Source organism: Rufibacter radiotolerans (assembly GCF_001078055.1).
In the GTDB taxonomy this organism is placed as follows: Bacteria; Bacteroidota; Bacteroidia; order Cytophagales; family Hymenobacteraceae; genus Nibribacter; species Nibribacter radiotolerans.
The window spans coordinates 4,425,139-4,482,197 of the sequence record NZ_CP010777.1; the positions used below are offsets into that span (position 1 = coordinate 4,425,139).

The following is a 57,059-nucleotide window of genomic DNA, read 5'->3' on the forward strand; positions in this document are numbered from 1 at the left end:
TTCAGGAGAATCACTAAATACGATTTGAATTTGGTCTCCCGGAGAGTCAAAAGAAGCGGCGCCAGTTTGGGTCGTGTTAGAGGCATCTGGAACTGCACCATTGCTTAGGTTAATCTTATTAGGATCTCCAGCCAATCCACTTTGTGACCAACCTGTCTTTGTCGGTGTTAATGTATTTAATGTACTCCAAGGTCCATTGTGGTTTGTCGGCAAAGATGTAGTAGACTGTGCCTGCGTCTTCAGTGCGGGGGTAGCACTTAGTAAAACCAAGACTAAAAATAGCCAGATTCTGCTTGCCCTACTTTCCCCGGAAGACATTCTTCTGAGTAAATTTTTCTCCATAACGCTACTTTAAAATTGATGAACTGTTTTTTTTCTGGGTTAACTATAAAATATTGGTCAATACTTATTTATGGGTATTTTGCAATAAAGCTCTCTTATAAAAATAGTAATATTAAATAATATATTTATATTTTTTAAGAACGCTCATTTTGGGGCATTCCCATACGGGTAAAATTACAATAAAGTTTAAGATTCTAAGATATTATTTTATAAATTTTTAAGTATTAAGGCGACGGTACTGCTGCGGAGGAATAATATATAAATGGCCTAATATTTGAAGAAGCGCCCCGTAGCCTAGTTATAATGCTAAAGATGAGCCTATGGATTAAATGGAGGGATTGCGTTAAATAGGAAAATATGAAGGAAGGTTTTTGGAGGTCTAAAAAGAAGGACAATTATCAGAACATTACTTAGTCTTAATGGAATAAGGCTCTTCGGTATTTTGCAAAAATAATAGTGCTAAAGTGTCTAGGTTAAGGGCGCACAACTGGCCAAACTCTTGATTCTTATAATACACGCAACCGGCATCAAGGTTAATGGCTGGCCGCTTCCTGCTGACCGCTTGCTCAATGCTTGCTCTTGGGATAGGGAGATGCCCGTGCAGTAGTCTTCTCTCTCCTAATTTGGCCAGCGAAGGCTGCATGCGTTTGGTGTTGAGCAGTACAAAGTTATTGGTTAAGAAAGGGTTGGAAAGAGAGAAGTCCAGGCCGGCGTGCACCAACACGTAATCATCTAGCAAAGCCATAAGCGGAAGCGACCTGATAAAGGAGATATAGGCTGGGTCAATGTCTTGAAAGGAGGCTACCCCAAAATTCTGCAGGGTATTCTGCTTGTCTTCCGGCGTAAGCCAAACGGTATGCTCCCCTTTGGCTATGGCATCTAACAATAGTTGGTCATGGTTGCCGCGCAGGCAGGTAAGCCGGAAGCCTTGTTTCTGCAGGGAAAAGATATAGTCCAGCACTCCTTTGCTGTTGGGGCCTTTGTTAATATAATCGCCTAAGAGATAGAGGTGGTCCTGGGGCTGAAGCTGGATAACCTGCTCCACCATTTTTTGGAAGGTAACAAGACAACCATGAATATCAAAGATGGCATACCGGGCCATAGGGGAAAGCGTTAAGTAAAAGTCAAAAAAAGGTGTACGGTTAGGAATCAGAGCTGTTTCCAGGCATCATCTATCCAGTAAGGGTAAAATAAAAAAGGCACCTCCCGTAAAGAAGGTGCCTTTTCATTTATAGGGAAACCAAATCAGGAACCGCCATAGCCTGGCTTGTCAATGTTTGGTTTATTGGTGTTTCGGTTGGGGTGGGTGCGGGCCTCCGGAACCGGACGCTCCTGATCATCCAGGTGCTTGGCTACCAGTTCTTCCGCGCGGTCAATGGCCTCTGGTCCGCCGGTGGTTTTGGCGCCGGCTTTGTCATCGCCTCTGTTGGCGGGTCCGCCCTTTTGAGACTTAGAGTCCTGGTTGGTGTTATTGCTTTTATATGGCATGAGTTCCTCCTTTTTAAGTTAGTTCAACATATCATTTATCACTCGTCACTAGATCACGTGCCGCGGCCTTCTTCCTCGGTGCGCATGTTGTCTGCCGGATGCTCGGTGCTGTCAGCGTCTTCGTTTACGCTCACAGATGAAGGTCCGTCTGAAGAGTCTGAGCCGTAGCCTTCCTTACCATCCCGGTTCCCGAAACCGCCGCGCTGGGCTTCATTCTTGGGCGGATCTGCGCCCGGGATAATATGTCCAGCCATCATGTCTTCCATGTTGGTACTGGTATCGTCAATCACCCGTACCGGACGGTCATGTCCGTTAGGGTGCGCTTTATTGTCAGTTGCCATAGGCGTTGGGGTTAGGTTGAAAATTGTACCCTTGTTTACTGTTTTCCACGTGGAAAGGTTAAGGCCTATCCGTTGATCATCTCACCGCCATTCACGTGAATGGTCTGCCCGGTAATGTAAGAACCGTCTTCAGAGGCCAGAAACACATAGGCGGGAGCCACCTCTGAGGGTTGACCCAGGCGGCCCATGGGCTGGTCTTGCCCAAACTTACCTACTTCTTCCAGCGTGGCCGGAATCAGCGGGGTCCAGATGGGGCCGGGGGCCACGGCGTTCACGCGTATGCCTGCCTTGGCCAGGTTCTGCGAGAGTGACCGGGTAAAGGTGGTTATGGCGCCTTTAGTAGCCGAGTAATCCATTAAGTGCTCAGAACCCCGGTAAGAGGTAATGGAAGTGGTATTGATAATGCTGTCGCCTTTCTGCAAGTGGTCCAGGGCGGCCTGGGCCACAAAGAAAAAGGAGAAGATGTTGGTCCGGAACGTGTTTTCCAACTGCTGGCCAGTAATCTCGCGCAGATCCTGCTTCTCGTGCTGCTCGGCGGCGTTGTTCACTAGGATGTTGAGCCCGCCCAGTTCTTTTACGGCCTGCTTCACGCTGTCCTTGCAGAACTTCTCATCGCGCAGATCGCCGGCAATCAAGACGCATCTGCGGCCTTCTTTCTCCACCATCTTCTGGGTGTCTTTGGCGTCTTTGTCTTCATTGAGGTAGATAATGGCTACGTCGGCGCCCTCGCGGGCGAAATGGACCGCCACGGCCCGACCAATGCCGCTGTCGCCGCCGGTGATCAGGGCTTTCTTGCCTTTGAGCTTTTCGCTGCCCTTGTATTCTTTCCGGATGACGGTAGGCACGGGAATCATTTCATGCTCATTGCCGGGTTGCTGGTCCTGGTGCTGGTCTGGAACTTTCTTCGGTTTCTCGGTTGCCATATACTATATGCTGTTGGTTAAGGATGTGTAATAAGGTGTGCAGGGGCTAGGTGAAAGACTGCCTCCTTTTTACTTAATTGCTCTGGAAGAGATACGTTTTATGGCCGTTTTCCGGAAAAGAGAGTAAAAACACGGAGGCGCGGCAGGCCAGAAAGCAGCCGGCGGCCTTCCTTTTCCTTAGACCAAAACCTACGCTTTATGTGGACCGAAAAAAACAACCATCTCACCCAGTCCTTCAGCTTCAAAGACTTTAAAGAAGCCTTCGCGTTCATGACCGACGTGGCCCAGGTGGCCGAGGAACTCAACCATCACCCGTGGTGGAGCAACGTCTACAACAAGGTAGAGTTCAGGCTCACCACCTATGACGCCGGCACCACCGTTACCCAAAAAGACCACGCGCTGGCCAAAAGGATAAGCGCGCTGGCCGAGCAATACAACGCCAAGCCCGGCAACGACTAGGGCCAGCAAGCGGCAAACCTGTTTTGAGCCTGTTTTCCGGAAAACGTGCCTAAAAGGCGTTTCCTCACTCAGAACTCAGAACTCATTTTTCCCTATCTTTGGCCTATGGCCGAGCCTGCAGAAGAAACCCGCTTATATTTAGTGCCCACGCCCATTGGCAACCTGGAGGATATCACCCTTCGGGCCATCCGTATTCTAAAGGAAGTGGACGTGGTTTTAGCCGAGGATACCCGCACCAGCGGCAAGCTCCTCAACCACCTGGGCATTGACAAGCGCATGCACAGCCACCACCTGCACAATGAGCACAAGGCGGTGGCGCACCTGGTAGAACGCCTGAAAAAGGGCGAGAAAATGGCCATGGTCTCAGACGCCGGCACGCCCGGTATCTCAGACCCCGGCTTTCTGCTGGTAAGGGCCTGCGTGCAGGAAGGTATCAAGATTGAGTGCCTTCCCGGGCCTACCGCCTTTGTGCCAGCCCTGGTGAAATCGGGTTTCAGCACGGATCGGTTCACCTTTGAGGGTTTCCTGCCCATCAAGAAAGGACGGCAGACGCGCCTGCAGAGCCTAGCCCAGGAAGAGCGCACCATGGTTTTCTATGAGTCGCCGCACCGGGTGTTAAAGACGCTGGAGCAATTCAAAGAGGTGTTCGGGCCGGAGCGCATGGTCTCGGTGAGCCGCGAGATAAGTAAACTATTTGAAGAAACGTTGAATGGCACCCTGGCAGAAATGGTGCAGACGTTTACCACTAAAGCCATTAAAGGAGAGTTTGTCATTGTTGTTCAAGGAAGCAAATAACCGTTCTACACTTTCATTGTTGGCGCTGCTGAGCGCTCTGTTGCTGTGGCTGGGCTGGCCCGTGAAACCGGTGGCCTTTTTCCTGTTTGTGGGCTGGGTGCCGTTCCTGCTCATGGAGCAGATCATCTCCAGCCAGAACAAACCCAAAAAGGCGCGTCGGTTCTTCCGGCATGCCTACCTCACGCTGTTGCTCTGGAACATCTTCACGACCTACTGGGTAAGCTATTCCACGCTAGGCGGCGGTATTGCGGCCGTGGTGTTCAATGCGCTCTTTATGATGATGCCCATGATGGCGTTCTATTGGACCAAGCGCGCCGCCGGCCAGATCATTGGCTACGCGAGTTTACCCGTCTACTGGATCGCCTTTGAGCAGTTCCACCTGAACTGGGACCTCAGCTGGCCCTGGCTTACTCTGGGCAACGGCTTTGCCTCCATGCCCAGCTGGGTGCAGTGGTATGAGTACACCGGTTTCCTGGGCGGCTCCGTCTGGATCTGGGTAGTGAACCTCCTAATATTCTTTGCCCTGCAGTCCAGAAAGAAATCCATGGCCCGGTGGTGGGCGCCGGCCGCGGCTATTTTGCTGCCGTTGCTGCTTTCCTTCTGGATTGGCAGCCAATACCAGGAGAAAGGCGAGGCCGCCGAAGTAGTGGTAGTACAACCCAACGTAGACCCCTACCGCGAGAAGTTTGAGGGCGCCGAAGGCTATATTCCGTTTGACCAGCAACTGGCGCGGTTAATCAAACTCTCTGACCAGCAGATCACCCCCAATACCAAATTTGTGCTGTGGCCCGAGACTTCCATCAGTAACGGCCTAAACTGGGAGGAGAATTTTCAGTTCAGCCCCGTGCGGTTGGCCCTGCAGGATTTCCTGGCCCGACACCCCGGCGTAGAACTGGTCTCGGGCATCACCTCGGCTATCCAGTACCCAGACTCCACCAAGAAAAGCGTGACCGCCCGGCGTTACCCGGAAATAGGCTATTATGACGTGTTCAATGCCGGCCTGCATCTGCAGCAAAGCGGTAAATTTGAGTTCTACCATAAATCAAAGCTGGTGCCGGGCGTGGAGAAACTACCCTATCCGGGGCTATTCGGGTTCTTAGGGCCCATGGCCATTGACCTGGGTGGTTCGGTGGGCAGCTACGGCATGCAGGAAGAGCGCTCGGTGTTCCGCCACGCGCAGCACCCCAACCTATCGGGCGCGCCCGTGATCTGCTATGAGTCCATCTACGGCGAGTACGTGAGCGAATACGTGCGGAACGGCGCCAATGCCATCTTCATCATCACCAATGACGCGTGGTGGAGCGACTCGCCGGGCTACAAGCAGCACTTAGAGTACGCCAATCTGCGGGCCATTGAAACCCGGCGCGCGGTGGCCCGTTCGGCTAATACAGGTATCTCGGGCTTTATCAACCAAAAAGGCGAATTGGTGCAGAAATCTGGCTGGTGGGTGCCGGCGGCGCTTAAAGGCGTGATCAGGTTCAACCAGGAGCAGACCTTCTATACCCGTAACGGTGAATATATTGGGCACGGTACCCAGTGGCTGGCCATGGGCTTTGTCTTTATTGCCTTTGTGCTGGGCACCACGCGCCGCAGACCTTTGAAATAAGTAACCCGCCTCTCCTGTGAGAAGCAATTATCCTTAGAACCTATGCAAGACCTTTCCGCCCTCAGAGACCAGGTAGTAAAGCTCACCAGAGAAGTAGGCCAGTTTATCCAGACCGAAGCCGCTCAGTTTGACGTGGCCCGTCTGGAGCACAAAGGTGTCAATGACCTGGTGTCTTACGTAGACAAGGAGGCGGAGAAAATGCTGGTGGCCACTCTGGAGCAACTGCTGCCGGAGGCGGGCTACATCACCGAGGAAGGCACCAAGTCTGAGCAGTCTGAGGAGTACAACTGGATCATTGACCCCCTGGACGGTACCACTAACTTTATTCATAGCCTGCCCATCTATGCCATCAGTATTGCGCTGCAGCAGAAAGACGAGCTGGTTTTGGGCGTAGTATATGACATCTGCCGAGACGAGTGCTACCATGCCATTGCCGGTGGCGGCGCCTTCTGCAACCAGAACCGCATCTCGGTGTCGCAGACCCCAGCTTTGAGCGGCTCGCTTATTGCCACGGGCTTCCCGTACTACAACTTTGACCTGCTGCCCAGCTACCTGAACGTGATGGGCGCCTTCATGCAAAGTTGCCACGGCCTCCGCCGGTTGGGCTCTGCTGCCCTGGACCTGGCCTACGTGGCCTGCGGAAGGTTTGACGGCTACTTTGAATACAATATCAACTCCTATGACGTAGCGGCCGGCGCCCTGCTGGTGCAGGAGGCCGGCGGACAGGTAACCGATTTCAGGGGAGGCAAGGACTACGTGTTTGGCCGGGAGATCTGCGTGAGCAACGGCCCAGCCGTGCAGAAAGAGATGCTGGCCCTCATTGCCCCCTTCTGGAAAACCCAGCAGCCCAGAAACACCGGGGTGGAATTGTAAGCCTGTTTTAAGAAAACCTGTTTTGAGGCTTTTTTCTGTAAAACAGGCTTAAAACAGGTTACCTTTGGTATAGTAGGTGGCAGGAGTAATTGTAGCCCTTGCCTTAAACTATTTCTACCTTTGCCAGCGTTATCCTCTTGTTATGGTACAGGAAATCATTATTCTGCTGATTTTTCTTTTAGCCACTGGCTATGTGTTGCGGCTGGGGTATAAAAGCTTTTTCTCTAAGGACGTGGGCTGCGCGAAAGGCTGCGGAAGCGCCTGCTCCTCAATTGACCTGGAGAAAATTGCCCGGGAGATAGAGGCGTCCAAACGGACCCCTGCCAAATAACATGGCTTCGTCTTACCTTCTCAAGGCATTCTTTCCAAAGGATGCCTTTCTTTTTGCCTTTCCGTTTCAGGGCCGTTTTTCAGAAAACAGGCGCAAAACAGGCCTTCCCTATTTCTGGTACCTGTTGCGTCAGGCCTGGCATCTCCCGTTTGAATATTATTTTTATTGAATATAGCTGGCAACCCGGCGGGGTTTTTACGTATAGCCAACAAATACCCTATAACCCAAAAACAACCCTAATACCTCTGGCTATGCAAGACAAGGAAGAAGAAAGAAGCTTAATCAACGTAGAAGCTCGCCTTAACAAAGAAGGCTATACACATAACTTTAAAGTAACAGATGATAACCGTCTGTGTGTGCTTGACTCAGACAAGTTCTATAACGCTGACCAGGTACGCATTGTAGACTTTTACCGCTTTGAGGGCGAGAGCAACCCAGATGACATGTCTATTCTGTACGCTATTGAAACCAATGACGGCATTAAGGGAACCATCTCTAACTCCTACGGCACCTACGCCGACCAAGGGGTAGATGCTTTCCTGAAGCAGGTAGAGGATATTGGCAAGAACTTAGACAAGAAAGATAAATAGCCTGCCCAAGCAGGGCCAAAAGCCAAAGCGGCCGACGATTATTCGTCGGCCGCTTTTTTTGTGTCTCCTGTTTCCTCGCCTTTCTCCGGAAGGCCTGGGGGAGTTTCTTCCTGGGGGACAATCTCCACTTTCTGGTTCGCCCCCTGAGCCAGCTGCTGATTTGCCTCTTTCAACTCAATGGATAGGTTCTTACCGCCTTTCACCCCAAAGTTGAGGGTGGTGATAGGGAACGGAATCTCAATGTTATGCGTGTCAAAGGCTTTTTTAATGCGCATGATGGCCTCGCTCTTGGCGTAGACAAAGTCGGTCTGGCGTTTGTAACTGATCCAGTAGCGCACCAGAAAGTTGATACTGCTGGCCCCGAACTCCTCATACACCACTTCCACGTCTTTGCCCTCAATCATGTTGGGAATGTCTACCATGGCGGCTTTCACCACTTCCCGTACGCGGTCCAGGTCCTCGGCATAAGAAACCCCTACCTTCAGGTCAATGCGCCGGATGCCGTAGTGCGTGTAATTGATGAGCGCCGACTCAAACACCTTACGGTTAGGCATCTTCACCAGCTCGCCTGTCTGCCTTCTAATGTCTACAGTGCGCAGGTTTATGCGCTCAATAGTCCCGAAATGGTCATTGGTGTCAATCACGTCGCCTACCACAAAGGGCTTTCTAAAGGCGATGATCACCCCCGAGATGAAGTTGGCGGCAATGTCCTGAAACGCGAAACCCAGGGCTAAACCTATGATACCGGCACCCGCCAACAAGGTGGTGACCGTCTTATCCAGTTTAAGAATACTGAGGGTGAAGAAGATGCCCAGCACCATGATGCTGGCGTAGACCGTGGTGCCTACCAGGTTGTTGAGGGCACTGCTATGGGTAAACCTGATGAGCAGTTTGTCTGAGGTGCGGCGCATGAGCCGGGCCGTGATCACAGAAAGGATCAGCACCAGCAGGGCCATGAGCAGGTTAGGCAGCATGAGCACCACGGCTTTTAGCCACAGGTCCATTTTCTGCCATAAAAGTTGGAACGCTTTGTTCAGTTCAATCACGGGTGTGCAAATAGAAAGTCACGTACGGGCATGGTAAATATGGCTTTTGCCGCGCAAAAAACACACATTCACACCTGCCCTGAAAAAGAAGAGACGAAATAAATTTACCCTACATACGAAAGATAGGGAATCCAAGCCACATTAATTGCCAGAGAAAAGCGCTATCCCCAAACTTTAGTGCCTTCTGAGCAATTGCGGCACATCTCTATCTGGGTGCGCCCCTGCAACAGAGAGCCTCTGAATTTTTTATAGCCTTCGCTTTTCCAGAGCTCTTTAAAGGATTGCTGCTGCAGGTTGCCCAGGCGGTAATGCGCGTCTTTGTCAAAGCAGCAGGGCACCACCAGGCCGTCCCAAGTGATCACGCAGGAATGCCACATCTTCCAGCAGCCGTCAATCAGTTTGTTCTTTAGCGAGTACGTGCCGTTGGGCTGGGCCTGGTACCTGCTGTAATAGTCTATGGTAGGGATAAGCGGCGAGCCGTGTTCATGGTCATAGATCTGCGCGGTCTTGAACCAGATGTCATCCACGCCCAGGTCTTTGGCCAGTTGCCGGGCATCCTCAATCTGGTGCTCATTGGGGCGCACCACCAGAAACTGGAAGATAAGGTATGGGGTCCTGGACTTGAGCTCGCGTTTCTGCTCCACTAGCCGCTTGGTGCCTTCCAACACCTTGTCCAGCTTTCCGCCTATGCGGTACTGCTTGTACACCTCCTGGGTGGTACCGTCCAGGGAAATGATAAGGCGGTCCAGGCCAGACTCCACAGTCTTGCGGGCGTTCTCCTCAGAGAGGTAGTGGGCGTTGGTAGAGGTGGCGGTGTAGATGCCTTTTTGAGAGGCGTACTTCACCAAGTCCAGGAACGAAGGATGCAGGTACGGCTCGCCCTGGAAATAAAAGAGCAGGTAAAGCAGGCGGTTGTGCAACTGGTCTATGGTCTGCTTGAACAGGTCATTGGAGAGCATGCCCGTAGGACGGGTGAAGGACCGCAGGCCGCTGGGGCACTCGGGGCAGCGCAGGTTGCAGGAAGTGGTGGGCTCAAAGGAGATGCTCACCGGCGTGCCCCAGTGGCGGGGCTTTTTGGTAAGGCGGGCCAGGGCATAGCTGCTCACTACCTGCAGCACGTTCCAGGCGCGGCGGGGGGTAAGCTTAGATGCCAGGTTCAATCCATCCTGTAAGGTGCCTCGGGTCAAGGGAATTAAATGCTAGAAGTAAAGGTGCGGTGCTGTTTCTCCCTTAAGGGCAGAAGCCGGCAGCTCCAGGCGTTTACGTAAAAGTCCGTTTTAAGCCTGTTTTTCCAAAAGTACGCAAAAAACGCTACTTCCCCTGGCCCTCGCGGTATTTGTCAACGGCGGTGGCCACGTCACGGGCGCCTTCGGCATGGCCGGGGCGGCGGGCATTGGTATTGAACAGGGTACCGTCTGGGGCAATCATGAAATACGCCGGAAAACTTTTCACGTCATAGTCCTTCAGGATCTGGGCCGAAAGGTCTGGCGCGTACAGCTGCACACCCGGGTATTTGTTCTGGGCCACCGTTTTTTTCCAGGTGGCCAGGTCCTCGCCCACAGACACCTGCAGCAACACAATGTCTTTGGCGGCCAGTTGCTGCGCGAAATACTTGTAGGCCTGCTGGTCTACCGTGCAAATGCCGCAGTGGGTGCGCCAGAAGCCCAGGTACACAATCTTGCCCTTGTATTTATCCAGAGAAACGCTGTCGCCGGCGGCGGAAAGGAGTTTGAAGGCAGGAGCCGTGGTGCCCAAGCCCACCCTTCTGAACTGCTTGTATTGGTCTTTCACGTAGCTCACGTAAGTAGGCTGTTTGGCCTCTTTCAGAAAGTCAAGGTACATGGCATCTGCATCTGGCACGTAGCCAAACCTAAACGCCTGCGACACCACGCGGGACAGCATCATCTCGCGGGGAACGCCTTTCAGTTCTTTTTTAGCCAGGGCATATAAGGTGGGGTAGAAATCGCGGCCCAGGTTGTTGGGCTGCTCCTTTAGGGCTTTGAACTGGAAATAGTTATTCAGGAAATCAAGGTAGGCCTGGCTTCTGATGGCACCTGCCTCATTCACGTCTACCTTGGCGAGAAAGTCATAGTAGGTAGGGGAAAGCTGCGGCGGCAGGTCACCCACGCGCTTGCGCACGTCTACATAGGTGAGGCGGTCATTGGCGTAGGTGAACTCAATCTGGGCCTTGGCGTACCCCTTGAACTCCTCAGACACCTTCTTGTTTTTCAGGAACTTCTCCAAAAACGCGTACTGGTCTTCGCGCCGCTCCTCCAGAAACTGGAGGAACTCCTTTTCCCGTTTATGGATGTTCTCTGGCAGCACCTGGTAATCTTCCTCTTCCTCAAACTTCTTCTCAAACTGCAGCAGGAAGTTATTCTCGTCAAACCCTTTTCCCTTTATCTTGATACTGGAGATAAAATCCTCGGCCTCTACGCGCACGTCCAGGGCATCGCCGGGCTGCAGGTACAACATCACCGACTCCGGCCCATGTACCAGCTCTCCCAGCATGGCCTCCCCCACGGGCGCCTTGATGGTAAACTCCCCTTTATCTGACAATGCCACCGTATGAGACACCCCAGAATAAGAGGCGGGCACCGTGTAGAGTTCCAGCAAAACGCTGTCACTGACCGGGTTAGAAACCCGGCCTGTAATGGTGACCGTATTCTGGGCCCAGACCGATGTAGCCGGGACTACGCTTAACACCAAAGAAAAAAGAAATGCGGGGGAAAGGGTTTTTAAAGTAAACGTCATGGCATGCAGGGATAATAATTAAGGGGAACTTCTTTTTTATATAGGAATGGTACTGTAACGCCAAAGTGCAAAAAAAGAGTTCAAACAGACCTTAGCCAAACAACCCACTGAACACCTCCTCTAAACGGCTGGCCGCATGAATTCTGATGTTAAACCGGCTCAGGTCCACCCCTTTCTTGTTGTACTTTGAAATATAAATATCCTGGAAACCGAGCTTTTCGGCCTCTGAGATGCGTTGTTCTATGCGGTGTACCGCCCGTACCTCGCCCCCCAGGCCCACCTCAGCGGCAAAGCAGGAGGTGTGCGGTATAGCGATGTCCTCAAACGAGGACAGCATGGCGGCGCAGATGGCCAGATCCAGGGCGGGGTCCTCTACCTTTAGGCCGCCGGCAATGTTCAGGAACACGTCCTGGGTACCCATTTTAAAGCCCCCGCGTTTCTCCAGCACGGCCAGCAGCATGTTCAGGCGTTTCACGTCAAACCCCGTGGAGCTGCGTTGCGGCGTACCGTAGGTGGCGGGCGTGACCAGGCTCTGCACCTCAATTAATAAGGGTCGGTTGCCTTCCATGGTGCCGCCAATGGTAATGCCACTGAAGGACTCTTCGCGCTGCGAAATCAGGATTTCAGATGGGTTGCTTACTTCCCGCAGGCCAGTGCCCAGCATTTCATAGATACCTAGTTCAGACGTGCTCCCGAAGCGGTTTTTGGTGGTGCGCAGAATGCGGTAGGTCATGTGGCGGTCGCCTTCAAAAGTCAACACGGTGTCTACCATGTGCTCCAGAATCTTAGGCCCGGCCAGGCTGCCTTCTTTGGTGATATGCCCGATCAAAAACACCGGCGTGCCGCTCTCCTTTGCGAACTTGAGCAATTCGGCGGTACACTCGCGCACCTGCGCCACACTACCCGCCCCGCTTTCAATAAAGGAAGAATGCAGCGTCTGAATGGAGTCCACGATCAAGACATCTGGCTGGAGCTGTTCAATCTGCTTGAAGATGTTCTGGGTGCCGGTCTCGGTTAAGATAAAGCAGTTGGGGTGTTGGGCGCCCAGGCGTTCGGCGCGCATCTTGATCTGCTGCTCGCTTTCCTCGCCAGAGATATAAAGCACCCTTTGGGCGCGCAGACTCAGGGCAATCTGCAGCATGAGCGTAGACTTGCCAATGCCCGGCTCGCCGCCGATCAGTACCATGGAGCCCGGCACGATGCCGCCCCCCAGCACGCGGTTCAGTTCGGCGTCAGTGGTTTCAATGCGGGCCTGCTCTGAGTAGGTAATATCATTGATAGCCTTGGGTTTGCTGGCCACCTGCTGGCTGCTGGTGCCCACTTTCCAGGCGCTGGTAGGAGTGACGTCCTCGCGCAACAGAACTTCCTCTACGTAGGTATTCCATTCGCCGCAGGCGGGGCACTTGCCTATCCATTTAGCCGATTGGGCGCCGCAGCTCTGGCAGAAATATGCTGTTTTGATTTTAGCCATAAAATAAATTTTTCCGTGCTGCGCCTGCCGCAAAAGAATGAAAGGTGAGGGCTTGCGGCCTTGGCAGACAGCCACAGACGTAACAACTTCTGGCGGGTAAATGGTCCGTTTTACGCCTGTTTTCTCAAAAATAACCTAAAAATACAGTTTGCCTAGATAAATTTTCGGCCGCCGGGGTATTGTTCTCGTTTTTAGGATTATAGCCTTACTTTCTAAACACATGAAGATGCCCAGGATAGCTTTTTCTTATATTCTTTTAAGCTTGCTTACTGTCTGGTTGTTCAGTTGCCAGACCGCCGCCCCGGCGGGCTCAGCCCCGGCAGAAAGCGCAGCCACCACCACAGAAGACTCCACCGAAGCCCCTATTCCAAGACTTTCGCCCAAGCGGGTAGACATACGCGGGTACATCACGCAGCGGGAGTACAACCAGGGGCAGGTGGTCATCTTTGTAGAGGGCACGCTGGACCAAGACTCGCAGTTCAGCCGGGCGCTGGTTCTGGTGACCCCTATTACGCAAGTCATTGGGCCGGACGGGAAAAGCCGTACGCTGAGCGAGCTGGCCATAGGGCAGTACGTGTCCATTCTGTTCCGGGGACGGTTTAGGCAGGGAGCCGGTTTTTCGGCGCAAGCCACGGCCCGCAAACTTTGGATAGAGGCCTCAGAGAATGAGTAACTTCTGTTTTACCCCTGATTTTAGGAAAACGGGCCTAAAACAGAAATGGTATCTTTGCGGCGGCCTTCTCTTTTACCTGGCTTTATTCCTATGAGCGTGACCCTTCCGGCTTCCTTTGAGACCCGCATGCAAACCCAGTTGGGCGATGCCTACGCCGCCTTCGCCCAGGCGCTGGGCCAGGCCTCGCCCATTAGCGTGCGGGTGAACCAGGCCAAGCTGCCCTTGCCCACCGGCCTTACGCCCGTGCCCTGGACCCAGACCGGTTTCTACCTGCCCTCTCGGCCCAGCTTTACCCTGGACCCACTGTTGCACGGCGGCGCGTATTACGTGCAGGAAGCCAGTTCCATGTTTCTGGAGCAGGCCCTGCGCCAAAGCGTTGACTTAAGCGAGCCGTTGGCGGTATTGGATTTGTGCGGTGCGCCCGGCGGAAAGTCCACGCACATTGCTTCGCTTATTTCTCCTGAAAGTTTGCTGGTCGCCAATGAAGTGATCAAGGCCCGGGCCAATATCCTGGCAGAGAACATCCAGAAATGGGGCAGCGGCAACGTGGTGGTCACCAACAATGATCCCAGCCATTTGGGGCAGCTGACCGGCTTTTTTGACGTGATGGTGGTAGACGCGCCCTGCTCGGGCGAAGGCATGTTCCGGAAAGACCCAGATGCCATGAACGAGTGGTCTGAGGCCAACGTGAAACTCTGCTGCGAACGTCAGCGCCGTATCTTAATGGATGTCTGGGACGCGCTCAAGCCCGGCGGCGTTTTGATTTACAGCACCTGTACCTATAACTTGGAGGAAAACGAGGAGAACCTGGCCTGGCTGGCCCGCCAACAGGAAGCCGAGCCCATTCAGCTGCAGCTGCAACCGGAGTGGGGCGTGACCGAAACCCAACTGGAAGGCATGCACGGCTACCGCTTCTATCCGCATAAAACCCAGGGCGAAGGCTTCTTCCTGGCCGCTGTGCGGAAAACCGGTGGTGAGGAAGCCCGCACGTTCAAGAAAAGCAAGCGCCCGTTCCTGGTGCTGGCCTCCAAGCAGGAAAAAGCCCTGGTACAGGACTGGCTCAAAGAACCGCAGGCCTGGGAACTGGTAAAGCACAAGGAGATTCTGCGGGCCCTGCCCAAAGCCTGGATGCTGGAACTGGAGCAGCTTTACGAGAACCTGCGGGTGGTCTACGGCGGCATTGAACTGGCCGAGGTCATGAAAAACAACGCCAAGCCCCTGCCCGCCCTGGCCCTCTCCCAACACTTAGCGCCAGATGCTTTCCCGCACGCGGGGGTAGACCAGGTCACCGCCCTCAAATACCTCCACCGCGAAGACGTGGTGCTGGAAAACTCGGCCAACGGCTGGGTCTTGGTGCAGTTCAATGGCGTGGCTTTAGGCTGGGGCAAGAAACTGCAGAACCGCGTCAACAACCACTACCCCAAAGAATGGCGCATCAGAATGAGTTTGGATGAGGCGTTGAAAGCGGAGAATGTAGAAGGGCTATTCACGCTGGGGAAATAGTAGCAAGTAGCTGTAAATGGGTATCAAGTAGCACGTATCGCGTAGCAAGATTTATGATTTCCTATTTTGAGGCTGTTTTCAAGAAAACAGCCTCAAAACAGCCATAACCCAAAATCTATTCCTTAACCCTGACGCGAGTTTGTAACTCGTGGCTATAGATGGCGGTAGTTTGCAACTACCCTCGCTTTGAAGAAGCGACCATAGGCATTGAAGTTTTAATGCTTAATTTAAAGTCGATTTTGCTATCAAAATGACACAGATGTTGCTATTTGTCTATTTCTTATTTTCTGCATTTGTAGCAGAGCAAAAGCCTGATTATGAGCAATTAGCTGTGGAGCATTTCTTCCTAAATGCTCTGCCTGAAAATTATCCAGACCTGAAATCTGTAGAATTTAATCCAAGAACGGATACTTCATTATATATAGGCATTGTGATGACCTGTAAACACTGGGAAGAAGAAACCAAGAAAAAGATCTACGACCAATTGCCTGAAAAGTCAAGGTCATTAAGAATCTCTGAGTCAGGAATTAAGATTAAGAAAGTCAGAAACTGGTCTAACCGGCTTAATATAGCTGTATCACCTAGCAGGCAAGTTGGGAATAAGCATTATGTCTCCATAAGTGCCTATAAGAAGCTAAGATTTGTAGACCACTACATATTTGAGTTTAACCAAGAGGGGCGCATTATAGACATTTGCAAAACGAGTGAAGTAATTTAGTTAACAATTTCAGCACTTTATAGCTTCTTTTTACTAAATCCGGAGAAAACAGGAATCCCGGCAATTCACAAATTGCCGGGATTCCTGTTTTCTATCAATTATTATAGGTCTAGTTGCCTGATACGCACTACTTGCTACTCCTTACTCCACATACAGTACCAAGCCCTTTAAATACTCGCCCTCGGGGTGGAAGATGCTGATGGGGTGGTCTGCGGGTTGGGAGAGGTGGTGCATGACCTTGACGTTACGGCCGGCTTCAATGGCGGCGGCCATGACGGTGCTCTGGAACAGGTATTTGTCTACCACCCCTGAGCAAGAGAAGGTGAAGATGATACCACCGGGCTTGATTTTGGCAATGGCATCGGCGTTCAGGCGTTTGTAGCCCATGAGCGCGTTGTGGCGTACTTTCTGGCTTTTGGCGAAGGCCGGTGGGTCCAGCACAATCACGTCATAGAAGTCTTCACGGCCTTTCATGAAATCAAAGGTATCCAGGGCGAAGGCTTCGTGGCGGTCCTGGCCGTGGTTCAGCTCGGCGTTCTGCTCGGTGAGCACGATCGCTTTTTTGGAGACATCCACGGAGTGCACAACCTTGGCGCCGGCATTGAGGGCGTAGATGGAGAATCCGCCGGTGTAGCAGAAGGTGTTGAGCACGGTTTTGCCTTTGGAGTAACGGGCCAGCAGTTCGCGGTTCTCGCGCTGGTCAATGAAGAAACCGGTTTTCTGTCCGGTCACCCAATCCACCAGAAACTTGTTGCCGTTCTCGGTGACCACATGCGGCACGGCCGTCTCACCAATCAAATAGCCGTTCTGGCCGTGTTCGGTGCCTTTGCCCGGTAGGGTCTCGGCGCTCTTGTCATACACGGCCGTCAGGGTGCCGTCATATACTTCAATCAGCGCCTGCGCAATCTGCTGACGCACGTGGAACATGCCCACATTGTGCGCCTGCAAGACGGCGGTGTTGCCGTACACGTCTACAATGAGGCCGGGTAGGTTATCGCCCTCGGCGAAGATAAGGCGATACACGTCAGTGTCGGGGGTGTCCAGGAAGCCCTGCTCGCGGCGGTAGTCTACGGCGCGTTGCACCCGGCTTTTCCAGAATGCGTAGTCAGGCTCTATCTCCTCAAAAGAGAAAATACGCACGGCAATGGAGCCCGGCTGGTAATGGCCAATGCCCAGGAACTCGCGGCGGTTGGTGTACACGGCCACAATGTCGCCCTCCTGAATGCCCTCCTCTATTTTTTTGATAGCCCCCGAGAAAACCCAGGGGTGGAAGCGTTGGAGCGAAGTTTCTTTGCCTGCGTGCAGTATAATAGAAGGAAGTGTTGCCATAGCCCAGGGGTGCGCCGGTTGAGGTGCGCACGTTTTTGCGTTGTTTTTGCAAAATTCGGCAAAAAATCCGGCTTTGTGGCGAGGGGCTCCCTACTTCTTCGTAAACTACCCCTAAACAATACTTCATTCTCTCAATCTCTCACTCATTCAATCTCTCAATCATCCAATATGAATCTTCCCGTCATAGACCTGCACTGCGACCTCACCGGTTACCTGGCCTGGATACCGGGGGCCACCGCCATGGACGTGGACCGCATTGGCTGCGCCATTCCGCACCTGCAGGCGGGCCGGGTACGGCTGCAGACCATGGCCTTCTTCACGCCCACCGAACCAGGCAGCGCCGCCTTTACCTTAAAGCAGGCCCATCTGTTCAAGGAAGTATTGCTGCAGAACGAGGAGGTATTTGCCCTAGTGCAGCCACAGGAACTGGAGGCTCAGATTATACATGGCGAGCGGGTGGCACTGGTGGCTGCCATTGAGAATGCCTCGGGGTTGGTAGAAGAGGAAGAGCCGCTGGAGCTGGCGTTTTCCCGGCTGGAGCAAATCTTAACATTGGCCGGACCGCTGCTGTACATCAGCCTCACGCACGTAGACGCCAACCGCTTCTCGGGCGGCAACTTCACCCCGGGCATCGGCCTGAAGCCAGACGGCGAGGAGCTGCTCTGGTTTCTTAGCGGGAAGCGCATTGCCCTGGACCTGGCCCACACTTCAGACGCCGCCGCGTTTGATATCTTAACCTTCATTGACCGCCAGAACCTGAACATCCCCATCATCGCCAGCCACTCCAACTTCCGGGAGGTGTATGACAACCCGCGTAACCTGCCTCTGGAACTGGTGGAGGAGGTGGTGCGCCGCGAAGGTCTGATTGGTGTCAATTTCCTTAAAAAGTTTGTGCACCCCACGCAGCCCGAGGTGTTACTGGAACATATAAAATATGGGTTTGAACACGCGCCCAAAGCCCTATGTTTCGGGGCAGATTTCTTCCAGGAATCGGGCATTATGGAGGGCGGCGAATCACATTTTCACCCGGAGCACCGGAACGCCACCAAATACCAAAGCATCCTCCGGGAACTCGCACAGCAGTACCCCAGGGAGGCGGTAGTTGACCTTAGCTACCGTAACGCGCTGAGGTTTCTGCAGCGGCTTTGGGCCTAACTTGGTGCCAAGCACAGCCTAAATACTCTCATGATGTTTCAAGCCTGTTTTCTGAAATATAGGCTTAAAACGATATTCAGGACATCCCAAGGTTGAAATCCGCCGGGGGCGAAACAAAGCCGATGTTTTCCTTCTGGGGGGCAGCACAATTCTTCAAAGTTTTAGTTACATTTAAACACCTAAATTCTATCCAATATTTTTATCCCCTGCCACACCCATGCCCCATCGCGTGAAATCGAGTTACGGCGTCGCCTTCTTCCTCTTATTTGCTTTAAGTGCATTTGCTCCCAAGGTCTGGCAGGAAGTAGACATGTTAAAGCGGCTCATTGCCAAGCTTACCCATTTTGAAAGCAATTACCCCCAGGAGAAAGCCTACCTGCACCTGGACAAGCCCTACTACGCCGCCGGCGAAGACATCTGGTTCAGCGCCTATCTGGTCAACAGCTCAGACCACGCGCCCAGCCCGTTGAGCAAGGTGCTATACGTGGAGTTGATCAACCCCCAGGATTCCATCTTCCAGCGGGTGGTCCTGAACATGCAGGAAGGGAAAGGGGCCGGGGATTTCACCTTGCCAGAGGATATCCCCGAAGGGCTCTACCAACTACGCGCCTACACCAGCTGGATGCAGAACTTCCCTGAAACGTATTTCTTCCACCAGAATATACAGGTCTGGAACTCCCGGGAAAGCGACCTGGTGCCAGCGGCCAACTTCTCTTTTAAACGTGCCGGCAAGGGCGACTCCGTGACCGTGCAGCTGGAGTTTGTGAACCACAAGGCAGAGGCCGCCGGGCAATTACCAGTTTCTTATGTGGTGAAACAAGCTGGTAAAAAATCAGGCCCTCGGAAACTCACTACCAACGCCGCCGGCAAGACCAAGACCACGTTCTTCCTACCCGACGGCAATGCCCGCCAACTGGCCCAGCTGGAACTGTCCTTGGGCCAGGGAAAAGACAAGGCGCCCGTGGTTAAAAGCATGTTGGTGCCTTTGCCCACCAATAAACTAGATGTGCAGTTCTTCCCGGAGGGTGGGGCCTTAATAAGCGGCTTCTGGAACAACATCGGTTTTAAGGCCATAGACGCGCAGGGCCTGGGCCAAGACGTGCAAGGTGCCATCTATGACCAGGCTGGCACCAAAGTAACAGACTTCACTAGCCTCAAATTCGGGATGGGCCGCCTGGGGTTCCTGCCAGAGAAAGGCAAGCAATACGAGGCCCGCATCAAAGCCGCCAACGGCACAGAGACCGTGTACCCGCTGCCCCCCGCCCAGGACAAGGGCGTGGTGATGACTGTAGACAATTCCAAACCTGAGCTGGTGCGCGTGAAATGCTACACAGTAGGCTACGCAGACGGCGCAGGCAAACCCAGCGGCCTGCACGTGGTGGCCCAGTCCAGGGGAGCAGTGTTCTTCGGGGCCAGCAGCGCCACTGGTAGAGATGTGTTTCAGGTAGATATCCCCCGGGAGAAATTCCCCACCGGTATCAGTCAGATTACGCTTTTCAACCAGGCCGGTGAGCCTTTGTCTGAGCGCCTGCTATTTGTGAACCAGAACCAGCAATTGCAAATCTCCCTCACCTCAGACAAACCCACCTACAAACCCCGTGAGAAAGTGACGTTGCAGCTGCAGGTGAAAGACGCGGCGGGCAACCCGGTAGCAGGTAACTTCTCCCTGGGCGTGACTGATGCTCATTCCGTGTCCCCAAACCCGTATGCGGCCAACATGGTCTCCTACCTGCAACTGTCCTCAGACCTTCAGGGCTACATTGAAAACCCGGGCTACTACTTCTCCTCCACCCAGCCAGAGGTGCTGCAGGCCTTAGATAACTTAATGCTCACCCAAGGCTGGCGCCGATTTGTCTGGAAAGAGATCCTACAGGACAAATACCCAGCCTTGACGTTCCCATTGGAGCAGGGCCTTTCGGTGAGTGGGGTGGTGACCCGCTACAGCAAGAAGCCCGAGCCGCATGCCATGGTCACTGTGTTTGATGCAAAAAACATTAAGAACGTGATGATGGGGAAAGCAGACCTGGAAGGCAGATTCTCTGTTCCGCTGCCGCCGCTCACAGATTCTTCAAAAGTTGTAGTGCAGACGCGGGACCAAAAAGATAAGACTCAGCTGTTGGTGAACCTTGAGAGTTTTGTGCCGGCGCAGGTTTTCCCTAAGGTACCCTATGCCCCTGCTCCCGTTTCCTTGTCAGACCCGCAATGGGCCTACCTGCGTATGAACCGCGAACAACAGAAAGTAGACCAGTCTATGGGCAAAGGGATTATGCTGGGCCAGGTGACCATCAGGGGCAGAAGGGACTTGGATGCCAACAAGAGTTTAGCCGACCAGAATACGCTCCACTCGCCACACGAAGTCAGCTATTCCGTGAAAACAGATAAATTCCCTCCGGGCATGAGCATTATGAAAAGCCTGATGAGGAGGGTACCTAGCCTGAGTGAGGTAAACGGCGAATATGTGCTAAGGGGCGTCTCTTCTTTGAACATTGGTGCTGAGGCGGGCAGTGGCCTCTCTAATGAACCCCTATTTATGATTGACGGCATTACCTCTGATGTAAATGGAGTGGAGAGCCTTACGGAGGTGGATATAGAACGGATTGATGTTCTCATGCCGGGTGCCCCCTCTGCCATTTATGGTACTGCCGGGGTAAACGGTGTTATTTCCGTGATCTTAAAACGCGGAGCTTCCAAATCAGTGACGTCCAACGCCCGCCTGGAAGGCATTGCTCTCTACAAGGGGCCCCGCTACCAGACTACGCGTGAATTCTACATGCCGCGCTATGACAAACCTTCTGAGGTCTACACTCCAGACTGGCGCACCACCATTTTCTGGAACCCTACCGTGAAGACAGACGCCCAGGGCAAAGCCACGCTCACCTTCTTCGCCGCCGATGCCAAAACCACCTACCGTGCCGTGGTGGAAGGCTTTACCGCCAAAGGGCAACTGGGACAGGCCACAGCCTCCATGCAGGTGAAATAAGGAACAGGGCCAATTTCTGTTTCGGGGCTGTTTTGGCCAAAACAGCCCCGAAACAGCTGGTTATCAGTTGCCTGCCAGAAAGATGGCTTTAAACCCTTGCGCTGTTACCGCATCTAACTCCCTGAACTCAAAAAGCTACTTCCCCGGCCATGCCCTTCCAGAGAAAAAAGACGTTTTTATTTCTATCGCTGGCGGCGGTGCTGGCGGTCTCTTCGTTTGCGCCCAATGAATGGCAAGAGGGTGGGATGCTGCAAAAGATAGCGGCTAAGCTCAGCACCTACACGCGTAATTACCCCCAGGAGAAAGTCTACCTGCACCTGGACAAGCCTTTTTACGCCGCCGGCGAAGACATCTGGTTCAAGGCCTATGTGGTAGAGGCAGAACAGCACGCGCCTAGCCCGTTAAGCAAGGTGCTGTACGTGGAACTCATCAACCAGGAAGACTCGGTGTACAGCCGGGTGGCTATAGACGTGCAGGACGGCGTGGGCAAAGGGGACTTCGCGCTGTCAGATACCATCTCGCAGGGGTTGTACCGGGTGCGGGCCTATACCAGCTGGATGCAGAATTCTGATGAGGAGTACTTCTTCCACCAGAACGTGAACATCTACAACCCGCGGGTAGAAGACGTGGTGCCCACCGTGGCCTTTGACCTGCAGCGCCAGGGCGCGGGCGACTCGGTGCGGGTGCGGCTGTCGCTCAAAAACCACCGCGAGGAGGTGATCCCGCAGACGCCTTTTACCTACCATACCCGCCTGAACCGCAAACAATCAAGTAAAAAGAAAGGCATGACCAACCTGGGCGGCAACGCCGAGTTCCGGTTTTTCCTGCCAGACGGCGCGGCCCGGGAGAACGCCCGGCTGGAATTGACCATTCTGGAAGGCAAGCAACAGTACCACCGTAGTTTCCAGGTTCCGCAGGCCGTAGACAAGCCAGACGTGCAGTTCTTCCCGGAAAGCGGTGATCTGGTGGCCAACATGTGGAGCACCGTAGGTCTGAAAGTGGTAGACGTCAACGGCCTGGGGAAAGAAGCCCAGGGCAGCGTCTTTGACCAGGACGGGCAGAAAGTAGCCGATTTCAAGACCCTCAAGTTCGGGATGGGCCGTTTTGGGTTCAAGCCCCTGCCCGGCAAAAAGTACCAGGCCCGCCTGAAAAACGCACAGGGAGCAGAGCTCACGTATGCCTTACCTGCCGTGAAAGAGCGCGGCCTCACCATGACCGTAGACCCCTTAAAAGAAGGCAACATCAGGGTGAAAGGATTCCTGACCGGGTATGCAGACGGCGTGGGTCGGCCTAAATCCATTTATGTGATTGGCCAGACCAGGGGCAAGGTCTACTTCACGGGCCAAGCTAGCATGACCAAAGACGTGTTTGTGATGGAGGTGCCTTTTTCCACATTGCCCACGGGCGTGTGCCAGATTACCATGTTCTCAGACACGGGTCAGCCCCTGGCCGAGCGCCTGGTGTTCGTGGACCGGGCCATGAACCTGCAACTTACCCTCACCTCAGAAAAGCCCATCTACAAACCCCGTGAGAAAGTAACCATGCACCTCAAGGCCCTTGACTATACGGGCAAGCCGGTGGCCGGTAACTTCTCGGTGGCCGTTACCGATGCCCAAAAGGTGGAACAGGAATCAGACGGGGCCACCATTCTCACCAACCTGCTGCTTACCTCAGACCTTAGGGGCCATATTGAACAGCCAGGCTACTACTTCTCCTCCCAACACCCAGAGGCGGGCCTGGCCCTGGACAACCTCATGCTCACGCAAGGTTGGCGCCGATTCCTCTGGAAAGATATTCTGGAGGAGAAGAAGCCAGCGCTGCCTTACCCGCTGGAGCAGGCCGTGGCGGTAACCGGCAAGGTGCTCAAACTATCGGGTAAGCCAGAGCCTAATGCAGGTGTGACGCTGTATGACCTTAGAAACCTGGGCAACATGCAAACCACCACCACAGACGCCAACGGCAAGTTCCTCTTCGGGATCAAAGACATCAGTGACAGCTCCCGCCTGGTGGTGCAGGCCCGGAGCCCCAAAGGCAAAAGCAGCCTGGAGGTGGTCTTAGAGAAAGGCCTTCCTGTTACCTTGGTCAAGCCCCAGGTGCCGTATGCCCCGGCGCCGGCCCCTTATTCTCCGGCCCTGTGGGAGTACCTGCAAGGCAACCGCGAACAGCTTAAACTAGACCAACTGGCCGGGAAAAGCATCTTGCTGAACGCGGTTAATATCAAAGGCCAAAAAGACAAAGAGGAAGAAGACTGGTCCAGCAGCGGCCTGCATAACCAGGCCGACCGGTCTTTCAAAGGTTCAGACCTGCCTATGTCTCTAGACCTTATTACCAATTTGCAGGGCCGGGTGGCCGGGCTGCAGGTTCGGGGTAATGAGGTTTCTATGCGCGGCGGCGGCGAACCGCTGTTCCTGGTAGACGGCATGCCCATTGATATTGATTATGTGCGGTCCATTTCAATGAATGAGATTGAGCGGGTAGACATTCTAAAGCCGGGCCCTAACGCCGCCATTTATGGTTTGCAAGGCGGCAACGGGGTTATAGCGGTTACCCTCAAAAAAGGGGTTTCAGTGGCTAACCCAGAAACCCGCTGGAAAGGAATTGCCGCCTACCAGGGGGTAAGGCTCCAGCAGGCCCGCGCCTTTTACATGCCCCGCTATGACAAACCCAGCAACATAGAAGCCCCAGATTTGCGCACCACCATCTTCTGGAGCCCCACCGTCACCACAGATGCCAATGGCCGGGGCAGCTTCTCCTTTTTCGCCGCCGATGCCAAAACCACCTACCGCGCCATTCTGGAAGGGTTCACGGGTAAAGGGCAACTGGGCCGGGCCGAGGCCTCGCTGCAGGTGAAGAGTGCGTTTTAGGCCTGGTTTCAGAAAAAGAGGGGTAAAACAGGAGCTTCTACATCCGCCGGAAATTTCGTATCTTTGCGGCCTGAATTAAGTAAAGCAGAAGATGTTAGATAAACTGGAAGCAATTAAACGGCGGTTTGAAGAGGTAAACGAGCAACTCATTCAGCCTGATGTAGTTAGCGACCTCAAGCGATATAAGTCTTTGAACAAGGAGTTCAAGGACCTGGAGAAGATTGTGGCCGAATATGAGCGGTATAAGCTCTTACTGAGTAACATTGAGCATACCAAAGAGGTAATCTCCACTGAGAAAGACGAAGATTTCAGGGAGATGGCCAAAGAAGAACTGGACGAACTGTTGCCCCAACGCAACGAGATGGAGGAGCGCATCAAAGAAATGCTGATCCCCACTGACCCAGACGATAGCAAAGACATTATTATGGAGATCAGGGCCGGCGCCGGGGGCGATGAAGCCTCCCTGTTTGCCGGTGACCTTTACCGTATGTACAGCCGCTTCGCAGAGAAGCAGGGCTGGAAAATGGAAGTCATTGACGTGATGGAAGGCACCGCCGGTGGTTACAAAGAGGTAATTGTGGGCATCAAGGGCGAAGACGTGTACGGTAAGCTCAAGTTTGAGTCTGGCGTGCACCGCGTGCAGCGCGTACCCGCCACGGAGACCGCCGGGCGTATCCACACCTCGGTAGCGTCAGTAGTAGTGCTTCCAGAGGTAGAAGAGCTGGACATTGACCTCAACATGAATGATATCCGCAAGGACCTGTTCTGTTCATCGGGCCCAGGTGGTCAGTCAGTGAACACCACGTATTCTGCGGTGCGCCTGACCCACTTACCTACCGGATTGGTGGCCCAGTGCCAGGACCAGAAATCACAGATGAAGAACTTTGACAAGGCCCTGGCCGTGTTGCGTTCCCGTATCTATGAGCAGGAATTGGCCAAGAAAAACGAAATTGAAGGTGCCCAGCGCAAGAGCATGGTGGGTGGCGGTGACCGGTCAGACAAGATCAGAACCTACAACTACCCGCAAGGCCGGGTGAGTGATCACCGCATTGGCTTGACCGTGTATAACCTACCCACTGTCATGGACGGCGGTATTGATGAGTTTGTAGAGCAGCTCCGGATTGCCGAAAACGCCGAGCGTCTGCAAGAGGGCACGCAGGCGTAAGCCATTATTGTATTGAAAAGCGCAGCCCAAAGGCTGCGCTTTTTTTGTTTGTGCTGTTTTAAGGCTATTTTTCTGAAAACAGCCGTAAACTGGCCGGCATATGGAGAACGGCTTTCACCTGGTCACGTACAGTATACCCGCAACCCACCTTCATCCTTTGAGACACCTTCACCGCCCGTCCACCTTCTCCCTGAAAGGCCTGCTGCAAAGCCTGGCCCTGGTGTGTCTGGCTGCCTGGTGGATGAGCGCCTGCACACCTCGCGACGAAGAGTTTACCCCAGACGCCGGCGCCCTGCTGCAGTTTGAGGCAGATACGGTCACCTTTGACACCATTTTCACCGAAGCCAGCAGCGTGACCAAACGCCTCAAGGTCTATAACCGCAGTAAAAACGCCGTCCGGATCTCAGAAATAAAAGTAGGGCAGTTAAGTGCGTCGCCTTTTCAGGTGATTGTGAACGGCCAGGCGGGGCCGCAGCTGCAGAATATTGAGGTACGGGGCGGCGACAGCCTGCTGGTCCTGGTCACGGCCAATCTCAAATCCACCTCGGCCCAGGGCCCGTTCCTGGTCAATGAATCCCTGCTTTTCCTTACCAACGGAAACCAGCAGGAAGTAAAACTGGTCGCCTACGGCCAGAACGCCACCTATTACCGCAATGCCACCGCCGGCTGCGCCGAGGTCTGGACCGCCGCCAAGGCGCACGTGATCTATGACTCGGTGACCGTCCCGGTGGGCTGCACGCTTACCATTGCCAAGGGAGCGCAGGTATACCTGCACAACAAAGCCAAGCTGAAGGTGCTGGGCATGTTGCGCGTGGAGGGCGAGCCCGAGCAGCGGGTGGTTTTCCAGCAGGTGCGCCAGGAAGAGCGCTACCGCAACGCCCCCGGCCAGTGGCACGGCCTGGAGTTTGCCGGTGCAAGCCAGAACAACCAGATCCGCTACGCGGAGATAAAAAACGCCATGACGGGCGTATACCTGAAAGCCGAAGGAAATAACGTGCCCCAGGTCACGCTCCGGCAGGTATTTGTGAAGAACATGCTGCAGCACGGGGTGCTGAGCCACGGCGGAAACGTCCGGCTGGAAAATACCCTCATTGCCAACTGCGCCGAGTATGCGCTGGCCGGGCTGGGCGGCGGCCGGTATGAGGTTGTCTACAGCACGCTGGCTAACTACAGCTATGATTTTCTTAGGGTCACGCCTTCTTTCCTGTTCCAGGAAAAGCTGGAGACCGGCGGCAAACTGGTACGCGAAGCCAAATACGTGGTAGAGGTAGTGAACAGCATCTTGTGGGGCCGGCAGGAGGAAGAACTGAAGTTTGATGATGCCAAGTTAGGCTCCACCAGAACCGTGCGCTATTCGTTTCTCAAGACCAAGGCCTACCAAACTGAGTTCACCGGCAACGGCAACCAAATCAACGTAGACCCTAAGTTCCGCGACGACCCCAAGCTAGATTTCCAGATCATTAAACTTTCCCCGGCCAACAAAGCTGCCACGCCCCTGGCCGGCATTACGGTAGACTATGAGAACAAGGCCCGTGATGCGGCCACGCCCGATGTAGGGGCCATTGAAGTACATGATTAACACCAGCCTATGAAGTGGTTTCAGAAATCCATCAGACTGCCTGCCGTGCCCCGCGGCTTCCATTTAATCACCGATCTGCTGGAGGCACAACTGCCCGAGCTGGAGGAAATTGAGATAGGGCTGGCGCACATTTTCATCCAGCATACCTCGGCTAGCCTGACCATCAACGAGAACGCAGACCCCACGGTGCGCCATGACTTTGAGCAGCATTTCAACAAGGCGGTGCCCGAAAACGCCCCCTACTACCGCCATACCCTGGAAGGCCCTGATGACATGCCGGCCCACATCAAAGCCTCTCTGTTAGGCGCCTCCGTGACCATTCCCATTACCAAGGGCAGCTTCAACCTGGGCACCTGGCAGGGCGTGTACCTCTGCGAGCACCGCAACCACGGCGGCAAACGCACCGTACTGGTGACCTTGCAAGGAAAGTAACCCATGGCCAATTAAGAGGAGCGTATTACTCCGGACAATTCCGTTTTAAGGCCGTTTTCCAGAAAAGAGCCTTAAAACGAAGAAGCCCGTATATTTGCCCCTGGCTAATTCCGTTAATTGAAAAGTGGTACTTGACTGCCCCGCTTTTGCCAAAGTCCCCAAATCCGAGCCTCTCCCCTGAGAAGCTCCCAAGACGAAAAGATATGTTTATTGCCGTTAGTACCTTCACCATTGCCAATGATGTGGCCCCCGAAGTAAAAGAAGCCTTTATTAACCGTCCGCATTTGGTAGACAACGCCCCCGGTTTCCAGCGCATGGAAGTGATGTCGCCGCAGGATAACCCCAATGAGATCTGGTTGCTCACCCATTGGCAGGACGAGGAAAGCTATCAGGTCTGGTACAAAAGCCACCAGTACCAGGACTCCCACAAAGGCATCCCGAAGGGCCTGAAACTGGTACCCGGCAGTACCAAAGTGCGGCTGTTTTCCTTGGTGAGTAGATAAACAACGCTCCTATATTACAAAGGCACGCCTTCCGTTTTCCTCATAGTAAGGAGACGGAAGGCGTGCCTGTTTTATGTAAAAAGGAATAAAAGTTAAGTTAAAAGCTTGGGCTCATCCAGGAAAACAAGGGAAGAACGAAGGAGCAGCTAATTGACTAGATAGAAATAACTACACATTTTTTTGTTTTGTCATCCTGGAAGGATCTTGGCAGCGAACAGTAATAGCATATAACCAAAGCCTTTCTAGCTCGCCTACAAGGTCCTTTCAGGATGACAAATTGTATAGTGTCATTTGCCCTGTCTTATTTTACTCTTTTGGGCCTGTTTTCCTGAAAACGGCTCAAAAACGCTTAGGGAAGGATAACTCCCTCAATGCCGTATTCATCCGGAGACATGAACATGAGTTCCTGGGTCTCGTCCAGGCGGTAGCGGTGCAGGCGGGGTGTTTGGTTAGGCCGAACTTCCAGGTGCAGTTTCTTTTGGGTTTTGAACATGAGGTTTTCCTGCAGAATGAGGGCGTCTACCTGCACCAGCTGGCCTTGCGGATCAAAGGTGTAGGTGGCTTCCTTGAGGTTGGTTTTGGCGTCTTCCTGGGCCAGGTAGCGCTTTACGGTTTGCCCGGCGGCGTTGGTAGAGACCTCCTCGGTGTAGAGGCCCAGCAGGGCGGGTTTGTTTAAGTCAGCGTCAGAGAAAGGGGCCAGTTCGCTGGGCCAGTCCACCCCAGACATGGTTTTGGTGTCTTTGGCTTTGCCAGTCTCATACACCGTTTTGGTCACTTTGGGCTGCGCTTTGGCCAACGCCTGGGCCTCCTGGTTCAGGAAGCCTTCCATGTCGTAGGCTTGTTTCACCCGGGCGGCCCTGGAAGCCGCGGTGGGTTCTTCCTGGCAACTACTCACCCAGAAAGCGAGGCACAAGCAGATAAAGGAATAAATGTTCTTCATTGATGGTAGTTGGCTGAAAAGAGAAGACCTGAAATTGCCCGGACAAAAGTTACCGGCGTTTTGGGCCTGTTTTATGGAAAACGTGCTGAAAACAAAAACGGATGAAATTCCTGGGAGACACCGGTCCTCCGGAATTCCATCCGTTAGGTTTATTTTCTGACTAGGCCGTGGCCGGGATGAGCAGCGAGGTGCCCGTCATTTCTACGGGGGCCTGCAGGCCCATCAATGCCAGCACCGTAGGCGCGATGTCGCCTAGCTTGCCGTCCTGCAGTTCGCCTTTGTAGTCATTGTCGGCCAGGATCACCGGTACCAGGTTGGTGGTGTGGGCGGTGTTAGGCGAGCCGTCTGGGTTGCGCATCATATCGGCGTTGCCGTGATCGGCGATGATGATGGAGGCGTACCCGTGGGCCAACGCGGCGGTGACTACGTCTCCCATGCATTGGTCAACGGTTTCTACGGCTTTCACGGCGGCTTCAAACACCCCGGTGTGGCCTACCATGTCTGGGTTGGCGAAGTTGAGGCAGATAAAGTCGGCGGTCTCGGCTTCAATTTCAGGAATGATGGCATCTCTAATGTCAAAGGCGCTCATCTCGGGCTGCATGTCATAAGTGGCCACCTTAGGCGATGGGCACAGCAGACGCTTCTCTCCTTTGAACGGCTCTTCGCGGCCCCCGGAGAAGAAGAAGGTCACGTGCGGGTACTTCTCGGTCTCAGCTATGCGGATCTGGGTTTTACCGGCTTTCTCCAGCACCTCGCCCAGCGTGTTAGCCAGGTTGTCTTTGTCAAAGATGGGCTGTACGCCTACAAACGTGTCATCATAGTTGGTGAGGGTGTAGTAGCGCAGGGAAAGGGGGTGCATGTCCTGCTCGGGAAAGGCGCGCTGCGTGAGGGCCTGCGTGATCTCGCGGCCACGGTCCGTCCGGAAGTTGAAGCAGATCACCACGTCGCCCTCCTGGATGTGGGCCAGGGGCAGGCCGTTATCGTCCAGGCACACAATAGGCTGGATGAACTCATCGGTCACGCCTTCGTCATACGACTCTTGCATCGCTTCCCTCCAGTTTACGGCGGCTCTGCCCTGACCGTGCACCAGCAGGTCATAAGCCAGTTTCACGCGCTCCCAGCGGTTGTCACGGTCCATGGCGTAGTAGCGGCCAATGATGGAGGCCAGCTTGCCGCCGGTGGTGTTCAGGTGGTGCTGCAGGTCTGTTAAATACGCCAGGCCACCCTTGGGGTCAGTGTCACGGCCATCGGTGAAGGCGTGTACAAATACGTTAGACAGGCCTTGCTCCTGTGCCAGGCTGCAAAGGGCCTTTAAATGCTCAATATGGGAGTGTACGCCGCCGTCTGAAACCAGGCCAATGAAGTGCACCGGCTTATTGTTCTCGCGGGCGAACCGGAAGGCGTCCTGCAAAATGGGGTTTGTGCCCAGGGTTTTCTCTCTAATAGCTACGTTTATCTTGACCAGGTCCTGGTAGACCACGCGGCCGGCACCCAGGTTCATGTGCCCTACTTCAGAGTTTCCCATCTGGCCCTCGGGCAGACCTACGGCCTCTCCAGAGGCTTGCAGGCGCGCGTGCGGGAACCGGTGGCCCAGAGAATCCATGAAAGGGGTATGGGCGTGCTCAATCGCCGATACGGAAGGGTCGGTGCCCAGGCCCCAACCGTCTAAGATCATCAAAAGTACCTTCTTACTCATGCGCGTAAAGATACACTTCAGACTTGAAAAAGCAGAGCCTGGCCTTTGTTTCTGCAGATTTCCTGTATCTTTAAGGGGCTGAACTAATCTGGCTTTGGCATAGTTTTGGCATACAGGAAGGAAACTTGCTTACATTATAAGACATGAAAAATTTAAAGAGATTGGTGGCGATGACCGTGGTGCTGTTGGGAATGCTGGTGGGAGCCGGACAGGTGGCTGCGCAGTCTGACGTGATGGGCGGTATTCAGTCTGCTATCAAATCTGGTTCTTCCCGTGACCTGGCCCGTTATTTCAATACCAAGGTAAACGTGATCATTGACGGCGACAACGGCAATTACAGCCAAAGCCAGGCCGAGATGGTGGTGCGTAACTTCTTCAGCAAAAACCCGCCGGCAGATTTCAGCTTTGACCACCAGGGTGGATCAGAAGACGGACAGCGCTACGCCATTGGTAAATACGCCCACAAAGGCGGCCGCTACAATGTGGTGGTGAAGGTGAAGAAATACGGCGACGCCTACAAGATTGACACCATTGAGTTTAAGTAAAAACCAGACACAAGATATAATACGCAAGACAGAAGACTTCCTTAAAAGCCGCGCTTTTGTCTTATAAATGAAATATAATGGTCAGTTTTGGCCTATTCCTGTAAAAGGCACCGATTGTTCGGTGCCTTTTTTTATTTTTGCACCGTGAAAGCTCCATACCTTACCCAAGAAGCCATCAAAGCCTTTATCCGGCAGGCCCTGCAGGAAGACGTAGCTGATGGCGACCACTCGTCGTTGGCCGCTATTCCGGAGAGCGCCACCAACCAGGCTAAGCTTTTGGTCAAGGATGAAGGCATACTGGCCGGGGTGGAACTGGCCTGGAAGATCTTCCATGAGGTGGACCCTACGCTACACATGGAGATATTGCTACAGGACGGGGCGCAGATCCACTACGGAGACGTGGCCTTTACCGTGCACGGCAAGGCGCAGTCTATCTTAACGGCCGAGCGGCTGGTGTTGAACTGCATGCAGCGCATGAGCGGCATTGCCACCTACACCCGGAGCCTTGTGAAACTGATAGAAGGCACCGGCGCCAAGTTGCTGGACACCCGCAAGACCACCCCTAACTTCAGGATGATGGAAAAGTGGGCGGTCTTGATTGGCGGCGGCACTAACCACCGGTTTGGGTTGTTTGATATGATTATGCTTAAAGATAACCACGTGGATTATGCCGGGGGTATCAAACAAGCCATTGACGCCACCCACCAATACCTGGAAAAACTGGGCAAGCCGCTCAAGATTGAGATAGAGACCCGCAACCTGGACGAGGTACGGCAGGTGCTGGAGACTGGCGGCGTGGACCGCATCATGCTGGATAACTTCCCGGTAGAGCAACTGCGCGAGGCGGTAGCCCTCATTGGCGGCAAGTTTGAGACCGAGGCCTCTGGCGGTATTACTGAGGAAACCATCAGGGCCGTGGCCGAGACGGGCGTGAACTACATCTCCGTAGGGGCCCTCACGCACTCCAACCGCAGCCTGGACCTGAGTTTGAAGGCGTACAGGTAGCACGATTTTTTTTAGAAGAGTAATTAAAAAGTAGAGAAAGAGCAAAGAGGGGGCGAACCACCAAGTTTTGATACTTGATACGCGCTACCTGATACCATTAAGATTATGCAACAACCAAATCAACGAGGAGGGCAACGGGTTACCCAACAGCAACCATTCAACCCGCTGGCCATCCGGACCAAGAAGAACCAAGTAGATAAAAACGACTACGCCAAGATAGCCTTGCTGCAGGTCTGGAAGAAAGAGTGGTGGCGGGCGCTTATTCCGCTGGTGCTTTTCTCCTTGCCAGCCGCTATTGCTTTCTCCTGGTGGTGGGTAGCGGCTGCCGTGCTGGTGACCGTGCTGTATGTATTGGTGCGTTCTGCGCAAGTGATGGGGGTCACCCAGATGGAGCAGAGCAGCGTGCTATTTGAGCGGGTGAACTATGAGATTGACCAGCGCCAGATTCTGCTTAAACGCAATGACCGCGAGTGCATGGCCCTGCAGTGGGACATGATTGACCGCGTTACCCAGAACAAAGACTCTTACTTCATGTACCTGAAAGGCCCCTCGGCGGACCAGTTACCGGGTGGGTTCAAGGGCTGGCTGGCCAAAACCTTTAACGTGCCTGTGTTCCTGCACCTGCCGTTCCGTATCTTCAACAGCCCCAATGACCTCAAACTCATGGACTCGCTGTTACGCCGTAAGAACTTTATTCCCACTGAAGCGTCTAAAGTAGCTTAATTTGTTTCTGATATAAATTCCTTAAAAATGATAAAAAACACCCTTTCCGTTTTAGCCGTGGCCGGTGCTCTTTTGCTGGCTTCCTGCAGCAGCAACCCGTCTGACCTGCGTCCTGGTGTAAAAGTGTCTGTTGATTCGGTGCCCCCGGGCATGCGCAACAACACTTCTAACATTGACAATGGCCGTAATGACGCAGAGGTGACCCGCCCAGACGTGCAGGTAAACCATGACGAGCACGAGAAGAAAACCAAGCCGGGCAGCGATAAGGAAATAGCCCCTTCTCAGAAAACTACCCAGAAAGAAGCGGTAGAGAACCACTAATATCCATTTATTCTGAAGCCCGTTTCTGGCCTGTTTTTCTGTAAACAGGCCAGAAACGGGCTTCGGCGTACCTTCTGTTTTTACATATGAAAAAGATCTTTTTATCCTGGGCCCTAGCCCTCACCGCCTTAGTAACCGTTTCTTCGTGCTCTTCTTCTACTAAGGAGCAACCTGCCACTGAGGCAACCGCCCCGGCCCAGACAGAGGCGACCGCGGCAGACACTACCGCCGCTACCCAGACCGGCCAGATGGCCTACATCTGCCCTATGGAATGCGACGGCAGCGCCAGTATGAAACCTGGCAAGTGCCCGGTATGCGGCATGGACCTGGTAAAGAACCCTGCCGCCTCCGCAGACGCCAAAGGCGCCCAGTAAGCCCGGGCTGGCCCTGCGCCAGTACCTGCGCTTACGCTTTACTTCTTACCCCATCCGCATGACACAACCCATTGATTGGTTTAGTACTTGGTTTGATTCTCCGTATTACCACCAGTTATACAAGAGCCGTGACGCCCATGAAGCCCAACGGTTTATGGATAACCTTCTGGATCACCTTCAACCAAAGCCGAACTGCAAATTAATGGACCTGGCCTGCGGTAAAGGACGCCATGCCATTTACCTCAATGAGAAAGGCTATGACGTAACCGGTCTTGACCTGTCTGAGCAGAGCATTGCCTTTGCCAAACAGTTTGAGAATGACCGGCTGCATTTCTTTGTGCATGACATGCGCGAGGTGTTCCAGCCAGACACGTTTGACTTTGTGCTGAACCTGTTCACCAGTTTCGGTTACTTTCAGGCAGACGCAGAGAACGTGGTGGCCTTACGGGCCACTACCGCCTCTTTGAAGGTGGGCGGCAAGCTGGTGATAGACTTCATGAACACCCGCCGGGTGATTAACCGTCTGGTGGCCCATGAGGTAAAGGAAGTAGACAATATCACCTTTCATATTACCCGTAAACTGGAGGCTGGCTTTATTATTAAGACCATTAGGTTTGAAGACCAGGGGCAGCCTTTTGAGTTCATAGAAAAAGTGCGTGCGCTGCAGTATGAGGAGTTTCTGGAGTACTTCCAGATGTCCCAGCTGCGGGTGGCCGAGGTGTTTGGTGATTATCACCTGAATCCCTTTGACCCCGAGAAAAGCGAGCGTATGATTTTCATCCTGAAGCGATAACCCACATGGTAGTAGCGGTCTCCGTTCTATTCTTTACCGTTCTGCTGGCCGGCTGGCTGGTACGTTTTCTGCCCCAGCAGAACCAGCGCTGGCTTAAGATGCTGCTGGCCTTTAGCGGGGCGTACCTGTTCGCGCTTACCATTCTGCACATTCTGCCAGACGTGTTGCTCAGCACAGATGACCCGCACCGAGTGGGTTTTTATGTGCTGGCCGGCTTTTTCCTGCAATTGGTCCTGGAGGTATTTTCCCACGGCGTGGAGCACGGGCACATTCATGCCCACCCAGAGCGCGAAGGGCACCAGCACCGCCACGTGAGCACGGTTCCCATCCTGCTGCTAGTGTCTCTTATTATTCACTCGTTTCTGGAAGGCAGCATTATGGTGCAGAGCCGCATGGCCGCCCAACAGGCGCATGAGCACCTGCAGCACTCGCACGTTGGTGATAATTTCTACACCATTCTGGCGGGCATTGCGCTGCACCACATTCCGGCGGCCATTGCCTTAATGTCTGTGCTAGTGGCGCGCCTGCATAGTTTCAAGAAAGCCTTTGCCTATCTGCTGCTGTTTGCGGCGGCGGCCCCGGCGGGGCTCCTGTTCAGTAATTACATTGCCCTGGAAAAACTACTTTCCAGCGAAGCCTATACTATTCTTTCGGGTTTGGTGGTAGGTAACTTCCTGCACATTTCCACCACCATCTTGTTTGAGACCAGCCCCGAGCACCGGTTCAACCAAGGCAAACTGCTGGCTACCCTGGCCGGGGCTTTGCTGGCGGTAGGGGCCGGTATGCTGTAAGCGAAGAGGCGCAAGCAGTTGCCGTTTTGGGGCCGTTTTACCAAAAACGGCCCCAAAACGGTTGAACGCCATTTCTGTTTTTTTCAATCACCCAGGGTGGGCCGTCTGGTTCTTTAGGCAGGCTACAACATTTCCCGTAAAAGAAAGTATCTTAAGCAGGCACAGCGGCCGGGTTCTCTTGTTCCTGGTCCTTTTCAATGTGCGTCTAAACGTGTTGCTATGAAGAGAATAATAGTCTTGGTCTCCGTGCTGGTAGTCATTGGGGCGGTAGGTTTCTGGCTCTACAAACGGTATGCCCAGGGGCCGGAGTACTCTTTGTACCAGATCAAGCAGGCGGTAGACAACCGCGACATGGCGGCCCTGGAGAAATACGTAGACGTAGACCGCACTACAGCCAGTTTCCTGGACCAGGCCGTGCAGGCCGGCATGGCCGAACTGCCCCAGAAACAGCAGGCCATGGCGGCCATAGTGCTGGGCATGGCCATGGCTTCTAAAAAAGAGCAGGTTTTGCAGGCGCTGCGCGATGGCATTGAAGATTACGTGGAAAAAGGAAGCTCTGGTCGGACGGCGCCCAAAGGAGTTAATGAACAAGAATGGGAGCAACTACAGTCGGTGCTGCCTTTGAAGAAGCTGCTGGAGGAGAACCCGCTTATCAACAGCCGCCTGGAAGGCATTTCTTACGTGAACCGGCAGGACTCCCTAGCGGTGGTAGGGCTGGACCTACGCATGCCCTCGCAGCCTGAGCCCGTTATTGTGGAAGTGCAGATGGTGGACAAGGGCACCTATTGGCAGGTGGTAGGCCTGCCCAACGCAGGCCCTGTCATGAAACAGCTGGGGCTGTTGGAAACCATGAAGCAGTTGCAGAATCTGCCCCAGTTAAAGCTGAAGATGTAAAATAGGGCTGCTGATTGCAGTGGGTTTGTTTGATTAGCTGTTTTCTGCCTATTTTCGCCAAAAAAGATGCAAAACGCAGACAGACAATAGTTTGGCTGCCCATTCCCCAGCTTCGCGGCCATGATTCATACGCTCCTCATTGACTGCCCAGACCGCAAAGGGCTTATTTTCACCATTACCCAGATCGTTTTCAGGAACAACCTCAACATCACCAGCAATGATGAGTTTGTGGATCGTGCGCGCAACCACTTCTTCATGCGCGCCGAACTCTCGGGGGAGCTGCAGCCTTCCCATCTGGGAGAGGAACTGCGGGTCGAGCTTCCGCCGGAGGCGAACATACGGCTGGTGCCGGAACGCAAAAAGAACATTGTACTCCTGGTCACCAAAGAGCACCACTGCCTGGGGGATCTGCTGCTGCGGCATTAGTACGGCGACCTGAACGCCACCATTCTGGCGGTAATTGGCAACTACCTGGAGCTGGAGTCTTTGGTAAGCCGCTTCGGGATTCCGTTTCACTACATCTCGCATGAAGGAAAGACCCGCGAGGCGCATGACCAGGAAATGAGCGAGGTAATTGACGCTTACCACCCCGAGTACTTGGTGTTGGCCAAATACATGCGCGTGCTCAGCTCGGCATTTGTGGCCCGGTTTCCTAACCGCATCATCAACATCCACCACTCATTCCTGCCCGCCTTTATTGGTGCCAACCCGTACCGGCAGGCTTTTGAGCGCGGTGTGAAAATCATTGGTGCCACCGCCCACTTCGTGAACACAGACCTGGACGAGGGCCCAATCATTGCCCAGAACGTGATTCAGGTAAACCATGCCCAAGGTGCCCGCGACATGGCCCAGGCCGGACGTGATGTGGAGAAGATTGTGCTGGCCCAGGCCCTGAAACTGGTCTTCGCGGAGAAGGTGTTCGTAAGCAATAACAAGACTATTATCTTTTAACTAGCCTTCATTGTAACAACCAACAAAAAACTATCAATACATCCTTGGCAAATCAATCCCTCTGATCTTCCTAAAGAGACTAATGGCGCTGCTATCCGTGAGGCCCGAGATGAAGTCTGTGATGTTCAGGATCTTCTCATAGTTACTGGAGGAAAGCTGGCGTTGCGGGCCCAGGAACTGGTCAGGCACCAGGTCCAGGTACTTGCGGTGGCGGCCGGCGGTGGGGTCAAAGACGGCTTGCAGGAACGCATCTAAAAGTCCACCCAAAACCTCAAAGCCCGCGGCCTCAATCTCCAGAACGGGCCGGTGGCGGTAAATTCGGTCAATAGACACTTTCTTGATCTCATCCAGAGCCGGTTTCTGTGCCACGAGGTTGATGAGCGACTGGTCAAAGGTACCGTTCAGAATGGCCTCTTCATGCTCCAGGAAAATGCCGGCGCACTCATAAATGAGATTGCTGATAATGCGGGCGCGCCAGAGACCCAGCTGCTCGCGCTCGTCATGGAAGGTGATGCTGGAAGGCTTGCCCGCGGTCTCTTTCAGGAGAGGTTGCAAAAGGGCCTGCGCCTGCTCAAACGGGATAAGTCCCAGGCGGCAACCATCTTCAAAGTCAATAATGCGGTAACAGATGTCATCGGCGGCCTCTACCAGAAAGGCCATGGGGTGTCGGTGAAAGGCGTTCTGGCCCGCGGGGAGCATCCCTAACTCCTGGGCTATCTTGGTGAAATGGGTCTGTTCGGCCTGAAAGAAGCCGTATTTTTTCTCGCTTGCGTTCTTGGTGCCTATTACCACCTGGTCTGCCGGGCGCGGGTATTTGGTGAAGGTGGCCAGTGTGCTGTAGGTGAGGCGCATGCCGCAGGAACCGCTACTCTGACCGGGGTGCGTGTGGGTAAGAATCCTGAAACCGGCGGCGTTGCCCTCAAAGTTACGCAGGTCTTCGGCCTGGGCCGGGGTAAGGTCTTGCAGAAAGGAAACGGCCTGCGGACTTCTGAAGTAAGCGGAGATGGCGTCTTCGCCGGAGTGCCCGAAGGGAGGGTTGCCAATGTCATGGGCCAGGCAGGCGGCCGCCACCATATCGCCAAAGTCAGACTCCAGCATGCTGGGGTGCGCCTGCAGAATGGCCGGGTGGCGCTCCAGAATGGTTTTGCCTACCAGCCGGCCCAGAGAACGGCCTACGCAGGAAGTCTCCAGGCTATGCGTGAGCCGGTTGTGCACAAAGTCGCTTTCGGGCATGGGCAACACCTGGGTCTTGTTCTGCAGGCGCCGGAAGGGCGTAGAGAACACCAGGCGGTCATAATCGCGTTGGAACTCGCCGCGCACGGCCTCATCGGTGGCGTACTGCGGGGTTTGGGCGTCAAAGCGTTTCTTGGAGATCAGGCGCTCCCAGGTCATCTGTGGCATGGCTATAGGCAAAGCCCTAAACTACGGCCGCCCCGCGTCCAAAGCAAGCAGAAAGTACCCGCCCGGGAAAGCATTCCCGTTTTGGGGCCGTTTTCAGGAAAACAGCCCCAAAACAGAAACGCCTTTAGTCTTGCTTATCTATTTTGACATACCGGATAGTGCCGCTCTCGCGTTTAGACTGCCACATGATGAGGTACAGCCCCTGGCCGGCCAATGGCAGGGTAAGCTCATAGCGGTTAGACTGCGGCACCACGTTCACAGACACTACCCCAAAAATACGGCCGGTAAGGTCATAGATGGTCAGTTTTACGTTGTCGGCCTCTGTGGTGTTAAAGTACAGGAAGGTTTTTCTGCCCCCGGGGTTAGGCGCCAGTTGCCGCACAAAGGAGGGGCCGGTTACCTGCACTACCTCAGAATACTCCAGCGTGCCGTTGGTCCTAATCAGCCGCAGGCGGTAATAGGTAAGGGCCGGGAACGGGTTGGGGTCAATGAACTGGTAAGACCTGGGCGAAGTGGAGTTTCCGCTGGCGGGCACCGTGCCAATTTGGGTATAGGTAATGCCGTCTTCGCTTCGTTCCACAGCAAACTCGGTGAGGCCGGTCTCGGTCTCGGTGGTCCATTTCAATATTACCTGGTTGTTGGAGAACTCACCGGTAAGTTTAAGCTGCTCTACCGGTATGGCGCAGGCATTGGCGGGTTTGGGCACCATTTTGGCCACATTGCAGGGAGGGGCGGTGGCGCTCAGGGCCATCACGTAATTTCCGCCGGCAATATCGTTTTCGGGGTTGAGCGTACGAGAAGACTGCCCCCTTGACACGGCGTAGTGCATAACGGCCCTAGGTAAGATAAGGTGGCTTAACTGATGGCCGTGCCCTAGCTCATGCACCACCACGCTCTGGAAATCATATTGGGTGTTGGTGGCTACGTTAGGGCCATACTGCCAGTCACTGCGTTGGGCAAATTCCATGTCAATTTCATCTACCCAGAAGTTAACCACGGTGCCCTGTATACAACCCCGGTAACGGCTGATGGTGCGCCCCAGCACGTTAGCGGGCAAATCACCGGAAGAGGCGAAGCGCACGGCGTTCACGTCATCATCTGCCGTAGTGGCAATAGGCGAATTAGAGGCGGTTACCCAATTGATGAAGGTTTTGCAGGACCACTCGTTCATGGCGCGCTTGAACGCGTGCAGCGCCGGGGTGTTGCTCTCAAAGCTGGCCCCAAACCGGAACGTGTAGCCGCCTAGCCCATTCTGGGAAATCAGCCGGGGCTGAAAACTCTGCGAGACAATGTTACGGGCTTTGTCTTCATACTCCACGTTGGAGACCGCATAGATAATGCTGAGCGGCGCCGCCGAAGTGGCAGTATTGGGATCACTGTTGACTACCCGGAACGTGCCGGTGCCGGCGGTTCCCCCATCAATGGCCTGGCTTGGCACCTTTACCTTGATCTCGTTGTCTGACCAACTGACGTAGTCAGTGTCCAGGGGCTTGATAAAGGAGGTGCCGCCGTCATCTGCGTCCCGGAACTCTACGTAGCCGCTGCCGCGGGTAGTGCCGAAGTTAGTGCCCGTGATGGTGAGTACATCGCCGGTGCCGGCCCTAAGACTAAGCGGACTGAAACCGGTGATCAAGGGAATAAGCCGACGCTGGTTGGTGGGGGCTTTCTTAGGGGCCAGGGCTTCGGCCAACTCTGGGTTGGCCTTCACTGTGCGCATGGCCGCCCCAGATAAACGGGTCAGGGAGCCGTAGACTTCCAGGGGAATAGACGCATATTTCTGGAAAGGATCACGCGCAGTACCTTGCCCCAGGTCATACTTAATGAAGCCTTGCATGCTCCCTACCACCGCGTAGCGGGCATTCTTGGTTTTAGATTTCTGCAGGAAGAAAACGCCCTGCTGCTGGATTTTCAGTTGAAGGGTAGCCGAGTACACATGCAGGTCCATATCTACCCGGCCGCCTTCGGTGATGATCTCCACCTGGCTGCCCGAAGGGGTTCCCTTGAAGACCTTGTATACTTCCACCTGGTGGGCGGTGTAGATGTTCTCGTGCTTGTCGTCCCAGAAGGAGCGTTGGCTGATTACCTTGCCCTCTACCACTGCCTCAGAGGTTTGCACGCGCTCCTCCAAAGACAAGGGAATCAACAGGCAGGTCTCCTGCGCAAAAGCGGCGGAGAGAGGTATCATCCAGAGACCAACGGCCAGCAGGCAGGCCGTTGCCAGACGTTTTTGAAAACGAAAAAATGGGTGGGTAAACCGGTGTTTCATGATGACCGCTTATTAACTGATCCTGAATGTCTGTGTGGGGCAACCTGTCATCCAGCCTGAAAAGCTACTGGATAGATTGTGGGATTGCAATATAGCTACGGATTATATTACCTGTATGGATGGCAGAAGAATGCTTTGGCTAAAAAAAAGTTAAGGCACCTACCCCTAAAGGATAAATGCCTTAACCAAGCTAAACAGAAACTACTTCAATAATAGAAACGGAGGCACATACTTGCGTATTGTAGGGCACCCCAAAAATTGCGTCTGTTTCAGGCCTGTTTTCTGAAAAACGGCCCTGAAACGGCTTTGCGTTTACAGGACAGGGTGCGGTGGGCGAGCTAATGGAAAGCTTTTGAAAAGAGGATTTGACCCAAGGCCCTGATAAAACGCAAAGGGATCTGGCCGTTCTGGCCAGATCCCTCTGGTATTTTCACAACAACTATTTTGCCCCTAAAACGCAGGGAGTTGCCGGTATATTGTGCAGTTGTAAAAATTTATTTTCCTTTTTGGGGCTGTTTTCCTGAAAACGGTCTCAAAACAGGTTTACTGGAGCTTGGTACCCTTCTGCGAGTACCAAGGGTGCAGCTCCATGATAAGCCTGCCTGACTTTACGGCCGGGTCTGCCTCAGTAAGCGCCTTGGCTTCTTCCATGGTTTTTACATTGAAGATAAAGATGCCGCGCAGGTCACCGTCATCCATAAAGGGGCCGGCCATGGTCAGCTTTCCTTCGGCGGCCATCTTGTTAATGTGGGCCATGTGCGCTTCCTGAATTTTGGCGGCGGTAAGTGAGTCATGGGTGCGATTGGGGCCTTTCTTCAGGAACGCCATGTAATAGGTTTTCATCTGGCCGTCCTTAGGTTCTTGGTAGGCTGGTTTGGTCTGGGCGCTGGCCGTGCCCGCGAAGGCCAGAAGGAGGAAAAGGAAAAAGATTCGGGTTAGCTTCATAGAAGTAATTAGGATGGTGAATCAGATAAGTTCGGTTATGCGAAAGCCTGTATAAGCCAGCCAAAAGGTACGGAATAAACCAGTATAGTGGAAAGGCGGGGGCAGGGCTGGCCGCCCGGTAATTGGGAAAATCTCCTGCTTTTCTCTAATATAGGTGCAGAAAGCCTTTGTGATGCGTATGCCTTCCCGTTTCCGGCGTCTTCTTTGTCTGCAAGTTTTGGTGGTGGTGAGCATCGTGGGGTCCTTGCTGTCTTCTTTCGCCTTGATCAAGGGCTGGGGCGAACTCTATCCTTTTGCTAACTGGAAGCTTTTCACGCAGCCCCGCGGCAGTGATAACCACTACAGCACCTACCGCATCTACACCCGCCAGGCGGGGCAGGCTAGCTTTCAGCGACAGGCTGTGCGGGCCACCCGTACCTTTGACCCAGACGACTACGTGTATACCCTGGACTACTGGGTGAACCGTACCCTGGCAGATACTACTAACACCACCCAAAGCCGCGAAAAGCTACGCACGCTGGTCCAATACCTGCACCCAAATGCCGGGGAGTACCGCATTGTAAGGGAAACCGCTACGGTGCAGGCCCTGTTACACCACCCCGAAAATTTTAAAGCCGATACCGTTGCCCGTTTCTAACGCCACCGCCCAAACGCGCGGGAAGCTCACGGAAAGCAGCCTGCAAAACCGGTACCTGCGCGCCGTGGTTGATTTCTTCTACGCCGAGCAGGCGCTTAGGCTGTTCACGTTTGTGTGGCTGTACTGGGCCCTGGAGAAATATGTGCTGTACCTGCAACGGCCGGCCGATCTGTTTGAGCCGTTGACTTTAGTTGGTAAGCTAGTAGCCCCAGAGTTGCCAGCCAAAGAGCTTTTCTGGACGGTAGCGGCAGTCTGTGCGGTGGCCAACCTAGTGAAACTGTTCCATAAAAAAAGCTTAGTGTTGCAGGCGGTCCTGGCTGCCGGGTTGCTATGGATGAATCTGGTGCTATGGAGTTACGGGTATCTGCCCCACGTGAACCATCTGTTTCTGCTGGCCCACCTTTTTCTGGTGTTTGTGGTGGTAGAGGCACCCGCCAAAAATCACCCCGACCGGGTGCAGTATGCTAGTATCAATTGGTTTTATTTCGGGTTGCTGTTTGTGTACACGTTGTCGGGGCTGTGGAAGATAGCGGCGCTGGGCAAGAAACTTATTTCTGCATCCACAGATGTGCATTGGCTCAAACCTGAGGCGGCGCTCTATAACGCAGTGGTCAGTTTCCGGGACTATGACCAGCCATTTACCATGGCACAGTTGTACACAGATTTTCCGTGGGTGTGGCAACTGGGCTTTTTAGTGATAGTGTACGTGCTCACTTCGGCGGTAGCCGCGGCCTGGCACTCGCCGCTAAGGCCTTGGGTAGGTGGTTTCCTGGTGCTGTTTCACCTCATTAACCAGTTTGCCTTCCTTATTTTCTTTGTAGTAGCCTGCCTCACGCTGGTTTGTCTGTTTTTCCCGTATGGGTTGCTGTTCCGCCAGTACAGGCAGAAGTTGGCGGTGCCTGTGCGGGTGAACTTTGAAGGGAAGGGGAACCAGGCCCGCTACCGGCTGCAATACCAACAGCAAGATCAGGAAGAAGTGTTTACTGACTTTGAGGCCTATCGGCAGCGGCTTTTAGACAGCAATTATTATCTGGCAGGGCTGCTGTATCTGCCCGGCGTGAAAGCAGTCACCAGGCTTTGGTGGAAGTTATTGCCGGGGGCGAAAGGAAATAAACCGCCGGCTGTTTAATTTTGGAATAAGAGCCTGTGCCAGGCCTCCAGCACTAGACCTGGCGGCAAGCTTATGCATCTTTCTTTCTTGTAATCAAGTACATTAACACCAAGCGCTATGAACAAGACCTCTGTATTCGTTTGTATTGCTGCGTTGGCAGCAATGACCGGCTGTAAAACCAGCCCGGCACCCAGTTCGGGAGCCAGTGCCAGCACCACCCCACCGGCCGAAGCGCCCGCGGTGGCTACCAAACCTTCCCTTATGTACCCCAAAACCGAGAAAATAAACCACGTTGACACCTACCACGGCACCCAGGTGCCTGACCCGTACCGCTGGCTGGAAGCCGATACCGCCAAAAACGTGGCGGAATGGGTGAAGGCGCAGAACAAGGTCACCTTTGATTACCTGGCTAAGATCCCCTTCCGGGAGCAGATCAAGGAACGCCTTACCAAGCTCTGGAACTACCCTAAATACGGGGCTCCCTTCCGCGAAGGCGCCTATTACTATTTCACCAAGAACGACGGCCTCCAGAACCAGGCCGTGATATACCGCCAGAAAGGCCTGGACGGCACCCCCGAACTGTTCCTGGACCCCAACAAACTGTCCGCCGACGGGACCACTTCCCTGGGTAGCCTGGACTTCAGCAAAGACGCCAGGTACGCCGTTTACACCACCTCCACGGGCGGCTCAGACTGGCGCGATGCCTATGTGCTGGATGTGGCCACCGGTAAAAAACTGTCAGATGAGTTGCACTGGATCAAGTTCTCGGGCACCAGCTGGCACAAGGACGGGTTCTTCTACAGCCGTTACGCCGAGCCCACCAAAGGCTCCAAGATGGCCAACAAGAATGAGTACCACAAAGTGTACTACCACAAAGTAGGCACACCGCAAAGCCAGGACAAACTCATCTGGGAAGCCAAGCAATACCCGTTGCGTCTGCTCTTCGCCAGTACCACCGAGGACGAGAAATACCTGATCCTTACCGCCTCTGAGGGAACCAGCAACAACTCACTGTACGTGAAGGACCTGAGTAAACCCAACAGTCCCATTGTGCCGCTGGTAGAGACCTTTGACAAAGAATACGGCGTGGTGGAGAACATAGGCGACAAGCTCATTGTAGTCACCAATCAGGGCGCGCCCAAGTACAAGCTCATCCAGATAGACCTGAAGAAACCACAGCCTGCCAACTGGAAAACCCTGGTAGCGGAGACCGATAATGTGCTAGGTGGGGTAGATTTAGTAGGCGGCCGCCTAATCCTGAACTACATGAAAGACGCCGCCACGCTGGTGCGCGTGCATGACACCAACGGCAAATGGCTGCATGACGTGCAACTGCCCACGCTAGGCTCAGCCGCCGGATTCAGCGGCAAGAAGGAAGACAAGACCGTTTTCTACACGTTCAACTCGTTTACCTACCCTAGCGCCGTGTACCAATATGACATTGCCAGCAATAAATCTACTCTCTACCGCAAGGCGGAGGTAGATGTGGACATGGAGGCCTATGAAACCAAACAGGTCTTCTACCCGAGCAAGGACGGCACCAAGATTCCTATGTTCATTGTGCACAAGAAAGGCTTAGCCCTGAACGGCGATAACCCCACCTACCTCTATGCCTACGGCGGATTTAACGCCTCTACTACCCCCGGATTCAGCATCTCGCGCATGCTGTGGCTGGAGAACGGCGGCGTGCTGGCCATTGCCAACATACGCGGCGGCGGGGAATACGGCGAGGCCTGGCACAAAGCGGGCATGACCCCTAACAAGCAAAACGTGTTTGATGACTTCATCGCGGCCGCGGAGTACCTGAGAGACCAGAAATATACGGCACCGCAGAAACTGGCCATTGCCGGTGGTTCTAACGGTGGGTTGCTTATTGGTGCCGTAGCCAACCAGCGCCCAGACCTGTTCAAGGTGGCTCTGCCCGCCGTGGGCGTGATGGATATGCTGCGGTTCCATAAGTTCACCATTGGCTGGGCCTGGGTACCCGAATACGGTTCCTCAGATGACGCGGCGCAGTTTCAGAACCTCATGGCCTTCTCGCCTATTCACAACATCAAAGAGGGCGTGAGCTACCCGGCCACCCTGGTCACCACCGCCGACCATGACGACCGCGTGGTGCCGGCCCACTCGTTCAAGTACATTGCCACGCTCCAGGAGAAAGGCGCAGGGCCCAACCCCTACCTGATCAGGGTAGACGTGAAAGCCGGCCACGGCGCCGGTAAATCCACCACCGCCCAGATTGCCGAGGCCGCCGATGTGTGGTCGTTCACCTTCTACAACATGGGCGTGAACCCCTACGCGACTAAATAACACGTCTGCAAAAAGAGAAGCCGGGGCCTATGCTCCGGCTTTTTTATTGAAAGGCGGGTATTGTAACTTGCGCCTCGCCCGCCGGGCGAATTAACCAAAGAAAGACCATGAGTGTAACCGTTACCATAAGAAAAGGAATCGAGGCTGACCTGCCCGGCGTACATGCCCTGATTGTAGAACTGGCCGTGTTTGAAAAAGCCCCTAATGAAGTAACCAATACCGTAGAGGACATGCGCCGCGACGGCTTCGGGGACCAGCCTATCTTTGAGTTCTACGTGGCCGACTCTGTGGAGAAAGGCATTGTGGGGATTGCGCTGTACTACACGGCTTACTCCACCTGGAAGGGCAAGATGCTGTTCCTGGAAGACATTGTGGTCACGGAGACCCTCCGGCGCCAAGGCATAGGCCGCCAGCTGTTCAACGCCGTGGCGGAGGCTGCCAAGGAAGGGCATTACAAACGCATGAAATGGCAGGTGCTGGACTGGAACGAGCCCGCCATCAATTTTTATCGCAGCATAGGCGCCGACCTGGACGGGGAATGGATCAACTGTAACCTAAGCGAGCAGCAACTGCAGCAGTTGTAAAATCTATATAACTAATACTTATGAAAACAGCCTGAAGACAAATGCGTTTTCAGGCTGTTTTCATGAAAGGAGGGCTAAAACAGGAACTATGCGCGCCTTGCGGGAAGACCTTATTGCTTGTCGCTTTTCTCAACTACCTCCAGTACCGTCCTGAAGGCCACGTACTGCCCCGGGTATTTGGCCTGCATTCTGGCCTGCATGTCCTGGTCGTGCTCACGGTGGTATTCCAGCAGGTCGTCCATGTGGCGGGCATAGTATTGAATGGCGTAGGTAGAACCGCCGGTTTCCTCTTCTTCCATGACCTTGGCTATCTGGAAATTAAGAAAATAGGTGGTGGCCATAACGGCCGGAATATGGGTTTCCTGCATCCACTGCAGCCACTCGGCGGCCACGGTGTTGTCTATGCTTACGGTTTCGTTGAAAAGAATCATGTTCAAAATTAGTGCTTTCCTGGCATAGAAACAGCTATCAGGTAAAAATGGTGCCTTTCTGTTTTAAGCCCGTTTTAACTAAAACAGGCTTAAAACGCGGCTATTCATGGTAATCCAGGTCCTTGCTGAAGCTTTCCGGCAAGGTGCTGATAGACAGCAGGGCAATGAGAATGGAAACGGCTCCCAGCAAGGCGGCGGTTTCCAGAATGCCCAGGTTGTCTTGCAAACCTTTGAACGAGAGCGTAAGAATCACCACGGCCCCGCGCACAAAGTTAGGTACGGTGGTGGTGACGGTGGCCCGGATGTTGGTCCCGAACTGCTCGGCGGCAATGGTCACGAAAACGGCCCAGTACCCGCCGCCAAAGCCCAGCGCCACGCACAGGGCATAGAAATACGTCTCACTGGCTCCCTGCGCCAACAGGAACAGGGCAATAATGCAGGCCAGCAGCAGCAGAAAGATAGTGACCACCTTCTTGCGGCTTTTCAGTTTCTGGCTCAGCAGCCCGCTGGCCAGATCGCCCAGGGTAAGGCCCAGGTAGGAGAAGGCGATTCCCTTGGCCGCTGAGATAGGGGCCGGAATGTTCAGCGCCTGGCTGATCTCAGGGGAGAAGGTGATCAAGACCCCAATCACAAACCAAATAGGAATGCCGATCAGAATGCACTTAAGGTATTTCAGGAAACGGGTGGTGTTGGTGAACAAGCTCAGGAAGTTGCCCCGGGCCACGGCTTGTTGCTGGGTGCGGGCAAACATACCAGACTCATAGACCCCAATCCGGAGTACCAGCAACATCAGGCCCAGTCCGCCGCCCACAAAGTACGCGGTGCGCCAGTGAAAATACTCGCCAATGACCCCGGCCAGAATGGCCCCCGAGATACCCACCGACGCCACAATGGTGGTGCCATAGCCCCGCTTTTCCTTGGGCAATACTTCACTTACCAGCGTGATGCCGGCCCCTAATTCACCCGCCAATCCCAGGCCCGCCACAAACCGCAACCAGGCGTAGGCCTCCAGGTCGGTGACAAAACCGTTAGCGATGTTCGCGGCAGAGTACAAGAAGATAGACCCGAACAAAACCGAGATACGGCCCCGTTTATCGCCCAGAATGCCCCAGAAAATACCCCCCACCAGCATGCCTATCATTTGCATATTTATGAGACGTACCCCTTGCTCTAGAAGTGCGGCTGGTTGGGTTATTCCTAGCTCCTTAAGGCTATTGATCCTGACAATGCTGAAAAGCACTAAGTCATAGATGTCAACAAAGTACCCCAGGGCCGCCACAATCACGGCAGTGTTCAGGATTTTGGTGGTGGGAACCGAAGTAGAGGGCATGGACATAGAAAAGTCTTAATAGAGTAATTGGATTATTCTATATTTTGCGTATAAAGTAAATAATATAGAATATTTGATATAAATACTTTATTTACAGGTTGTTATATTTTTTAAAGTATTTTTGATTATACTTGATAGAAGTTAGGGCCATTTCATTGCCCTCGAAAAAAAAACTCATATTTTTGCTTAAGACTTGTAACCTTAAGCTAATGGGTACGTATAAAGCCGCTTTTTTTTCTGTTTCTCTGGCCATCGTCCTGTTAGGGTTAGTCTGGCCAAAAGTAGGGAGCTGTGATACTCCTGAAACTAAGGAAAAATCCTTGCTATGGAAAGTAAGTGGGAAAGGTATAAAGACCTCCTATCTCTACGGAACGTTCCATCTAGTACCCAAAGACCAGTTTTCATTGCCTAGAAAGGTAACACAAAAGCTGGAAAAATCCGAAACGGTGGTGTTTGAAGTAGACCTGGATAGCCCCAAGCTTTCCCGCATGATCTCTAAGTCCATGCACATGGCCAAACCCATTGAGAGCCTCATGACGGTACAGGACTATACCCTCTTCGCTAAGTTTGTAAGAGACAGCCTGGAGCGCAACATGCAAACCTTTCGGTACATAAAGCCGGCATTCCTGGGTCAATTACTGCTTTACCCCAAATTGCTGGGCTATAACCCAGAGTCTTATGACCTGGCCCTGCTTAACCTGGCCAAAAAGGAACGCAAGGATATCCAGTCCCTGGAGACCCCGGAAGAGCAGGTAGCTTTGTTTGAGAAAACCTCCCTGGAGACCCAGACCTCACAGCTTCTCCAGAATATAAAGCAGTTTGACCGCCAGCGGAAATTGATGAAAGGAATGCTGACCCTGTACCAGCAGGAAGACATTTACAGCCTCTATGACCTGATTAAGGCCCAATCTGGCTCAGAAGATTCAGAGGACCTGTTGCTGAATGAGCGGAACGAGAAATGGATGGCCCCCCTGCTGGCCATGATGCAGAAAAGCTCCTCTTTTGTGGCCGTAGGCGCCGCCCACCTGCCCGGAGAACAAGGACTGATTCAATTGCTAAGAAACCAAGGCTATAAAGTAGAACCCGTATTGAGATAAACCTTTACTATTTGAGATAAACATCTACTATCCCTACATCAACCAAAAGGCCAGCCTTCTATATAGAGGCTGGCCTTTTGGTTGATGTAGGGTTGCTGGCCCTGCTGTTTTGCGCACTCATTTACTGTTTGTGCATTGACTTATTGATAGAATAAAGTCAGCAGTGTGTCAAGAATAACCCTTTGAGGAATAGATCCATTGGCGTTCATAAAAAGAGTAGCCAGCAAACAGAAAAACAGGGTATCCTGTTTTGGAGCTCTTTTCTGAAAAACAGGCTCAAAACAGCTTGACTCATTATATAGTCTGCCTTATGCATTATCTATTTTCAGTTGTGTCATCCTGAAAGGATCTTGGTGGCGAACGGCAAGAACGCTGGAGCAAATGCTTTATTAGTTTGCCCGCAAGGTCGTTCCAACATTACAGAGGACGGAATAATCATTGCTGCCTAGGTGATCAAATCATCTAGAGTATCAATGCGCTCTGAAATGCTTTCTGAATTATTCTTAAGGCGCAAGGCACATAAAAAAGGCGCGGGAATTTTCTCCCGCGCCTTTTCATGTTTTAACAAATCGGTTCTGCCCGCTTACCCAAAAGGTACCATCACCTTAAGGCTTATGTTGCGGCCCATGTTGTACACCCCTGTCCGGCCGGTGGCTGGGTTTTCTGGGGCATATTTAAGGCGGCTGAGGTGGCTCTGGTAGGTTTTGTCCAGGATGTTGTTGCCAATGAGGTACACCGAGAGCCTGGTCTTGCCGGCGGCGTTTGTCAGGTTGCCGCCTATGCCCAGATTCAGCAGGCTGTACCCGGGGGTAGGGGTTTCGGTGTCAAAGGCGGTGTAGACCTTGTTCTGCGCAAAGTAGTTCTCCAGCTCCGCCTTGGCGTACCAGTTCCTGATATTGTTGCCGGCTTTAGGGAAGCTTACCCGCAGTTCTGAGCTCAGGCGTGGGGCCGGCGTAAAGGGCAGGTACTTCATGTCTTGGGGTACGTCTTTCTGGATGGAACGCACCCAGGAAAAGGAGTTCTCCAGGTGCAGCCAGTCCAGGGGGTGCGGGTGGATGTCAATGATAAACTCGCCGCCATACACGTAGGCATCGCCCTGCACATATTTAAAGGTGGGGGCCAGGTCATCAGCCTCGCCAGAAAGAGAATCGCCGCCCAGAACGCTGGTCAGTTTCTGCGCGAAGATGTAGTTCTGGATGTTGTTCCGGAAACCGTTCAGGCCCAGGGTTATGTGCTTAGTGTCATAGGTGAGGCCCGCGTCAAACTGAAGGCTGGTTTCGGGGTTCAGATCAGTGTTGCCCACCTCATACCGGAACGTGCCCTCATGCCTACCGTTGGAGGCCAGCTCGGCTATGTTAGGCGACCGGAAACCACGGGCCAGGTTGGCTTTCACGGTGAGGCGCTCATTCAGGCTGTAAGTGGCGCCCACGCTGCCCGAGATGTTGGAGAACGTGCTGGTGAAGGCGTCAAACTTGGTTTCAGAAGCGGCCGATGGATCAGTGGTGAATTCATCTTCATCAGTGAGGAACAGGGCGTCTGAGGTGACGCTGCGGTAGTCATAGCGCAGGCCGCCGCTCAGGTGCAAAGGTCCAAACTCCCGTTTCAGGTACGCGAAAACGCCGGCATCCCAGAGACGGTATTCGGGGATGATCACTTCTTCGCCCTCGTTGCGGTTCTGCTGCACCATGCCGTTCACGCCAATAGTGGGTTCCCAACCGGCCAGCTGCGACAGAAAGTATTTCACGTCATAGTTGACGGTGTTCAGGCGCATGGCCAGTTCTTCCTCATCTGTGTCTACCGGGTTGCCGTACTCGCGGCGCAGGTTCTGCTGCCAGGCCAGGTTGAAGGTAAGCCGTGATCTGTCAAAGACCAGGTTGTTCTGGGAGGCCACCCTGAAATGGTTGATGCGTTGCTGCGGAATACCAAGGCCATAGCCTTTCAGGTCATCATTTGTGACAGGTTCTTCTTCGGCCTCGCCGTTGCGGTTGACCAGTTTCAGGAACGTGCCTTCTTCGTCGCGCTTGCCCTCTACCAGGCCCACAGTCTGGTTAAAGGTGCTGAAGGCCAGATGGGAGTAGCCCCAGCTTTTGTTCAGGCCCACGTACCCGTTGGCATTGGTTTCCCTGAACCCCGAGTTGTACACGCGGCCATCAACCTCATTGCGGTAGTTGCCAGCCACTTTCTGGCTCAGGCGTGCGGCCCAGTTAAAGCCGTTCAGGTTGCCGGCGTTGTAGGCAGAATAGCCCAGCAGGTTGTTATTGGTCTGGTAATTTGTGGAGAGGTTGCCTATCACCTTGCCTTCGGCGATGGGGTCTGGCGTGAGGAAGTTTAGCACACCGGCAATGCCGTCTGAGCCATACATGAGGCTGCCGGGGCCTTTCACAATCTCGGCCCGGTCCACGGAGTACTCATCAATCTCAATGCCGTGCTCGTCGCCCCACTGCTGGCCTTCTTGCTTAATGCCGTCGTTAAGGGTAATGATGCGGTTAAAGCCCAATCCCCTGATGACCGGCTTGGAGATGCCCGCGCCGGTGGAGATCTGCGCCACGCCGGGGGTTTTGGCAATGGCGTCTATCACGTTGGTAGAGCTGGTGCGGTCCAGCTGCTCCCGGCCCACCACGGTGGTAGCTACGGGGTTCAGGCGGGCCTCGGTAGAAGAGGAAACGCCGGTCACCACTACAGCCCGAACTTCCACTACAGAAGGGGCCAGGGCCAGGTTAAATGTGGTGGCGCCGTTGATAGTAACCGGCAGCGCCTTGGTGATGTAGCCAACGTAGCGCACCTGGGCTAGAAAGCGACCCCGGGGTAGATTGTCAAGCTGGTAATGGCCGTTTAGGTCAGTAGAGGCGGCGCGTTTCAGGTCGGTGAGGTAAATAGTGGCCCCAATGAGCGGCGCGTTGGTCTGGCCGTCTGTAATGGTGCCCGAAAGTGTGTTGGAGGCTTGGGAGAAGGCGTTGCCGACATTCAGCAGCAGGGCCGCCCAAAGCAGGAAATATTTTGGAAAAGACATTCTATCTAATTTAAGAAAATAGGAAGACAAGCCGCTAATAGCAGCTTGAGCCCCGGCCGTTTATCTATACGGCGGGCTTTAAAAAAATGGAATTCTGGCCCTGCGCAGAGGAGGGTTGAATTCTGGGGAAGGTAAGATTAGGCTACAGCCGGCGGGCCGCGCGGAGAGGCGGTGTGCGGGTAGCTGAATTTCCAGATAAACGCGTAGCCGGGCTGGTAACTATCTACCAGGGCAAGGGGGGCGGTGAACGCCACCACGGTTTCTGAAGGTTGAAAAGAGGTGTTGAAAAGCTCGGCGGTAGGGCAGTGCGTGTGCTTTCCGTCTATGTGCGTGCGGCGCTCATCATGCGCTTTGTGTTCTGTGTGCGTGTGGGCATGCAGTGCCACCAGTACCTTGTCAGGCACCATCACCCGCATAAATAGCAGGAGCAAGAGGTAGGCACTTAGGTTCCGGAGGTTTCGCACAGACAGCTGGTGTATCTACAAATATAAGCCAACAATCTTTTATTTTGGTAAGTAACCGCTGGTCAAACCAATAGTTTTTGAGATTGGCAAGAAGCCGTTTTAGGGATGTTTTCCGGAAAACAGGCCTAAAACGGCTTTTGTTTACTTTCTGCGCCTGAATAAGGTGACATTTCTGAAGGGTGAAATTTTTAGGGATTTCTGCCATCCTGTCACTTTTGCCGCTCTGGAACAGCTTTTGCCAAGCCTCCTCTACAAAGCGCAACACACAACATTTTATATACCACTGAAATGGAAGAAAAAGGCACGATTTCAATTCACACCGAGAACATTTTCCCCATCATCAAGAAATTCTTGTACTCAGACCACGAGATTTTCCTACGCGAATTAGTTTCTAACGCCGTGGATGCGAGCCAGAAAGCCAAGAGCCTCTCCAGCATTGGCGAGCTGCAAGGCGAGCTGGGCGAGCTGAAAGTGACCGTGAAGGTAGACAAGGAGAAAAAGCAGATCATCATCTCAGACAACGGGATAGGGATGACTGCCGAGGAGATCAAGAAATACATTAACCAGATTGCCTTCTCCGGCGCCACCGAGTTTGTGGAACGCTACAAAGACTCCAATGCTGACAAGAGCCAGATCATCGGGCAGTTCGGTCTAGGGTTCTACTCGGCGTTTATGGTGGCCAGCACCGTAGAGATTGACACCTTGTCACACCAAGAAGGCGCCGAGGCGGCCCACTGGGTGTGCGACGGCTCCACGGAGTTCACCATCACCAACGGTACCCGCCGCGAGCGCGGAACGGACGTGATCCTGAACATAGCTGAGGATTCTGAGGAGTTCCTGGAAGAGGCCCGCATCCAGACCATCCTGAACAAGTACTGCAAGTTCCTGCCCGTACCGGTAGAGTTCAACGGCGAGGTGATCAACAACCCTAACCCTATCTGGACCAAGTCGCCATCTGATTTGACCGATGAGGACTACAAGAACTTCTACAAAGAACTGTACCCGTTCTCTGAGGACCCGCTCTTCTGGATTCACCTCAACGTGGACTACCCGTTCAATTTGACCGGTATCCTGTACTTCCCGAAGGTGAAGAACGAGTTTGACTTCCAGAAAAACAAAATCCAGCTCTACAGCCGCCAGGTGTTCATCACCGATGAGGTGAAAGACGTGGTGCCGGAGTTCCTGATGCTGTTGCACGGCGTGATTGATTCTCCGGACATTCCGTTGAACGTGAGCCGCTCGTTCCTGCAGGCAGACGCCAACGTGAAGAAAATCAATACCTACATTACCCGTAAGGTAGCCGATAAACTGAACGAGCTCTACAAGAAAGACCGCGCCTCTTACGAGGAGAAGTGGAATGACATTGCAGTGTTTGTGAAATACGGCATGCTCTCAGATGATAAGTTCTATGAGAAGGCCAAGGATTTTGCCTTGCTGCAAAACACCGAGGGCAAGTACCACACCCTGGAAGAATACCGCACCTTGGTACAGGCCAACCAAACCGACAAAGACGGCAACTTGATCATCTTGTACACCACCGATGTGGAGAAACAGCACGCGTTCATTGAGACGGCCCAGAACCGCAACTATGATGTGGTGAAACTGGATACCATGATTGACCCGCACTTCATTGGCCAACTGGAGCAGAAACTGGAGAAGACCACGTTGAAGCGCGTAGACGCCGATACCATTGACAAGCTCATCCAGACCGATGCCAAACCGGAGAGCGTGTTGTCTGAGGAAGAGACCACCCGTCTGAAGGAACTGTTTGAGAAAGCAATCTCTAACCAGAACATGACGGTAACGGTAGAGGCCCTGAGCACCGACGAGCAGCCGGTAATCATTACCCTTCCTGAGTTCATGCGCCGCATGAAAGACATGAGCCGCATGGGCGGCGGAGGCATGATGATGATGGGCAACATGCCCGACATGTACAACGTGACCATCAATGCCAACCACCCGGTAAACCACCGCATCTTAAAGCACAATGACGAGCGCGGCGAGAAGATTGCCAAGCAAGCCTATGACCTGGCGCTATTGTCGCAGAACATGCTTTCCGGAGCAGCCTTAACCGCGTTTGTGAAACGCAGTGTGGAGCTGATTGACAAAGAATAGTCTGCTGGTTTAGCCAAGTTTTAAGAAAAAGAGGCCGGAAATGTTCCAGCCTCTTTTTTCGTTTTTAGCGTTCTGGGTTTTACTTCTCAAATTTTTATAAGTCTCTTTATAAGTCTCTTTTGTCTTCCTCTATTTCTCTTACTCTCTGGGCCTTCTTATCTGATCTCAAAGTCTCATTTCACGTCTTTCTCCTTCTCTTTGTCATCCTGAAAGGATTTTGGTGGCGAACGGTAATGACGCTTGGGCAAACGCCTTTCTAGTTCGGCCACAAGGTCTTTTGAGGATGACAAGAGGAAATGGTAATGCTTATTCTGTAAACCATCTATCGTCTTATGATGAAGGTATATAACAGGCGAGTCTACTTTTTAATATTTATTAAATACCTTCTTTAGCTGCCAAGATCTCTTTACATTAGCTGCTACCCACAGAAAAATCTGAACACTAAACCTATCAGTTCCTCCCCATGCCTAACTCATTTTTATCTCTTCTGTCTATAGGGCTGCTCACGGTGGCACTGGGCATTGGGTCCTGTACCAAAACCACATCCATCAGTTCTGTTAACAAAGCTGCCACCTCTGGCAAAAGCCTGATCACGGGCGCAGACCAAACGGAGAAATACGTGCCTTACCTAAAAGGCAAAAAGGTAGCCATGGTGGTGAACCAGACCTCTATCATCGGTAATAAACTAAGCGTGGACAGCCTGCAGAAGCTGGGTGTGCAGATCGTGAAAATCTTCGGGCCAGAGCATGGTTTTAGGGGTAATGCCAGCAACGGAACGCATGTGGGTGATGAGGTAGACGCCCAAACGGGTATTCCCATTATCTCGTTGTACGGCAAAAAGAGAAAGCCCAGCAAAGAGGACCTGGCGGGGGTAGACGTGCTCATCTATGACATTCAGGACGTGGGCGTTCGGTTCTATACCAACATCAATACGCTGCGCGATGTCATGGAAGCCGCCGCCGAGCACAACGTGGAGCTAATGGTGCTGGACCGGCCTAACCCGCATGCCTACATGATAGACGGGCCCATCCTGGACATGAAGTACAAGTCGGGTATCGGGCAGTTCCCAATTCCTATTGCGCATGGGTTGACGGTGGGAGAGTTTGCGCAGATGGTGAACGGCGAGGGCTGGATGGAGAAGGGCCTGAAGCTGAACAAACTCAACATCATCAAAATCGCCAATTACCACCATGACCTGCCCTACGTGTTGCCAGTGAACCCTTCGCCCAACCTCAATACCGCGCAGTCTATTATGCTCTACCCCAGCACCTGCCTGTTTGAGGGCACCATCCTGAACCTCGGCCGGGGCACCTACATGCCCTTTACCGTGCTGGGCGCGCCAGCCCTGCAAGGCAAGTATACGTTCTCCTTCACGCCCGTGGGAATCAAAGGCATGAGCGAAACCCCGTTGCACATGAATGAGGTCTGCTACGGCCTGGACCTGCGCGGGTATGACGTGGAACAGCTGCGCCGGAAGCGACAAATTAACCTGGGCTGGATGATAGAACTCTACAACGCCTATCCGCAGAAAGAGAAGTTTTTTGACTCTTCCTACAGCAGGCAGATGGGCGTGATTGAACGGCTGGCCGGCGTAGCCGATTTCCGGAAGCAGATTCAGGAAGGCTGGTCTGAAGAGAAAATCAGGCAAACCTGGCAACCGGGCTTAGCAGCCTACAAAGAAATGCGGAAGAAATATCTGCTGTACAAATAGAAGCGCCCTTCCCGTTTTAAGCCTGTTTTTGCCAAAAGAGGCCGGAAATGCTCCGGCTTCTTTTGTTTGATGATAGTAGGGGCAGGTCAGGCCAAAGAGGTGATATTTTCAGGAACCCGACGGCTTCTAAGCCAAAGATTGACCAGCAGCAGAATAAAGATAATCCCGCTGATAGCCGCCACCAACATATGCGTGTAGGGGAGTTTCATGCCCAGCGTGAGCAGGCACATATTGCCCGTAGCCAACCCGACGATGATTTTCTCTAAAGTGCTGAGCAGCGGTAACCTAAGGAGGTTTACAGCCGCCAGTATGAACGTGAGCAGCCCGAACACAAACGCCAGGGTGCCGGAAAAAGGTGCCACGGCCAGGGTAGCCACCGCGGCCACCAGAACAACCCATGGCCAGCGTCCCGTCCGGAAAGCTTCCAGCGGTGAAGGCGTAGTTTCCGGCGCCGGTGCCGGCGAAAACAGGAACCAGAACCGCTTATACTCATAGGCCAATAGCAGCAGGTTCAGGAATAGAAAGACCGCGTTCACGTATGGCGTTCCGGCCCAATTCATAGAGACGGTGACCGCCAGAATGGAGATGTTCATGGGCACCAGCATGATGGCCCCCAAAGTGCTGAACCGCTGCGAGAACAGCAAAGCCCCGCAAATAACCTGGCTCCCGGCCACCACCTGCGCAAACAGGCCTA

53 protein-coding genes (2 of these 53 only partly in view) are annotated in these 57,059 nt (G+C 53.5%); 33 read left to right on the forward strand and 20 right to left on the reverse strand.

Features of this window, described 5'->3' with window-relative positions; translation table 11 throughout:
- The 5 genes from TH63_RS17970 to TH63_RS17995 all read right to left on the reverse strand — a co-directional run.
- Nucleotides 1–342, reverse strand: the beginning of a protein-coding gene (locus TH63_RS17970; protein ID WP_082161782.1) for an IPT/TIG domain-containing protein. It extends 3,201 nt beyond the left edge of the window; 342 of the gene's 3,543 nt are visible here — the first part of the coding sequence; it begins with the start codon at nt 340–342; its stop codon lies beyond the left edge, outside the window.
- Between the two features lie 406 nt (nt 343–748).
- Nucleotides 749–1,444 carry a metallophosphoesterase family protein gene (locus TH63_RS17980; protein ID WP_048922165.1) on the reverse strand — a complete coding sequence of 232 codons (696 nt, stop codon included), beginning with the start codon at nt 1,442–1,444 and terminating at the stop codon, nt 749–751.
- Between the two features lie 143 nt (nt 1,445–1,587).
- Nucleotides 1,588–1,830: a hypothetical protein gene (locus tag TH63_RS17985; protein WP_048922166.1), complete on the reverse strand. Its 243-nt coding sequence runs from the start codon at nt 1,828–1,830 to the stop codon at nt 1,588–1,590.
- Between the two features lie 53 nt (nt 1,831–1,883).
- Complete coding sequence (locus tag TH63_RS17990) at nt 1,884–2,171, reverse strand: hypothetical protein (RefSeq protein ID WP_048922167.1); 288 nt, start codon at nt 2,169–2,171, stop codon at nt 1,884–1,886.
- Between the two features lie 65 nt (nt 2,172–2,236).
- On the reverse strand, nt 2,237–3,094 hold the full coding sequence (locus TH63_RS17995) for an SDR family oxidoreductase (protein WP_048922168.1): 858 nt from the start codon (nt 3,092–3,094) through the stop codon (nt 2,237–2,239).
- 198 nt (nt 3,095–3,292) lie between these two features.
- Here TH63_RS17995 and TH63_RS18000 point away from each other — a divergent pair, with 198 nt between their 5' ends.
- The 6 genes from TH63_RS18000 to TH63_RS18025 all read left to right on the forward strand — a co-directional run bounded on the left by TH63_RS18000 (nt 3,293) and on the right by TH63_RS18025 (nt 7,748).
- The gene (locus TH63_RS18000) at nt 3,293–3,553 is read left to right on the forward strand and encodes a 4a-hydroxytetrahydrobiopterin dehydratase (protein ID WP_048922169.1); all 261 of its coding nucleotides are present in this window, start codon (nt 3,293–3,295) and stop codon (nt 3,551–3,553) included.
- Nucleotides 3,554–3,658: 105 nt separating this feature from the next.
- The gene (rsmI, locus tag TH63_RS18005) at nt 3,659–4,348 is read left to right on the forward strand and encodes a 16S rRNA (cytidine(1402)-2'-O)-methyltransferase (protein WP_048922170.1); all 690 of its coding nucleotides are present in this window, start codon (nt 3,659–3,661) and stop codon (nt 4,346–4,348) included.
- On the forward strand, nt 4,320–5,954 hold the full coding sequence (gene lnt, locus TH63_RS18010; RefSeq protein WP_231583506.1) for an apolipoprotein N-acyltransferase: 1,635 nt from the start codon (nt 4,320–4,322) through the stop codon (nt 5,952–5,954). The genes rsmI and lnt overlap by 29 nt, the downstream gene beginning before the upstream one ends.
- Before the next feature lie 42 nt (nt 5,955–5,996).
- Nucleotides 5,997–6,827, forward strand: coding sequence for an inositol monophosphatase family protein (locus TH63_RS18015; RefSeq protein ID WP_048922172.1), 831 nt, complete (start codon nt 5,997–5,999; stop codon nt 6,825–6,827).
- 142 nt (nt 6,828–6,969) lie between these two features.
- On the forward strand, nt 6,970–7,158 hold the full coding sequence (locus tag TH63_RS18020) for a hypothetical protein (protein ID WP_048922173.1): 189 nt from the start codon (nt 6,970–6,972) through the stop codon (nt 7,156–7,158).
- A gap of 251 nt (nt 7,159–7,409) precedes the next feature.
- On the forward strand, nt 7,410–7,748 hold the full coding sequence (locus TH63_RS18025; protein WP_048922174.1) for a hypothetical protein: 339 nt from the start codon (nt 7,410–7,412) through the stop codon (nt 7,746–7,748).
- A 38-nt stretch (nt 7,749–7,786) separates the two neighbouring features.
- On the opposite strand, the gene TH63_RS18030 is transcribed toward TH63_RS18025, so the two are convergent.
- The 4 genes from TH63_RS18030 to radA all read right to left on the reverse strand — a co-directional run bounded on the left by TH63_RS18030 (nt 7,787) and on the right by radA (nt 13,019).
- Nucleotides 7,787–8,794, reverse strand: coding sequence for a mechanosensitive ion channel family protein (locus tag TH63_RS18030; RefSeq protein ID WP_076606536.1), 1,008 nt, complete (start codon nt 8,792–8,794; stop codon nt 7,787–7,789).
- Between the two features lie 161 nt (nt 8,795–8,955).
- Complete coding sequence (locus TH63_RS18035) at nt 8,956–9,981, reverse strand: SPASM domain-containing protein (protein WP_048922175.1); 1,026 nt, start codon at nt 9,979–9,981, stop codon at nt 8,956–8,958.
- 124 nt (nt 9,982–10,105) lie between these two features.
- A complete protein-coding gene (locus TH63_RS18040; protein ID WP_048922176.1) occupies nt 10,106–11,548 on the reverse strand; it encodes a peroxiredoxin family protein in 1,443 nt (480 codons plus the stop codon).
- A gap of 91 nt (nt 11,549–11,639) precedes the next feature.
- A complete protein-coding gene (gene radA / locus TH63_RS18045) occupies nt 11,640–13,019 on the reverse strand; it encodes a DNA repair protein RadA (RefSeq protein ID WP_048922962.1) in 1,380 nt (459 codons plus the stop codon).
- Nucleotides 13,020–13,245: 226 nt separating this feature from the next.
- On the opposite strand from radA, the gene TH63_RS18050 reads away from it, so the two are divergent.
- The 3 genes from TH63_RS18050 to TH63_RS18060 all read left to right on the forward strand — a co-directional run bounded on the left by TH63_RS18050 (nt 13,246) and on the right by TH63_RS18060 (nt 15,913).
- Entirely contained in the window at nt 13,246–13,692 is a 447-nt protein-coding gene (locus TH63_RS18050) for a hypothetical protein (protein WP_197088592.1), read from the forward strand.
- Nucleotides 13,693–13,782: 90 nt separating this feature from the next.
- Nucleotides 13,783–15,195 carry a methyltransferase RsmF C-terminal domain-like protein gene (locus TH63_RS18055; RefSeq protein ID WP_048922178.1) on the forward strand — a complete coding sequence of 471 codons (1,413 nt, stop codon included), beginning with the start codon at nt 13,783–13,785 and terminating at the stop codon, nt 15,193–15,195.
- Nucleotides 15,196–15,454: 259 nt separating this feature from the next.
- Nucleotides 15,455–15,913: a hypothetical protein gene (locus TH63_RS18060; RefSeq protein WP_197088593.1), complete on the forward strand. Its 459-nt coding sequence runs from the start codon at nt 15,455–15,457 to the stop codon at nt 15,911–15,913.
- 141 nt (nt 15,914–16,054) lie between these two features.
- Here TH63_RS18060 and TH63_RS18065 read toward each other — a convergent pair whose 3' ends face one another.
- Nucleotides 16,055–17,242, reverse strand: coding sequence for a class I SAM-dependent rRNA methyltransferase (locus tag TH63_RS18065; RefSeq protein WP_048922180.1), 1,188 nt, complete (start codon nt 17,240–17,242; stop codon nt 16,055–16,057).
- Nucleotides 17,243–17,410: 168 nt separating this feature from the next.
- On the opposite strand from TH63_RS18065, the gene TH63_RS18070 reads away from it, so the two are divergent.
- From TH63_RS18070 to TH63_RS18100, 7 genes are all read left to right on the forward strand, one after another.
- Complete coding sequence (locus TH63_RS18070; protein ID WP_048922181.1) at nt 17,411–18,397, forward strand: dipeptidase; 987 nt, start codon at nt 17,411–17,413, stop codon at nt 18,395–18,397.
- A gap of 217 nt (nt 18,398–18,614) precedes the next feature.
- Nucleotides 18,615–21,377 (forward strand): TonB-dependent receptor plug domain-containing protein, encoded by a 2,763-nt coding sequence (locus TH63_RS18075; RefSeq protein ID WP_082161784.1) that lies wholly within the window; start codon nt 18,615–18,617, stop codon nt 21,375–21,377.
- 149 nt (nt 21,378–21,526) lie between these two features.
- Nucleotides 21,527–24,241, forward strand: coding sequence for a TonB-dependent receptor plug domain-containing protein (locus TH63_RS18080; RefSeq protein WP_048922183.1), 2,715 nt, complete (start codon nt 21,527–21,529; stop codon nt 24,239–24,241).
- Nucleotides 24,242–24,332: 91 nt separating this feature from the next.
- On the forward strand, nt 24,333–25,406 hold the full coding sequence (gene prfA / locus TH63_RS18085; protein WP_048922184.1) for a peptide chain release factor 1: 1,074 nt from the start codon (nt 24,333–24,335) through the stop codon (nt 25,404–25,406).
- Nucleotides 25,407–25,563: 157 nt separating this feature from the next.
- Complete coding sequence (locus TH63_RS18090; protein ID WP_197088594.1) at nt 25,564–26,985, forward strand: hypothetical protein; 1,422 nt, start codon at nt 25,564–25,566, stop codon at nt 26,983–26,985.
- Nucleotides 26,986–26,994: 9 nt separating this feature from the next.
- Nucleotides 26,995–27,417 carry a secondary thiamine-phosphate synthase enzyme YjbQ gene (locus tag TH63_RS18095; RefSeq protein WP_048922186.1) on the forward strand — a complete coding sequence of 141 codons (423 nt, stop codon included), beginning with the start codon at nt 26,995–26,997 and terminating at the stop codon, nt 27,415–27,417.
- Nucleotides 27,418–27,620: 203 nt separating this feature from the next.
- Entirely contained in the window at nt 27,621–27,920 is a 300-nt protein-coding gene (locus tag TH63_RS18100; RefSeq protein WP_048922187.1) for an antibiotic biosynthesis monooxygenase family protein, read from the forward strand.
- A gap of 349 nt (nt 27,921–28,269) precedes the next feature.
- Here TH63_RS18100 and TH63_RS18105 read toward each other — a convergent pair whose 3' ends face one another.
- Both TH63_RS18105 and gpmI read right to left on the reverse strand, forming a co-directional pair.
- Nucleotides 28,270–28,860 (reverse strand): hypothetical protein, encoded by a 591-nt coding sequence (locus TH63_RS18105; protein WP_048922188.1) that lies wholly within the window; start codon nt 28,858–28,860, stop codon nt 28,270–28,272.
- A gap of 160 nt (nt 28,861–29,020) precedes the next feature.
- Nucleotides 29,021–30,556, reverse strand: a complete 1,536-nt coding sequence (gpmI, locus tag TH63_RS18110) for a 2,3-bisphosphoglycerate-independent phosphoglycerate mutase (RefSeq protein WP_048922189.1) — start codon at nt 30,554–30,556, stop codon at nt 29,021–29,023.
- Nucleotides 30,557–30,699: 143 nt separating this feature from the next.
- Here gpmI and TH63_RS18115 point away from each other — a divergent pair, with 143 nt between their 5' ends.
- The 10 genes from TH63_RS18115 to TH63_RS20885 all read left to right on the forward strand — a co-directional run bounded on the left by TH63_RS18115 (nt 30,700) and on the right by TH63_RS20885 (nt 36,953).
- A complete protein-coding gene (locus TH63_RS18115) occupies nt 30,700–31,101 on the forward strand; it encodes a DUF4783 domain-containing protein (protein ID WP_048922190.1) in 402 nt (133 codons plus the stop codon).
- Between the two features lie 144 nt (nt 31,102–31,245).
- On the forward strand, nt 31,246–32,106 hold the full coding sequence (gene nadC, locus TH63_RS18120; RefSeq protein ID WP_048922963.1) for a carboxylating nicotinate-nucleotide diphosphorylase: 861 nt from the start codon (nt 31,246–31,248) through the stop codon (nt 32,104–32,106).
- Nucleotides 32,107–32,211: 105 nt separating this feature from the next.
- Complete coding sequence (locus tag TH63_RS18125) at nt 32,212–32,829, forward strand: YcxB family protein (protein ID WP_048922191.1); 618 nt, start codon at nt 32,212–32,214, stop codon at nt 32,827–32,829.
- 27 nt (nt 32,830–32,856) lie between these two features.
- Complete coding sequence (locus TH63_RS18130; RefSeq protein ID WP_048922192.1) at nt 32,857–33,150, forward strand: hypothetical protein; 294 nt, start codon at nt 32,857–32,859, stop codon at nt 33,148–33,150.
- A gap of 86 nt (nt 33,151–33,236) precedes the next feature.
- Complete coding sequence (locus TH63_RS18135; RefSeq protein ID WP_048922193.1) at nt 33,237–33,524, forward strand: heavy metal-binding domain-containing protein; 288 nt, start codon at nt 33,237–33,239, stop codon at nt 33,522–33,524.
- Nucleotides 33,525–33,582: 58 nt separating this feature from the next.
- Nucleotides 33,583–34,317, forward strand: a complete 735-nt coding sequence (locus TH63_RS18140; protein WP_048922194.1) for an SAM-dependent methyltransferase — start codon at nt 33,583–33,585, stop codon at nt 34,315–34,317.
- 5 nt (nt 34,318–34,322) lie between these two features.
- Nucleotides 34,323–35,108: a ZIP family metal transporter gene (locus tag TH63_RS18145; RefSeq protein ID WP_048922195.1), complete on the forward strand. Its 786-nt coding sequence runs from the start codon at nt 34,323–34,325 to the stop codon at nt 35,106–35,108.
- Nucleotides 35,109–35,327: 219 nt separating this feature from the next.
- Nucleotides 35,328–36,002 carry a DUF2939 domain-containing protein gene (locus TH63_RS18150; protein ID WP_048922196.1) on the forward strand — a complete coding sequence of 225 codons (675 nt, stop codon included), beginning with the start codon at nt 35,328–35,330 and terminating at the stop codon, nt 36,000–36,002.
- A 120-nt stretch (nt 36,003–36,122) separates the two neighbouring features.
- Nucleotides 36,123–36,428: an ACT domain-containing protein gene (locus TH63_RS20880; RefSeq protein WP_316931935.1), complete on the forward strand. Its 306-nt coding sequence runs from the start codon at nt 36,123–36,125 to the stop codon at nt 36,426–36,428.
- 9 nt (nt 36,429–36,437) lie between these two features.
- A complete protein-coding gene (locus TH63_RS20885) occupies nt 36,438–36,953 on the forward strand; it encodes a formyltetrahydrofolate deformylase (RefSeq protein WP_316931968.1) in 516 nt (171 codons plus the stop codon).
- 33 nt (nt 36,954–36,986) lie between these two features.
- Here TH63_RS20885 and TH63_RS18160 read toward each other — a convergent pair whose 3' ends face one another.
- The 3 genes from TH63_RS18160 to TH63_RS18170 all read right to left on the reverse strand — a co-directional run bounded on the left by TH63_RS18160 (nt 36,987) and on the right by TH63_RS18170 (nt 41,565).
- Complete coding sequence (locus tag TH63_RS18160) at nt 36,987–38,354, reverse strand: deoxyguanosinetriphosphate triphosphohydrolase (RefSeq protein ID WP_048922197.1); 1,368 nt, start codon at nt 38,352–38,354, stop codon at nt 36,987–36,989.
- A gap of 124 nt (nt 38,355–38,478) precedes the next feature.
- The gene (locus tag TH63_RS18165) at nt 38,479–40,539 is read right to left on the reverse strand and encodes a T9SS type A sorting domain-containing protein (protein WP_197088595.1); all 2,061 of its coding nucleotides are present in this window, start codon (nt 40,537–40,539) and stop codon (nt 38,479–38,481) included.
- 624 nt (nt 40,540–41,163) lie between these two features.
- Entirely contained in the window at nt 41,164–41,565 is a 402-nt protein-coding gene (locus TH63_RS18170; RefSeq protein ID WP_082161785.1) for a YciI family protein, read from the reverse strand.
- A 154-nt stretch (nt 41,566–41,719) separates the two neighbouring features.
- Between TH63_RS18170 and TH63_RS18175 the strand changes: the two genes are divergently transcribed.
- The 4 genes from TH63_RS18175 (at nt 41,720) to TH63_RS18190 (ending at nt 46,207) form a co-directional block, all read left to right on the forward strand.
- The gene (locus tag TH63_RS18175; RefSeq protein WP_048922199.1) at nt 41,720–42,202 is read left to right on the forward strand and encodes a hypothetical protein; all 483 of its coding nucleotides are present in this window, start codon (nt 41,720–41,722) and stop codon (nt 42,200–42,202) included.
- A complete protein-coding gene (locus TH63_RS18180) occupies nt 42,189–43,331 on the forward strand; it encodes a hypothetical protein (RefSeq protein ID WP_048922200.1) in 1,143 nt (380 codons plus the stop codon). The genes TH63_RS18175 and TH63_RS18180 overlap by 14 nt, the downstream gene beginning before the upstream one ends.
- A 99-nt stretch (nt 43,332–43,430) precedes the next feature.
- Complete coding sequence (locus tag TH63_RS18185) at nt 43,431–45,623, forward strand: prolyl oligopeptidase family serine peptidase (protein WP_048922201.1); 2,193 nt, start codon at nt 43,431–43,433, stop codon at nt 45,621–45,623.
- 107 nt (nt 45,624–45,730) lie between these two features.
- A complete protein-coding gene (locus TH63_RS18190; protein WP_048922202.1) occupies nt 45,731–46,207 on the forward strand; it encodes a GNAT family N-acetyltransferase in 477 nt (158 codons plus the stop codon).
- A gap of 110 nt (nt 46,208–46,317) precedes the next feature.
- On the opposite strand, the gene TH63_RS18195 is transcribed toward TH63_RS18190, so the two are convergent.
- The gene (locus tag TH63_RS18195) at nt 46,318–46,638 is read right to left on the reverse strand and encodes a DUF4286 family protein (RefSeq protein WP_048922203.1); all 321 of its coding nucleotides are present in this window, start codon (nt 46,636–46,638) and stop codon (nt 46,318–46,320) included.
- Between the two features lie 100 nt (nt 46,639–46,738).
- Nucleotides 46,739–47,974, reverse strand: a complete 1,236-nt coding sequence (locus TH63_RS18200) for an MFS transporter (protein WP_156180708.1) — start codon at nt 47,972–47,974, stop codon at nt 46,739–46,741.
- A 203-nt stretch (nt 47,975–48,177) separates the two neighbouring features.
- Here TH63_RS18200 and TH63_RS18205 point away from each other — a divergent pair, with 203 nt between their 5' ends.
- Nucleotides 48,178–49,065, forward strand: coding sequence for a TraB/GumN family protein (locus TH63_RS18205; protein WP_076606538.1), 888 nt, complete (start codon nt 48,178–48,180; stop codon nt 49,063–49,065).
- A 583-nt stretch (nt 49,066–49,648) separates the two neighbouring features.
- Here the strand turns inward: TH63_RS18205 and TH63_RS18210 are convergent.
- Both TH63_RS18210 and TH63_RS18215 read right to left on the reverse strand, forming a co-directional pair.
- Nucleotides 49,649–52,075, reverse strand: a complete 2,427-nt coding sequence (locus TH63_RS18210) for a TonB-dependent receptor (RefSeq protein WP_048922205.1) — start codon at nt 52,073–52,075, stop codon at nt 49,649–49,651.
- Nucleotides 52,076–52,212: 137 nt separating this feature from the next.
- Nucleotides 52,213–52,506, reverse strand: a complete 294-nt coding sequence (locus tag TH63_RS18215) for a hypothetical protein (RefSeq protein ID WP_197088596.1) — start codon at nt 52,504–52,506, stop codon at nt 52,213–52,215.
- A gap of 321 nt (nt 52,507–52,827) precedes the next feature.
- On the opposite strand from TH63_RS18215, the gene htpG reads away from it, so the two are divergent.
- Nucleotides 52,828–54,654, forward strand: a complete 1,827-nt coding sequence (htpG, locus tag TH63_RS18225; protein WP_048922208.1) for a molecular chaperone HtpG — start codon at nt 52,828–52,830, stop codon at nt 54,652–54,654.
- A gap of 463 nt (nt 54,655–55,117) precedes the next feature.
- Nucleotides 55,118–56,365, forward strand: coding sequence for an exo-beta-N-acetylmuramidase NamZ family protein (locus TH63_RS18230; RefSeq protein WP_048922209.1), 1,248 nt, complete (start codon nt 55,118–55,120; stop codon nt 56,363–56,365).
- 86 nt (nt 56,366–56,451) lie between these two features.
- Here TH63_RS18230 and TH63_RS18235 read toward each other — a convergent pair whose 3' ends face one another.
- Nucleotides 56,452–57,059: the 3' portion of a DoxX family membrane protein gene (locus TH63_RS18235; RefSeq protein ID WP_048922210.1), read on the reverse strand. Its footprint extends 151 nt past the window's final position; 608 of the gene's 759 nt are visible here — the last part of the coding sequence; the start codon falls outside the window, past its right edge; its stop codon occupies nt 56,452–56,454.

Excerpts from the sequence above, each read along its gene's own strand:
- TH63_RS18200 (WP_156180708.1), bottom strand. The coding sequence starts at position 47,974 with ATGTCCATGCCCTCTACTTCGGTTCCCACCACCAAAATCCTGAACACT.
- TH63_RS18115 (WP_048922190.1), top strand. The coding sequence starts at position 30,700 with ATGAAAAATTTAAAGAGATTGGTGGCGATGACCGTGGTGCTGTTGGGA.
- gpmI (WP_048922189.1), bottom strand. The coding sequence starts at position 30,556 with ATGAGTAAGAAGGTACTTTTGATGATCTTAGACGGTTGGGGCCTGGGC.
- TH63_RS18170 (WP_082161785.1), bottom strand. The coding sequence starts at position 41,565 with ATGAAGCTAACCCGAATCTTTTTCCTTTTCCTCCTTCTGGCCTTCGCG.
- TH63_RS18230 (WP_048922209.1), top strand. The coding sequence starts at position 55,118 with ATGCCTAACTCATTTTTATCTCTTCTGTCTATAGGGCTGCTCACGGTG.
- TH63_RS18185 (WP_048922201.1), top strand. The coding sequence starts at position 43,431 with ATGAACAAGACCTCTGTATTCGTTTGTATTGCTGCGTTGGCAGCAATG.
- TH63_RS18190 (WP_048922202.1), top strand. The coding sequence starts at position 45,731 with ATGAGTGTAACCGTTACCATAAGAAAAGGAATCGAGGCTGACCTGCCC.
- TH63_RS20880 (WP_316931935.1), top strand. The coding sequence starts at position 36,123 with ATGATTCATACGCTCCTCATTGACTGCCCAGACCGCAAAGGGCTTATT.
- TH63_RS18065 (WP_048922180.1), bottom strand. The coding sequence starts at position 17,242 with ATGGCAACACTTCCTTCTATTATACTGCACGCAGGCAAAGAAACTTCG.
- TH63_RS18160 (WP_048922197.1), bottom strand. The coding sequence starts at position 38,354 with ATGCCACAGATGACCTGGGAGCGCCTGATCTCCAAGAAACGCTTTGAC.
- radA (WP_048922962.1), bottom strand. The coding sequence starts at position 13,019 with ATGGCTAAAATCAAAACAGCATATTTCTGCCAGAGCTGCGGCGCCCAA.
- TH63_RS17985 (WP_048922166.1), bottom strand. The coding sequence starts at position 1,830 with ATGCCATATAAAAGCAATAACACCAACCAGGACTCTAAGTCTCAAAAG.
- TH63_RS18205 (WP_076606538.1), top strand. The coding sequence starts at position 48,178 with ATGGGTACGTATAAAGCCGCTTTTTTTTCTGTTTCTCTGGCCATCGTC.
- TH63_RS18130 (WP_048922192.1), top strand. The coding sequence starts at position 32,857 with ATGATAAAAAACACCCTTTCCGTTTTAGCCGTGGCCGGTGCTCTTTTG.
- TH63_RS18105 (WP_048922188.1), bottom strand. The coding sequence starts at position 28,860 with ATGAAGAACATTTATTCCTTTATCTGCTTGTGCCTCGCTTTCTGGGTG.
- TH63_RS18195 (WP_048922203.1), bottom strand. The coding sequence starts at position 46,638 with ATGATTCTTTTCAACGAAACCGTAAGCATAGACAACACCGTGGCCGCC.
- TH63_RS18165 (WP_197088595.1), bottom strand. The coding sequence starts at position 40,539 with ATGATACCTCTCTCCGCCGCTTTTGCGCAGGAGACCTGCCTGTTGATT.
- rsmI (WP_048922170.1), top strand. The coding sequence starts at position 3,659 with ATGGCCGAGCCTGCAGAAGAAACCCGCTTATATTTAGTGCCCACGCCC.
- TH63_RS18210 (WP_048922205.1), bottom strand. The coding sequence starts at position 52,075 with ATGTCTTTTCCAAAATATTTCCTGCTTTGGGCGGCCCTGCTGCTGAAT.
- TH63_RS18140 (WP_048922194.1), top strand. The coding sequence starts at position 33,583 with ATGACACAACCCATTGATTGGTTTAGTACTTGGTTTGATTCTCCGTAT.
- TH63_RS18000 (WP_048922169.1), top strand. The coding sequence starts at position 3,293 with ATGTGGACCGAAAAAAACAACCATCTCACCCAGTCCTTCAGCTTCAAA.
- TH63_RS18040 (WP_048922176.1), bottom strand. The coding sequence starts at position 11,548 with ATGACGTTTACTTTAAAAACCCTTTCCCCCGCATTTCTTTTTTCTTTG.
- TH63_RS18095 (WP_048922186.1), top strand. The coding sequence starts at position 26,995 with ATGAAGTGGTTTCAGAAATCCATCAGACTGCCTGCCGTGCCCCGCGGC.
- TH63_RS18150 (WP_048922196.1), top strand. The coding sequence starts at position 35,328 with ATGAAGAGAATAATAGTCTTGGTCTCCGTGCTGGTAGTCATTGGGGCG.
- htpG (WP_048922208.1), top strand. The coding sequence starts at position 52,828 with ATGGAAGAAAAAGGCACGATTTCAATTCACACCGAGAACATTTTCCCC.
- TH63_RS18075 (WP_082161784.1), top strand. The coding sequence starts at position 18,615 with ATGCCCCATCGCGTGAAATCGAGTTACGGCGTCGCCTTCTTCCTCTTA.
- TH63_RS18025 (WP_048922174.1), top strand. The coding sequence starts at position 7,410 with ATGCAAGACAAGGAAGAAGAAAGAAGCTTAATCAACGTAGAAGCTCGC.
- TH63_RS18020 (WP_048922173.1), top strand. The coding sequence starts at position 6,970 with ATGGTACAGGAAATCATTATTCTGCTGATTTTTCTTTTAGCCACTGGC.
- prfA (WP_048922184.1), top strand. The coding sequence starts at position 24,333 with ATGTTAGATAAACTGGAAGCAATTAAACGGCGGTTTGAAGAGGTAAAC.
- TH63_RS17980 (WP_048922165.1), bottom strand. The coding sequence starts at position 1,444 with ATGGCCCGGTATGCCATCTTTGATATTCATGGTTGTCTTGTTACCTTC.
- TH63_RS18125 (WP_048922191.1), top strand. The coding sequence starts at position 32,212 with ATGCAACAACCAAATCAACGAGGAGGGCAACGGGTTACCCAACAGCAA.
- TH63_RS18135 (WP_048922193.1), top strand. The coding sequence starts at position 33,237 with ATGAAAAAGATCTTTTTATCCTGGGCCCTAGCCCTCACCGCCTTAGTA.
- TH63_RS17990 (WP_048922167.1), bottom strand. The coding sequence starts at position 2,171 with ATGGCAACTGACAATAAAGCGCACCCTAACGGACATGACCGTCCGGTA.
- TH63_RS18060 (WP_197088593.1), top strand. The coding sequence starts at position 15,455 with ATGTTGCTATTTGTCTATTTCTTATTTTCTGCATTTGTAGCAGAGCAA.
- TH63_RS18015 (WP_048922172.1), top strand. The coding sequence starts at position 5,997 with ATGCAAGACCTTTCCGCCCTCAGAGACCAGGTAGTAAAGCTCACCAGA.
- TH63_RS18070 (WP_048922181.1), top strand. The coding sequence starts at position 17,411 with ATGAATCTTCCCGTCATAGACCTGCACTGCGACCTCACCGGTTACCTG.
- TH63_RS17995 (WP_048922168.1), bottom strand. The coding sequence starts at position 3,094 with ATGGCAACCGAGAAACCGAAGAAAGTTCCAGACCAGCACCAGGACCAG.
- TH63_RS18100 (WP_048922187.1), top strand. The coding sequence starts at position 27,621 with ATGTTTATTGCCGTTAGTACCTTCACCATTGCCAATGATGTGGCCCCC.
- TH63_RS18080 (WP_048922183.1), top strand. The coding sequence starts at position 21,527 with ATGCCCTTCCAGAGAAAAAAGACGTTTTTATTTCTATCGCTGGCGGCG.
- TH63_RS18055 (WP_048922178.1), top strand. The coding sequence starts at position 13,783 with ATGAGCGTGACCCTTCCGGCTTCCTTTGAGACCCGCATGCAAACCCAG.
- TH63_RS18145 (WP_048922195.1), top strand. The coding sequence starts at position 34,323 with ATGGTAGTAGCGGTCTCCGTTCTATTCTTTACCGTTCTGCTGGCCGGC.
- TH63_RS18050 (WP_197088592.1), top strand. The coding sequence starts at position 13,246 with ATGCCCAGGATAGCTTTTTCTTATATTCTTTTAAGCTTGCTTACTGTC.